Source organism: Nocardioides carbamazepini (assembly GCF_024614185.1).
In the GTDB taxonomy this organism is placed as follows: domain Bacteria; phylum Actinomycetota; class Actinomycetes; order Propionibacteriales; family Nocardioidaceae; genus Nocardioides; species Nocardioides carbamazepini.
Window position 1 is genome coordinate 912,791 of the sequence record NZ_JAHTLF010000016.1, and the last position, 56,935, is coordinate 969,725.

Consider the following 56,935-nt stretch of genomic DNA (forward strand, 5'->3'; position numbering starts at 1 on the left):
CCCGTGGCCTTCATCGCGCAGGCGGCGATGATGCCCTCGGGGGTGCCGCCGATGCCCATGAGCAGATCGATGCCGGTGTCGGCGCGGGCGGCCATGATCGCACCCGCGACGTCGCCGTCGGTGATGAACTTGATCCGGGCGCCGGTCGCGCGGATCTCGTCGACCAGCGTGGCGTGCCGCGGCCGGTCGAGGAGGACGACGGTGACGTCGGAGGGGTTGGAGCCCTTGGCCTTGGCGACCTGGTGGATGTTCTCGGCGACCGGATAGCGGATGTCGACGACCTCGGCCGCCTCGGGGCCGGTGACGAGCTTCTCCATGTAGAACACCGCGGACGGGTCGTACATCGTGCCCCGCGGCGCGACGGCGAGGACGGCGACCGCGTTGGCCATGCCCTTGGCGGTCAGGGTGGTGCCGTCGATCGGGTCGACCGCGACATCGCACTCGGGGCCGGTGCCGTCGCCGACGCTCTCGCCGTTGTAGAGCATGGGGGCGTTGTCCTTCTCGCCCTCGCCGATGACGACGGTGCCGTTCATGCTGACGCTGGAGATCATGACGCGCATCGCCTGCACCGCGACGCCGTCGGCACCGTTCTTGTCGCCCCGGCCGACCCACCGGCCGGCCGCCATCGCGGCCGCCTCGGTGACCCGCACCAGCTCCAGGGCGAGGTTGCGGTCGGGGGCGGGCGGCTCCACGATGAGGGCTTCGTTCATGAGGCGAACCTTATCGTTCCGCGGCGCCCACCCCTGATTCCTACCGTGAGTAGACGTCGACCTCGGTCGCCTTGACCACGAAGGTGACCGCGGCACCCGGCACCAGGCCCAGCTCGGCGACGGACGCCACGGTCACGTCGGCGGCCAGGTCGCCGGCGCGGACCCGGACCAGGTCGCCGAGCGGCTCGAGCTCGGTGACCACGACGGGCAGCGCGTTGCGTGGACTGCCACCGGGTGGCTCCCGGTGGACGGCGACGGCCGACGGGCGGAAGACCGCCACCGCGGCGGCGCCCTCGACCGGCGGCGGGTCGCCGGGCGTGCCGTGCACGGTGACGCCGTCCGGGCGTCGTACGCCGTCGTGGGTGGCGTCGCCCGCGACCAGGTTGAGGCCCGCGAACCGGGCGGCGAAGGCGCTGCGGGGGCGGGCCAGCACGTCGCCGGTCGTGCCCTGCTCGACCACGCGCCCGCCGTCGATGACGACGACGCGGTCGGCCAGCAGGAGGGCGTCGAGCACGTGGTGCGTGACGATCACGGTCGTCCGGTCGGCGAGCACCCGGCGGAGCAGGGTGCGCAGCGCGGGGGCCACGGCAACGTCGAGGGCCGCCATCGGCTCGTCGAGGAGCAGCAGCCGGGGCTCGGCCGCCAGCGCCCGGGCCACCGCCACCCGCTGGGCCTGGCCGCCGGAGAGCTGCGCCGGTCGGCGGTCGGCCAGCTCGCCCGCATCGACCTCCGCCAGCCAGTGCTCGGCCGCGGCGCGGGCCTCGCGGCGCCCGCTGCCGGTGCTGCGCGGGCCGAAGGCGACGTTCTCCAGGACGGACAGATGGGGGAAGAGGAGGGGATCCTGTGCCAGCAGAGCGGTCCGGCGCGCGTGCGGCGCGACCCAGCGAGGGGGGCCGGTCGGCCCACAGCTCGTCAGCACCGTGTCGTCGAGCACGACCCGCCCGGCGTCAGGGCGGAGCAGGCCGCCGAGCACCGCGAGCGTGGTCGACTTGCCGGCGCCGTTGGGGCCCAGCAGCGCGACCGTCTCGCCCTCGGCGACCTCGAAGGCGACGTCGACGCCGCGCTCCGCGACGACCACCTCGACCCGGGCCGTCACAGTGCCCCCCGCGGTCGGACCAGGCCGATCACCAGGACCGCCACGACGACCAGCACCAGGGACATGGCGACCGCCGCGTCCGCGTCGGTGACCCGCAGGTTGTAGATCAGCAGCGGCAGGGTCCTGGTGGTGCCCTCGAGGCTGCCGGCGAAGGTGATGGTCGCACCGAACTCGCCCAGCGACCGGGCGAACGCGAGCACCGCGCCCGAGGCCAGGCCGGGCAGGACGAGCGGCAGCGTGACACGGCGCAGCACCGTGGTGGGGCGCGCGCCGAGTGAGGCCGCGACGACGTCGTACCGCTCGCCGGCGGTGCGCAACGCGCCCTCCAGACTGACGACCAGGAACGGCAGGGACACGAACGTCTGGGCGAGCACGACAGCGATCGAGGAGAACGCGATCCGGATGCCGAGCGTCTCGAGATGCTCGCCGAGCAGGCCCTGCCGGCCGAAGGTGGAGAGCAGCGCGATGCCGCCGACGACCGGAGGCAGGACGAGGGGGAGCAGCACCAGCGAGCGCAGTACGCCGAGCCAGCGGGCCTCGCTGCGCGCGAGCACGGCCGCCAGCGGGATGCCGAACAGCAGGCACAGGAGGGTGCTCGCGGTCGAGGTCTTCAGGCTCAGGACCAGGGCCGAGCCGGCCGCCTCGGAGGTGACCAGCGTCGGGAACTCGCCCCAGGCGATCCGGGTGGCCATCGAGGCGACCGGGAGCACCACGAACACGCCGGCCAGCAGCGCGGGCGCGAAGAGCCAGCGCGGCAGGCCGACGTGCCGGGTGCGCGCCATCAGGCGGCCGGCGCGCCGAACCCGGCCTCGTGGAGGATCGCCTGGCCGTCCCCGAGGACGAGGTCGATCCACTCCTGCGCGAGGCCGGCCTCGGCCGAGCCCTCGACGGCGACGATCGGGTAGCGGTTGACGACGTCGGCGGCCTCGGGGAACGCGACGCCCTCCACCCTGTCGCCGGCGGCGGTCACGTCGGTGACGTAGACGAGGCCGGCGTCGGCCTCACCCGACTCCACCTTGGCGAGGACGTCGGTCACCGACTGCTCCTCACTGACCGGCGCGAGGGTGAGGCCGGCGGTCTCGGCCACCTTGAGCGAGGCGCTGCCGCAGGGGACCTCGGGCTGGCAGAGGACCAGGTTGACGTCCGTGCCGGTCAGGTCGGCCAGGCTCGTGATCCCGGCGGGGTTGCCCGGCGGGACCACGATCGTCAGCGTGTTGGTCGCGAACTCCGACGGGTCGCCGGCGGCGAGCTCGCCTGTCACCAGCTTGTCCATGTTGGCGGTGTCGGCGGAGGCGAAGACGTCGGCCTCGGCCCCCTCGGCGATCTGCGCGACGAGGTCCGAGGAGCCGCCGAAGGACAGCTTCACGTCGACACCGGCGTGGGCGTCCTCGAACTCCTTCTCCATCTCCTCGAAGGTCTTCGTGAGCGACGCGGCCGCGAAGACGGTCAGCGTCCGCGTGCTGTCGCCGCCCTTGCCGGAGCCGCTCCCGCCGTCGTCGCCGCACGCGGCGAGCGGGAGGGCGAGCAGGACGGCGGCGCCGGTGGCACCGATCCGGAGCCGAGTCTTCTTCATCAGTGCTTCCTCAGGACTTCCTCGGGACGGGTCGCTCGACGACGACCGTGGTGGACTTGACCGACGCGATCGCGCGTACGCCGGGCGCCAGGCCCAGCTCCGTCGCGGCCTCGGCGCTCATCAGGGAGACGACCCGGTAGGGGCCGCAGACCATCTCGACCTGGGCCATCACCGTGTCGGCGAGGACCCGGGTGACGATGCCGGTCATCCGGTTGCGGGCGCTGACCTCGCCGGCGCGGGTCCGGTCGCGGTCGGCCTCGTCGACGAGGGACGCCGCGAGCGCGGCGAGGTCGGGGCCGGGGATGACGGTCCGGCCGTCGACGGTGCTGCTGGGCACCCGCCCCGCCTCGATCCACCGGCGGACGGTGTCCGTCGAGACGCCGAGCAGCTCGGCGGCCTCGGCGACGCGGTAGTCGGTCATGGCGCCACCCTGTCGCATCTGCGGCACATTGATCAACTATTCGCCGCAGATGCGTGATCTCAGGGGGTGCGACCTCTCGGTTCTCGGTCGGCTGGGACACTGGTCGGGACATGAGCACGCAGCAGGCACAGCCGTCGGGCAGCCCGGGTCGCTACCAGCGGTCCGTGGTGGGCCTCGTGACCTCCCTCGTCGTCACGGTCGTCGCCATCGCCGGCCTGCTCTACTTCATGGGCGTCTTCCGCTCCGAGCTCGAGATCGAGCCCGAGGCGGTCGACTACGTCGAGACGGTGCAGTCCGCGCAACAGGCCGGCCTCACCCCGATCTACCCCGCGACCCTCCCCAAGGACTGGATCGCCACCGGCGTCGACGTCACACCGGGCGACGACCCGGTGTTCATGATCCGGATGCTGACCGACGGCGGGAAGTTCGTCGCCGTGCGGCAGGAGGACTCCTCGGTCACCGCGCTGCTGTCCCGGTGGGTCGACGAGAAGACCGAGCCCGCCGACGGCTACACGGTCCCGGCCGACGTGCCCGCACCGGTGGCGCGGGACTGGAAGGGCTACGCCGACGACGGTGGCGACTCGGCGTACGCCGCGGAGGTCGGTGACGAGACCGTCCTGGTCTTCGGCTCGGCGCCGGCCGAGGACCTGCGGGCGGTCGTCGACGTGCTGGTCACCACGCCGATCGGCTAGTCCTCGTCCTGGTCGTCCTCGCCGAGCACTGCCTCGAGCCGGGTCCGGGCGCCGTCGAGCCAGCCCTGACAGATGGTGGCCAGTGCCTCGCCGCGCTCCCAGAGCGCGAGCGACTCCTCGAGGGTCGTGCCGCCGGCCTCGAGCTGACGGACCACGTCGACCAGCTCGGCGCGGGCCTCCTCATAGGTCAGCTCGGGGGTCTGCTCGGGGGTCTCCGAGATCGGGTCGTCAGTCATGGGTCTCCTCGGTCGATGCGGCGATCGGCGCGGCGATGGTCTCGGTCGTGGTGGCGGTGACGTGGATGCGGCCGTCGGCGACGCGCACGGACATCGTCGCGTCGGCGGCGACCGCGCCGACGGAGGTGACGACGCCGCCGTCGGCATCCTGGAGGACGGCGTACCCGCGGCGCAGCGTGGCCAGCGGGGAGAGCGCGCGGACCCGCGCACGGCGGTGGTCGAGGTCGTCGGCGGCGCGGTCGAGCTGCCACTCCAGCTGGCGGCGGATCCGGGAGCGCCAGTCGTCGAGCTCGTCGAGGCGGGCATCGATCAGGCTGCCGGGATGGGCGAGCGCCGGGCGTGAGCGCAGGGCGTCGAGCTGAGCCTGCTCGCGGTCGAGGCGGTGCCGCGCGGCGCGGCGCAGCGCGTCGCGGGCGCGGTCGACCATCAGCCGCTCCTGCGCCATGTCGGGGACGATCAGCTTGGCCGCGTCGGTCGGTGTGGACGCGCGGACGTCGGCGACGAGGTCGAGCAGCGGCGAGTCGGGCTCGTGGCCGATCGCGGAGACCACCGGCGTCCGGGCGGCCGCGACGACCCGGATCAGGCCCTCGTCGGAGAACGGCAGCAGGTCCTCGACGGAGCCGCCTCCGCGGGCCACCACGATGACGTCGACCTCGGGATCCGCGTCGAGGCGGCGGACGGCCTCGATCACCTCCGTCGCCGACCGCTGCCCCTGCATCGACGCGTAGGCCGTGGTGAAGGCGGCGGCCGGCCAGCGGCGGGCGGTGTTCTCGAGGACGTCGCGCTCGGCGGCGGACTTCGGCGCGGTGACCAGCCCGATGCGGCGCGGGACGGCCGGCAGGCGGCGCTTGCGCTCCTGGGCGAAGAGTCCCTCGGCGGCCAGCAGCTGGCGGCGGCGCTCCAGGCGGGCGAGCAGCTCGCCGAGGCCGACCATCCGGATCTCGCGGGCGTTGAGCGACAGGCTGCCGCGGTTGGCGTAGTAGGAGGGCCGGGCGTGGATGACGACGCTCGCGCCCTCGGTCACCGGCGTCGGCAACCCGTCGAAGAGGACGCGGGAGCAGGTGACCGGCACGGAGATGTCGGCGACCGAGTCGCGCAGCGTGAGGAACACGGTGGCCAGGCCGGGGCGTCGGTTGATCTGGGTGACCTGGCCCTCGACCCACACCGCGCCGAGCCGGTCGATCCACCCGGCGAGCGCGTTCGCGATCGCCCGGACCGGCGCCGGCTTCTCCAGCGATGTCTCGAGGGCCACGGCCGCGAGCCTATGGCAGGGTGTCGACATGACGGCGACGGCGCTGGTGATCGGTGAGGCCGTGCTCGACGTGGTCCATGCGGACGGATCCCCGCCGGAGCGACGCCCTGGCGGCTCGGCCGTCAACGTCGCGGTCGCGCTGGCCCGGCTCGGGCGACCGGTCCGCCTCGCCACGGGGTACGCCGACGACCCGGCCGGTGCGCTGATCGCCACTCATCTGCGGGCGGCCGGCGTGCGGCTTGCCGGCGACCCGCACGTGCTGGCGTCCACGGCGCGGGCGGACGCCGTGATCGACGGGACCGGCGCGGCGTCGTACACCTTCGACATCGGGTGGCGGCTGCCGGTCGTACCGGACGGACCGGCCGCTCCACCGCACGTGGTGCATCTGACCTCGCTGGCGCCGCTGCTCGCGCCCGGCGCCGACGACGTGCTCGCCCTGGTCGAGCGGATCGCGCCGACGACCTGCGTGACCTACGACGTCAACCTGCGCCCCGCGATCACCGGGGCCCGGTCCGAGGTGGTCGAGCGGGTGCTGCGGACCGCGGCGTCGGCCACGCTCGTGAAGGCCTCCGACGAGGACCTGCTCGCGCTGTGGCCGGACCGGTCCGCGGGGGCGTCGGCGGCCGCCGTGCTCGCGTTGGATCCCGGGCCGGTCGCGGTCGTCGTCACCCACGGCGGTGACGGCGCCTCCTGGCATGCCTGCTCCGGCGTGGACTGGACGACCGGCGGCGTGCCTGCCGAGCCGGTCGACGTGGTCGACACCATCGGCGCTGGCGACACCTTCGCCGCGGCCCTCCTCGACCACCTGTGGCCGCTGCTCGGCCCCGGCGGCCGCGACCGGATCGCCGCCCTCGGATCCGAGGACTGGAGTGCCGCGCTCACCTGGGCCGCGCGCGCCGCCGCGGTGACGGCCGGCCGGGTCGGCGCGGACCCGCCCACCCGTGCCGACCTGGAGCCGGCGAGCCCCTAGGCTGGTCCGGTGCGGCTGCGGATCGACCTCGCCTACGACGGCGGTGACTTCCGGGGCTGGGCGTCCCAGCCGGGCCTGCGCACCGTCCAGGCGGAGCTGACCGCCGCCCTCACCACGGTGCTGCGGCTGCCGGAGGGCTCGTTGCGGGTGACCTGCGCGGGCCGCACCGACTCCGGCGTGCACGCGCGCGGCCAGGTCGTGCACGTCGACGTGCCCGAGGACCCGGACGCGGGCTCGGAGACGGCCGCGCGCCAGCTGACCCGGCTCGACGTGCTGGCCCGCCGGGTCAACGGCGTGCTCGACAAGACGGTGCGCGTGCACCGGATCAGCGCGGCGCCGGAGGGCTTCGACGCCAGGTTCGCGGCGCTGTGGAGGCGCTACGCGTACCGGATCGTCGACGACCCCGCGCACGCCGACCCGCTCACCCGCAACCACGTGCTCTTCTGGCCGCGCGAGCTCGACGTGGCCGCGATGGACGAGGCGGCGCGCTCGTTGGTGGGGCTCCACGACTTCGCGGCGTTCTGCAGGCACCGGGAGGGCGCGACCACGATCCGCACCCTGCTGGAGTTCGGTTGGACCCGCACCGAGGACGAGCTGATCGTCGGCCACGTGAAGGCCGACGCGTTCTGCCACTCGATGGTGCGGGCGCTGGTGGGCTGCATGATCGCCATCGGCGAGGGCCGGAAGGACCCGGCGTGGGCGGTCGAGGTCCTCACCGGCCGGCGCCGCGACCAGGGTGTGGTCGTCGTCCCCGCGCACGGGCTGACCCTCGAGGAGGTCGCCTATCCCGACGCCGCCGGGCTCGCCGCCCGCGCGGAGCAGACCGCCGCCCGCCGTACCCTCGTCGAGGACGGGGCCGAGGGATGAGCGGTCCGGCCGACGACGAGCACTACTTCTCCGCGGACCCGTCCGTGCCCTTCCAGCGGGCTCGGGTCCACGCCCAGGTCTGGGGCCTGGACCTCGACCTGGCCAGTGGATCGGGCGTCTTCGCGCGGGGTCGTCTCGACATCGGCACGTCCGTGCTGTTCCGTGAGACCGAACCACCCGCCGGCGGCCGGATCCTCGACCTCGGCTGCGGGTACGGCGTGATCGGGCTGGCCTGTGCGCTCGCCGCTCCGGCGGCCACGGTCACCGCCGTCGACGTCAACCAGCGCGCTGTCCTGCTGGCCAACGAGAACGCCGCCTCGCTCGGCGTGACCGACCGCTTCGCGGCCCGTGTCCCGGAGGACGTCGACCCCGTCGCGGCGTACGACGAGATCTGGTCCAACCCGCCGATCCGGATCGGCAAGGCGGCACTGCACGACCTGCTGCTGACCTGGCTGCCGCGGCTCGCGCCCGGCGGCCGCGCGGTCATGGTCGTCGGAAAGAACCTCGGCGCGGACTCGTTGCAGCGCTGGCTCGGCGAGCAGGGCTTCCCGACCGAGCGGATCGCCAGCGCGAAGGGGTTCCGGGTCCTCGAGACCCGGCGTTCCTGACCCATCGGCTCCTAGAGTGGGCGACATGCCGACCGAGTTCACCGTGCGCGGGTCCCACTCCGCCTTCCAGCCGCCCGAGCGCGGCACCGCGCAGGTCACCCTGGCCTTCCAGGGACCGGCGCTGCAGCCCGTCTACGACCGGGTCGCCGCCGATCTCGAGGCCGTGAGGACGTCGGTCCAGGAGCTCCACGACCCCGCGAGCGGGCCGGTCACCTGGTGGGCCACCCAGCACGTGCGGACCTGGGCCGAGCGCCCGTGGAACCAGGACGGCAAGCAGCTGCCGCTCGTGCACCACGCGAGCGTCGGGGTGCAGGTGAAGTTCCGCGACTTCGCGCGGCTCACGACCTGGGTGGGCCAGCTCGTCACCGCGGCGGAGGGGTTCCGGCTCGACGGCGTCGTCTGGGCGCTCACCGAGGCCCATCGGATCGAGCTCGAGCGCACCGTCCGCACCCGCGCCGTGCAGGATGCCGCCCGCCGTGCCCAGGAGTACGCCGCCGCGCTCGGTCTCGGCCCGGTCCGGCCGGTCGCCGTGGCCGATGCCGGCATGCTGAGCCAGGGCATCTCGCCGATGGGCGGAGGCGGTGGTGCCTTCATGCGGATGGCGGCCAAGGACGCCGCGGGCGGCGCCGAGCTGGAGCTGTCGCCCGAGGACATCGAGGTCTCCGCGGAGGTCGACGCCCGGTTCGTCGTCGACTGAGCCGGGCGCGGCGTCGCGCGGTGGGGTCAGGAGGTGACCTTGGCCTGGGCGAGCACCTCGGCGGCCGGTCCGGTCGCGGGCACCCGGCCCCACAGCATGAGCAGCAGGTCGCTCGCGGACGCGCCCAGCTCCACCGGCTCGCCCGCGGCCTCGGGCTCGAGCACGAGCGAGCGGTCGAGGTCGGTGGCGCTGAGCCGGACCGGTGCCGGCAGCGGGTCGCTGCGGCCCAGCCGCACCTGACGCGGGTAGAAGAGCGTCGCCACCTCGTCGACGCCGTCCCAGCCGAGCTCGGGGGTCGGCTGCCAGTCCCCGGTGCGGCCCTGGGAGCCGAGGGCGTCGTACAGGTGCATGGTGACCTCGTGGACCTGGCGGCGTCGCCAGAATCCCGCCTTCGTCTCCGGGCCGAACGCCCAGGCCGGGGCGTCGGGGGAGGTGCGCCGCAGGACGTCGACGAGGTGGGCGGCCGCGGCGCGGTAGCCGGCCAGGAGCGCCTCCCGCTCCGGGCCCGGCGCCGGGCTGTCGCCGTTCGGGTTGCCGTCGGTGATCGCGTGCGCGGCCCAGGCGTGCACCCAGCGGGTGTGCTCGCCGAGGTCGGCGAGGGTCCAGCCCGGGCAGGTCGGGACGGGCGCGGTGAGGTCGCCGGTCGCGAGTACCTCCGCGAAGCGGCCGGTCGTGTCCTCCAGCAGGTCGATCCACTCCATCCGGCGATTCTCGCAGGCACCACGGACGGCGAGGCGCTGGACATATGGATACGGCGTATGCATACTCCGTACTCATGTCCATCAAGCACGGTCTCCTGGCGCTGCTGGCGCCGGGCCCGAAGTACGGCTACCAGCTCAAGGCCGAGTTCGAGGCAGCGACCGGTTCGGCCTGGCCGCTGAACATCGGGCAGGTGTACTCGACCCTCCAGCGGCTGGAGAAGGGCGGCCAGATCGAGGCCGACGGGGTGCCCGACGACGACGGTCGGGTGGTCTACGCCCTCACGCCGTCCGGCCGCGCCGAGCTGGCCGACTGGTTCGGCTCGCCCATCGCGCAGGAGTCGCGCCCGCGCGACGAGCTCGCCATCAAGCTGGCGATGGCTGTCAGCACGCCGGGGGTCGAGGCCCGTGAGGTGGTGCAGGCCCAGCGCAGCCAGGCGATGAGCTCGCTGCAGTCGCTGACCCGGCTCAAGGTCACCGTCCCCGAGGAGGACCTCGCCCGGGTGATGGTCATCGACTCGCTGATCTTCGCCGTCGAGGCCGAGGTGAGCTGGCTCGACCGGTGCGAGGCCCGGCTCCGGAAGGCACGAACCACCCAGACCCCCGAGAAGGAGGCCGTCCAGTGACCGCCAACCCCGTCCTGGCCAACCCCGTCCTGGAGCTTCGCAACGCCGGCAAGGTGTACGGCGCCGGCGCGACCCTCGTGACCGCGCTGCACGGCGCGTCCCTGAGCATCGCACCCGGCGAGCTGGTCGCGGTCCGCGGCGCGTCCGGCTCCGGCAAGAGCACCCTCCTGCACCTCGCCGGCGGCCTCGACGCGCCCAGCACGGGTGACGTGCTCGTCGAGGGCCGGTCGATGTCCGGGCTGTCCCGCAAGGAGCTGGCGCGGCTGCGCCGCCGCTCGATCGGCTACGTCTTCCAGGACCTCAACCTGGTGCCGTCCCTGACCGCGGCCGAGAACATCGCCCTGCCGCGCGAGCTCGACGGCGTCCGCGCCGCCGACGCGCGGACCGAGGCGCTCGCCGCGCTGGAGGAGATCGGCCTGCGCGAGGTCGCGGACCGCTTCCCCGACGAGATGTCGGGCGGGCAGCAGCAGCGGGTGGCGATCGCCCGGGCCCTGGTCGGACCGCGCCGCCTGGTGCTCGCCGACGAGCCCACCGGCGCCCTCGACAGCGAGACCGGTGAGGGCGTGCTGCGCATGCTGCGCGCCCGTTGCAACGCCGGCGCGGCCTGCCTGCTCGTGACGCACGAGCCGCGGCACTCCGCGTGGGCCGACCGCGTGGTCTTCATCAGCGACGGCGCGATCGTCGACGAGACCACCGCCAGCGCTCCCGTCGCCGTCGACCTGGGGGCGCTGACATGAGCGTGTGGCGCCCCGCGCAGCGGATGGCCCGCCGCTCGATCCGTCGCAACCTGGCCCGGTCGGCCCTGATCGCCCTGCTGATCGGGCTCCCGGTGGCGGTGGCGACCTTCAGCGACGTGCTCTACCGCTCCAGCGACTCCCCGGCCCGCGACGCGTACCTGGCGCTCGGCAACGCCGACGCCAAGCTCGTGGTGACCGACCAGGTCACGCTCGAGGGCTTCCAGCTGTCGACCGAGTGGGAGGGCTACTACTTCGAGGACGGTGTCGAGAAGCGGGACCCGGCGAGCGTCGACGTCACCGCGCTGCTGCCCCGCGGTACCCGGCTCGAGTCGGACGACGAGGACGGGTCGGGATCGGGGGTGCTGCTGGGGGTGGGGGACGGCGCGGACCTCGAGGAGATGCCGCTCCAGTTCGCCACCATGCCGTCGCGGCTGCAGCCGAACCGGCTTCAGCTGCGCGAGGGCAGGTACCCGAAGGCGGGCGAGGTGGTCCTCACCGACTCGGCAGCCGCCGCGATGAAGGTCGGCGCGGGTGACACCGTCACCGACGACATCAGCGGCGTCCGGCTGCCGGTCAGCGGGATCGTCCGCGACGAGCAGTGCCGCGCCTGCGACTCGGTGTACGCCCAGCCCGGCCAGATGCTCGTCCCGGCCCGCGGGGCCGACGGCTCCGGCTGGGAGGCGAGCCGGCCGACGTACCTCGTCGACCTCCCGGCCGGCGTCGACGCCGGGACTCTGGCCATGTCCCTGGCCGAGCAGGGGGTGCTGCTGTACCCGCGCGACACCTACCTGCACCCCGACCGCTACCGGATCTGGGACGAGCCGGCGCTGACCGCCGACGAGCTGCGGGGTGCCGCGCTCACGACCCTGATCGTCGGCCTCGGGCTGCTCGAGGTGATCCTGCTCGCCGGCGCCGCCTTCGCGGTCGGCGCCCGCAAGCAGGTGCGCGACATGGGGCTGATCAACGCGGGGGGCGCCTCGCCGCGCCAGCTGCGCGCGGTGCTGCTGGTGCAGGGGGCCACCCTCGGCGTCATCGGTACGACGGGCGGTGTCGCGGTCGGCTTCCTGGTCGCCTGGCTGGGCTGGCCGCTGTGGGAGTGGCTCAATGGCTCGGTGCTGCCGGTCTTCCGGTTCGGGCCCGAGGTGCTGATCGCCGTGGTCGTCGGCATCCTCTCGGGTGTGCTGGCGGCGGTGGTCCCGGCGATCGGCGCGGCGCGTCAGCAGCCGCTCGACGCGCTGTCCGGCCGGTTCCGCGTCACCGGCGCGCGCTCGCGGCGAGCCGGGCTCCTCGGCGCCGCGGGCATCCTGGCCGGCGCCGTCCTGGCGCTGCTCGGCAGCGCGCAGATGGCCGACGACTTCGAGCAGTACTCCGAGGCGCTCGCCGTGGCCAAGCAGACCGGCAGCTACCTGTCGGCGCCGACCCCGACCGTGCCCATCGCGTTGGTGCTGCTGGGTGCCGTCCTCGCCATCGCCGGCCTGGTCCTCGCCATGCCGGTCGTCATCGGTCGGCTCGGCCGGCTCGGCGCCCGGCTTCCGCTCGCCGGCCGGATCGCCCTGCGGGACGCCGACCGGCACCGGCACCGCACGGGACCGGCGGCGAGCGCGATCATGCTGGCCGTGGCCGGATCGGTCGTCGCGGCCTTCGCGATCGCCGGCAGCGAGCGGGGCGATGAGGCGGCCTGGATCCCGCAGCTGCCGCCGGGCGTGATGCAGGTCTACCCGACCTATGTCGTCGGCGCGGACGGATCGACGGCCATGGACGAGGCGGCGCAGCGCGCTGCTGAGGCCCTGCCGGACGGGCGGGTGCTGGCAGCCACCGAGCTCGGTTACCCGACGTCCGCGCTGCGGCGGGAGCAGGGCAGCGCCGACGTCGAGCAACTGTGGTTCGACGGCGGCATCAGCTGCCCGGCCGACTGCGTCAGCTACGGCGCGAGCGGGTCGGCGGCGATCGCGGATCCGGCGCTGGCCCGCGCGATCCTGGGGCGCGATCTGAGCACCGAGGAGACCGCCGCGCTCACCGACGGTGAGGCGCTGGCGCTGATGTCGGGTCTGGTCGGCGGCGACGGCAGGGTCACCGCCCACCTCGAGGGTCGGGCGGAGGCCGATGCCGACGGAGTCGTCCAGGAGGACGATGTCCCGAGGCTGTCGCTGCCGGCCCGGGCGGTCGAGCCGAAGACCACCTACGCGTCGATGCCGGCCGTGCTGATGAGCGCCGAGACCGCCGAGCGCAACGGGCTGGTGGTGTCGGCGACCAACCGGTTCGTCACCTACGACGCCGACGCGACGCGGGTCCAGGTCCGCGCCGGCCTGCGGGCCGCGGGGGAGGGCCACCGGGCGGCGGGGTCGGTCGACCAGCCGTACCACTCCGACAGCGGGATCGCGCTGCTGGTGATCGGTGGCCTGGCGGGTCTGGTCACCTTGATCGGCGTCGCGATCGCCGTCGCGCTCTCGGCTGCGGAGGGTCGCCGAGAGCTGGCGACGCTGTCCGCGGTGGGCGCTGATCCCGCCGTACGCCGTCGGCTGGCCGGCGCGCAGGCACTGGTCATCTCGGGGGTCGGCGCGCTGGTCGGGGTGGTCCTCGGGACCTTCGTCTCCTACGCCCTGCGCGCGACGTTCGGGGCGCCGTCGTTCACCGTGCCGTGGGCGAATCTCGCCGGCGCGGCGCTCGGGGTGCCCGTGCTCGCGGCGCTGATCACGGCGGCCTGCACGCGCTCGCGGGTGCCGATGCTGGAGCGGCGTGCGTAATCGGCTCGCGGTCGGCGGCCTCAACCCGGACAATCGACCCTCGTGGGTCATGTGGAGGTCGCCGGCGTCCGGTACGAGCTGCCCGACGGGCGGGTGCTGCTCGACGATGTGTCGTTCCGGGTCGGTGAGGGCGCGAAGGTGGCGCTGGTCGGCGCCAACGGCGCCGGCAAGACCACGCTGTTCCGGATCATCACCGGCGACCTGATGCCGCATGCCGGAGCGGTGACACGGTCCGGCGGGCTGGGCGTGATGCGGCAGATGGTGGACCGCGGCCTGGGCGAGGAGCCTACGATCGCCGACCTCCTGCTCGCCCTCGCTCCTGAGCGGGTGCGGGTCGCGACCGCCGAGGTCGACCGTTGGGAGCTGGCCCTGATGGACACCGACGACGAGTCCACCCAGCTCGCGTATGCCCACGCCCTGGCGGAGTACGCCGACGCGGGCGGGTACGACGTCGAGGTCGTCTGGGACGTGTGCACCGTGAAGGCGCTGGGGGTGCCCTACGACCGGGCGAAGTACCGCGAGCTGCGGACCCTGTCGGGCGGCGAGCAGAAGCGGCTGGTGCTGGAGTACCTCCTCGCCGGGCCGGAGGAGGTGCTGCTGCTCGACGAGCCGGACAACTTCCTCGACGTCCCCGGCAAGATCTGGCTCGAGCAGCGGATCGCCGCCTCGGACAAGACCATCCTGTTCATCAGCCACGACCGGGAGCTGCTCGCCAACGCCGCGACCCACGTCGTGACCGTCGAGCTCGGCGCGGGCGGCGGCGGCAACAGCACGTGGACGCACCCGGGCGGCTTCGCGTCGTACCACGAGGCGCGCAAGGACCGCTTCGCCCGCTTCGCCGAGCTGCGTCGCCGCTGGGACGAGGAGCACGCCAAGCTCAAGGCGCTGGTGCTCCGGCTCAAGGTCAAGGCCGAGTACAACGACGGGATGTCCTCGCAGTACCGCGCGGCGCAGACCCGGCTGCGGAAGTTCGAGGAGGCCGGCCCGCCGACCGAGCAGCCGCGCGAGCAGCAGGTCACGATGCGCCTGTCCGGCGCCCGGACCGGCAAGCGCGCGGTCGTCTGCGAGGACGTCGAGCTCACCGGGCTGATGAAGCCGTTCGACCTCGAGGTCTGGTACGGCGACCGGCTGGCCGTGCTCGGCTCCAACGGATCCGGCAAGTCCCACTTCCTGCGGCTGCTCGCGGCGGGCGGCAGCGACCCCGACGTCGAGCACCGTCCGGTGGGCGACGTGCCGATCGCGCCCGTCGCCCACACCGGCCGCGCCCGGCTCGGTGCGCGGGTGCGCCCGGGCTGGTTCGTCCAGACCCACGAGCACCCCGAGCTGGCGGGCCGGACCCTGCTGGAGATCCTGCACCGCGGCGACGGGACGCCGGGCGGCCGCCAGGGCATGGGCCGCGAGGCGGCGAGCCGGGTGCTCGACCGCTATGAGCTGGCGGGGAGTGCCGAGCAGTCGTTCGACTCCCTCTCGGGCGGCCAGCAGGCGCGCTTCCAGATCCTGCTGCTCGAGCTCTCCGGGGCGACCCTGCTGCTCCTCGACGAGCCCACCGACAACCTCGACGTCCAGTCGGCCGAGGCGCTGGAGGAGGGGCTCGACGCGTTCGACGGGACGGTGGTCGCGGTGACCCACGACCGCTGGTTCGCCCGTGGCTTCGACCGGTTCTGCGTGTTCGGCGCCGATGGCACCGTCTACGAGTCCGACGGACCGGTGTGGGACGAGGGACGGGTCGCCCGCGGCCGATAACCTCTTGGTTCGGCGCCGTTCGGATGGGACGGTGGAGCCGTCACCCCCGCTGAGGAAGGACCACCATGGCTGACAACGGCGCGAACGACGATCTCAAGGCGAAGATGCGCGAGGCCCTCGACCGCAAGAACCACAAGGAGCAGGGCGTCCACGCCGACGGCCCGACGAAGGAGAAGGCGCACGGCTCCGAGGTGGTGGGCGGCGCTCCGAAGATGCACCGGCGCAAGGCCGGTGGCGGCGGCTCCTGACCGCCCTGGGAACTGGTCGAGGGGGAGAGGCGCCGGTCAGGCGTCCGAGCCGAGCTCGAGCTCGGTGGTGCTCTCCTTGTCGCCGCGTAGGTAGGTCACCTTCACGCTGTCGCCGGGCCGGTAGGACCGCACCGTGGCGATGAGCGCCTCGCTGTTCTCGATCTGGCGGCCGTCGATGGCGGTGATGACGTCGTCCTTCGCCAGGCCGGCGTCGGCCGCGGCCGAGCCGTTCTCGATCTCGGCGATCCGAGCGCCGCTGAGGGTGGTGTCGCTGGAGCCCGCCGTACCCGCCGCGTCCGCCACCTGGATGCCCAGCCGGGCGTGGGTCGGGGTGTCCCCGGCCCGGAGCTGGTCGATGATCGGCAGCACCTCGTCGATCGGGATCGCGAAGCCGAGGCCGATCGAGCCCGACTCGGCACCCTGGCCGGAGGACGTCGAGCGGATGGACGCGTTGATGCCGACCAGCTGGCCGTCCATGTTGACCAGCGGGCCGCCGCTGTTGCCGGGGTTGATCGCGGCGTCGGTCTGGATGGCCGGATAGGCGGTGGCGTTGCCCTGGGCGTCGCGGGCGACCTCGACCGGCCGGTCGAGCGCGCTGACGATGCCGCTGGTGACGGTCGCGTCCAGGCCGAAGGGCGACCCGATCGCGACCACCTGCTCGCCCACGTCGAGGTTGCTCGACTTGCCGATCGTGATCGGCTTCAGGTCGTCCACGCCCTCGACCTTGACGAGGGCGGTGTCGGTGAGGGGGTCGGTGCCGACCACGGTTCCTCGCACCTTCGTGCCGTTGTTGAACGACACGGTCACCTCGGCCTGGTCGGCCGGGATCTCGCCGCCGAGGGTGACCACGTGGTCGTTGGTGAGGATGAGGCCGTCGCTGTCGAGCACGACGCCCGAGCCGCTGCCCGCGCCGCCCGCGCCCCGGACGTCCAGCGCCACCACGGACGGCAGCACGGCGGACGCGACCGACTCCACACTCCCGGACGCCGCGGGCCGATTGCCGCTGTCGACGACCGGCAGCGACGTCGTACGGCCGCCGGCACTGCCGCCGTCGCCGGACGCCGCGTCGTAGAGCGCCGCGCCGCCGATCCCGGCCCCGCCCCCGACCAGCAGCGCGCCGGTGAGGACCGCCACCGCGAACCCGGCCCGCCGCGGTCGCCGCTCCGGCGCCGGCGGCCACTCGTGGGAGGAGGGCGGCGGGAACGACGGGGGAGCGGAGGGCGCCGGCTGGGCCGGGAGGATCGGGGGCGGGGCCTGGGTCATGCCTCCACTGTGCGAGTCGTCCCTGTGATCCGGCTGAGGACCGCTTGAGGACTTCCTCTGAGCCGGGCTACACCTGGCGGGACCGCTCCTCCCAGTACGGCTTGCGCAGCTCTCGCTTCAGGATCTTGCCGGTGGGGTTGCGCGGCAGGGCGGCGATGATGTCGACGGTCTTGGGTGCCTTGAAGTGCGCCAGCCGCTCGCGGGTCCACTCGATCAGCTCGACCTCGCTGGCATCCGAGCCCTGGGTGAGCGCGACGACGGCCTTGACCGACTCGCCCCACGTCGGGTCCGGTACGCCGATCACGGCGACCTCGAGCACGCCGGGGTGCTCGGAGAGGACCCGCTCGACCTCGGGGGAGTACACGTTCTCGCCGCCGGTGATGATCATGTCCTTGAGGCGGTCGGACACGAAGACGAAGCCGTCCTCGTCGACGTGGCCCATGTCGCCCGTCCGGAACCAGCCGTCGGAGGTGACCACCTCGGCCGTCGCCTCGGGCTTGTTGAGGAAGCCCTTCATCAGCTGCGGTGTCCTGAGCCAGATCTCGCCGTGCTCGCCCACCTCGACGTCGGACAGCGTCGCCGGGTCGACGATCCGGACCTCGCACTCCGGCAGCGGCTTGCCGGCGGAGACGAGACGCTCCGGGTGACCGTCGGCCTCGGCGGTGCGGTGGTCCTCGGGCATCAGGTGGGTGGCCACCCCGGCGACCTCGGTGAGCCCGTAGACCTGGATGAAGTCGGTGTCCGGCCAGGCCTCCATCGCGGCACGGAGCAGCGGGGGCGGCATCGGCGCGGCGCCGTACGTGTAGGTCTTGAGCAGGCCGAACAGCTTGACCGCGTCGGGTCCGGCCTGGAGCACCTGGGCGAGGACGGCGGGCACGAGGAAGGTGCGGTTCGCGCCCGCCATGATCGCGCCGGCGAGGGAGGCGGCATCCGGCTCGCGGGTCATCACGCTCGGGATGCCGTCGTGGATGCCGAAGAGGACGTACGACGACCCGCCGACGTGGAACAGCGGCATGGCCACCATCGACTTGTCGCCGGGCTCGAAGCCCCAGCCGTCGTGGGCGTTGATCGTGTGCCGGACCATGTTGCGGTGCGTGAGCATCACGCCCTTGGGCCGGCCGGTGGTGCCGGAGGAGTACATGACCAGGCACACGTCGTCCTCGAGCACGTCCGGCCCGTCGTCGCACGGCGTGGCCGCGGCGAGGAACCGCTCGTACTCGTCGTCCTCGCCGCCGTCGGGGGTGACCTCGATGATCGTCCGCACGTTCGGCAGCCGGTCGCGGATCGCCTCGATGGTGGGCATCAGCTCGCGTCCCACGAAGAGCACCTTGGCGCCGGAGTCGTTGACGGCGTAGTCGATCTCGTCGCCGGCCGAGCGCCAGTTGATGATCGCGTTGGCGGCGCCGATCGACCCGGCCGCGAGGCTGATCTCGACGCACGCCGGGTGGTTCTTGTCGAGGAAGGACACGACATCGCCGCGGGCGATGCCGAGGTCGCGCAGCCCGCCGGCGGCGCGGTGGACGCGGTCGTGCCACTCCTTCCACGTCCAGGTGCGCCCGAGGTAGGTCATCGCCTCGGCGTCGGGCGTCGCCTCCGCCCAGTAGTTGAGCCGGTCCTCGATGTAGGTCGGCTCGGGCGGCGTGGCCGGGGGCCACGCGCGGGCAGGTGCGGGGGGCTGGGACTCCGTCGTCGCGCTCATCTCGCAGATTGTGGCTCACATCACAAAGCGGCACAACGGACCACGCATCAACCGGTCACCTTGCGTTCACCCGGACCGACGACGATCGAGAGGTGAACCCCCTGCTCCGCGGTGTCGAGGCACCGGCGCCGCGCACGCTCGTCGATGTGCTCCGTCGTACGGCGGCCGACCACCCGGATGCGATGGCGCTCGACAGCGGCAACGACACCGTGACCTACGCGGAGTTCGCGGAGGCCGCGGAGATCGTGGCCATCGAGCTCGCCGAGCTCGGGATCGGTCCGGGGGACAAGGTCGGGGTCCGGCTGCCGTCCGGCACGACCGACCTGTACGTCGCGATCATGGGCGTCCTCTTCGCCGGCGCGGCCTATGTCCCCGTGGACGCCGACGACCCCGAGGAGCGCGCCCGGCTGGTCTTCGGCGAGGCGCGGGTCGTCGCGGTCGTCGGTGCCGGCCTGGTCATCGATTCCCGTCGCGAGGCTCCCGCCCGGGACCGGCGCGACCCGGTCGTCGGGGACGACGCCTGGGTGATCTTCACGTCCGGCTCGACGGGCACGCCCAAGGGCGTGGCGGTCACGCATCGCAACGCCGCGGCCTTCGTCGACGCCGAGGCCGGCATGTTCCTGCAGGAGGCGCCGCTCGGCCCGGCCGACCGCGTGATGGCCGGCCTCAGCGTCGCCTTCGACGCGAGCTGCGAGGAGATGTGGCTGGCCTGGCGGTACGGCGCCTGCCTGGTCCCGGCGCCGCGGGCACTCGTGCGCAGCGGGGTCGACGTCGGGCCCTGGCTGACGGCCAACGCCATCACGGTCGTCTCCACCGTCCCGACCCTGGTCAGCCTGTGGCCCGACGACGCGCTCGAGCGGGTCCGGCTGCTCATCCTCGGCGGCGAGGCCCTCCCGCCGGAAGTCGCCGCCCGCCTGGTGCGCGACGGTCGCGAGGTCTGGAACACCTACGGCCCCACCGAGGCGACGGTCGTCGCCTGCGGCGCGCTCGTCGAGGCCGAGGGCCCGGTCCGGATCGGCCTCCCGCTCGCGGGCTGGGACCTGGCCGTCGTCGACCCCGCGACCGGCGAGCCGGTCGCCGAGGGGGAGCGGGGCGAGCTGATCATCGGCGGCGTCGGACTGGCCCGCTACCTCGACCCGGCCAAGGACGCCGAGAAGTACGCCCCCATGCCCACGCTCGGCTGGGACCGCGCCTATCGCAGCGGCGACATCGTCGTGAACGACCCGGCCGGCCTGCTCTTCACCGGCCGCGCCGACGACCAGGTCAAGGTCGGCGGCCGGCGGATCGAGCTCGGCGAGATCGACTCGGCCCTGCTGGCCCTGCCCGGCGTCACCGGGGCCGCTGCCGCCGTACGCCGCACCAGCACCGGCAACCAGCTGCTGGTCGGCTACGTCGCCACCACCGCGACGTACGACGGTGCCGCCGCCACCGCGCACCTGCGGGCCACGATGCCGGCCGCGCTGGTGCCGCGCCTGGCCGTCGTCGACGACATCCCGACCCGCATCTCCGGCAAGGTGGACCGCGACGCGCTGCCGTGGCCGCTGGCTGCCGCGGATCCGGCCGACGCGGGCCTGCACGGCACCGCCGCGCGGATCGCGGAGGTCTGGCAGAAGGTCATCGGCGCCGTCCCCGACGGTCCCGGATCGGACTTCTTCGACCTGGGCGGCGGCAGCCTGACCGCCGCGCAGGTGGTCACCCTGCTCCGCGCCGATCACGCCGACCTGACGGTCGCCGACCTCTACGAGAACCCGACGGTCGACGGGCTGGCGGGCTTCCTCGACTCCCTCGAGCCGTCCGCGCTGGCCGAGCAGAGCCGCAAGGTGAAGCCGATCCCGCGCAAGACGCAGGTCGGCCAGGTGCTCGCCGTCCCCCTGCTCCGGGCCCTCGCCGCGCCCCGCTGGATCGCCGCCACCCTCACGGCCGCGCGGATCCTGCACGACCTGCTCGACGTCCCCTGGCTGCCGGCCCCGCCGTGGTGGCTGCTGGTGCTGCTGCTCGTCGTCTTCGTCAGCCCGCCGGGCCGGATGCTCGTGGCCGCCAAGCTGGCCCGGGCGGTGCTCGCGGGCGTGCGGCCCGGTGCCTATCCGCGCGGCGGCAAGGTGCACCTGCGGATCTGGATGGCCGAGCGGATCGCCGACGAGCTCGGCGCGACCCGGCTCGCCGGTGCGCCGTACATCACCTGGTACGCCCGCCTCCTCGGTGCGAAGGTGGCCCGCGGCGCCGACCTCCACTCGCTGCCACCCGTCACCGGTCACCTGACGGTCGGCAAGGGGGCCTCGGTCGAGCCCGAGGTCGACCTCACCGGCTATTGGATCGACGGCGACACGCTCCACGTCGGCGGGATCCGGATCGGGCGTCGCGCCCGGGTCGGCACCCGCTCGATGCTCTGTCCCGGCGCGATCGTCGGCGACGACGCGGAGGTCGCACCCGGCTCGGCCGTCTTCGGCGAGGTCCCGGTCGGCGAGTTCTGGTCCGGCGCACCGGCCGTCCGGATGAGCGCCGTGGCCCGTGGTCCGTGGGCCGAGCGCCCGCCGGCGTCGCGTGGCTCGCTGCGGACCTGGGCGACGGCGTACGCCGCCGTGGCGGGCGCCCTGTCCTGCCTTCCCGCGATCGCCGTGCTGGTCGTGGCGGTCCCCGTCCTGCTGCTCGCCGACGTCGGCGGCACCACCGGCGCGGGCGACGCGGCGGCGGCCCTGGCGCCCTGGCTGGTGCCGGGTGTCGTGGCCGGGTTCGTGGTCCTGGCCGCCCTGATCCTCGGTGTCGTCCGGCTGCTCGCGCTGGGCGTCCGGGCCGGCGCCCATCCGCTGCAGAGCCGACCCGCCCTGTGCGTGTGGTCGACGATCCGGGTGCTCGACGAGGCCCGGACCTGGCTGTTCCCGCTCTACAGCTCCCAGCTCACCCCGGTCTGGCTGCGGCTGCTCGGCGCCCGGATCGGCAAGGACGTGGAAGCCTCCACCGCCCTGATGATCCCGTCGCTGGTGAGCGTCAGCGACCAGGCGTTCCTCGCCGACGACACCCTGATCGGTGGCTACGAGCTCGGCGGCGGCTGGCTGCGTGCCGAGCGGGTGAAGGTCGGCAAGCGCGCCTTCGTCGGCAACTCCGCCATGGCCGCGCCGGGACGCAAGGTGCCCAAGAGGTCGCTCGTCGCGGTGCTCTCGGCAGCGCCGGCCCGCGGCACCGTCAAGGCCGGCGAGTCCTGGCTCGGCAGTCCGCCGGCCCCGTTGCGCCGGGCCGCCCAGGGCTCGGTCGACGAGCGCACCTACGCCCCGCCGACCCGGCTCAAGGTCGCCCGCGCCTGCTGGGAGGTCGCCCGTCTGCTCCCGGTCACGCTCGCCGTGTCCCTGCACCTCGCCGTCATCCTCGGCATCCTCGCCGTCGGGGACCGGTACGGCGCGCCGGCCGGCGCGCTCGTCGTACCGCTCCTGCTGTGGGTTGCCGGCCTCGTCGCCGGTGTGGTCGCGATCCTCGCGAAGTGGCTGCTGGTCGGCCGGGTCCGGGCGGGCTCGCACCCGCTATGGAGCTCGTTCGTGTGGCGCAACGAGCTCGCCGACACCTTCGTCGAGGTCGTCGCGACCCCGTGGTTCGCGGGCCTGGCGACCGGGTCGCCGCTCATCACGGTCTGGTTCCGCGCGATGGGAGCCCGCGTGGGTCGCGGCGTGTGGTGCGAGTCGTACTGGCTGCCCGAGCCCGACCTCGTCGAGCTCGGCGACGGCGCCACCGTCAACCAGGGCAGCGTGGTGCAGACCCACCTCTTCCACGACCGGCTGCTCGTCACCGACACGGTCCGGCTGCACCGCGGCGCCACCGTCGGCCCCAACTCGGTGGTGCTGCCCGCCGCGTCGTTGGGCAAGCACGCTACGGTCGGGCCGGTGTCGTTGGTGATGAGGGGTGAGTCCGTGCCGGACAAGACGCGCTGGATCGGCAACCCCATCGGTCCGTGGGCCGACTGAGGGTCCTGCCCGTGCCCCTGCTGCCCACCGCCGACCCGTACCTGCCCGGCCACGGTGACCCGACGTACGCCGTCCGGCACTACGACCTCGACCTCGGCTACGTCCCCGACGGCAACCGCCTCGACGGCACCGCGGTCCTCGACATCGTCGTCCGTGAGCAGACGGCTCGGCTGGTCCTCGACCTCGCCCACCTGCGGGCCACCAAGCTGCGCCTCGACTCCGGGCGACCCGCGCCCCGGGTCAAGAAGTGGTCGGCGCGGGACCATCGGCTCGTGCTCCAGCTCGACCGGCCGGTCGCCGCCGGCACCGAGCTGCGGCTGACGGTCGCGTACGGCGGCTCGCCCCGGCCCGTCATCGACAGGTACCACGGCGACGCCGGCTGGGAGGAGCTGGAGGACGGCGTCATCGTCGCCGCCCAGCCGCACGGCGCGCCCACCTGGTTCCCCTGCAACGACCGCCCCGACGACAAGGCCACCTATCGGATCACCGTGTCCGCGCCCGCCGGCTATGTGGTCGTCGCCAACGGAGCCCTCGTCGCCCGCCAGCGGCGTGCCGGCGGTGAGAGCTGGACGTGGGCGATGGACCGGCCGATGGCGACCTACCTCGCCACCGTCCAGATCGGCCGCTACGCCACCACCGAGCACGACCCGCGCACCCGGACCATCGCGCCGCCCGACGCCGACCTGGCCGGCTCCTTCGACCAGCAGCCCGCGATGCTGGAGTTCTTCGAGCGCGTCTTCGGCCCGTACCCCTTCGACGCCTACGCCGCCGTCGTCACCGACGACGACCTCGAGATCCCGCTCGAGAGCCAGAGCCTGTCGACCTTCGGCCGCAACTTCTGCTCACCGGACTGGGAGCAGGTGCGGCTGATCGCCCACGAGCTCGCCCACCAGTGGTACGGCAACGCCGTCACCCTGCGCCGCTGGCAGGACATCTGGCTCCACGAGGGCTTCGCCTGCTATGCCGAGTGGCTGTGGTCCGAGGAGAGCGGCGGTCCGCGCAGCTGCGACGCCTGGGCCCGCCACCATCATGAGCGCCTCGCCGGCCTGGACCAGGACCTGCTCCTGGCCGACCCCGGCCCGGAGCTGATGTTCGACGACCGCGTCTACAAGCGTGGCGCCCTCACCCTCCACGCCCTGCGGGTCGCCGTCGGCGACGACGCCTTCTTCGCCGTCCTGAGCGACTGGGTGGCCACCCGTGCGGGGGAGTCGGTCACCACCGACGACTTCCTCGGCTTCGCCTCCGAGCGCACCGGCGCCGACGTCGGAGTGCTGCTCCGGCCGTGGCTGTACGACGCCGCGCTGCCAGGCTTTCCACAGCCCTGAGGCCCTGGTTCGCGACCGCCGAGCCGGTTGCGTCGACTGGTCGGGTCGGCGACGATCTCGGGAGACGCCGAAACCGGAAGGAGCAGCGATGACCGTGGCGATGGAATCGATCCGCCGAGGCGACGAGATGCAGCGCTTCCCGATGACGTGGGAGGAGTACCTCGCCGCGGACGTGGTCCCGAGTGAGTACTACGGAGGAGCACTCGTCGTGGCCGCACAACCTTCCCAGCGTCATCAGGACGTCGAGTTCCGCCTGCAGCTGATCCTCGTGCGACATCTCGCACCCGGCACCAAGGTCACCCGCGGTTGGGGCTGGATCCCGACCGGGGTGCGCGAGGAGCTCGGCCCCGACCTGATGGTCCACGACGTGACGGAGGAGCAGCGCGCTCTGTCCGGCATTCCGCACCTGGTCGTGGAGGTCGTCTCGTCCAACCGCGGCAACGACTATGTCGCGAAGGCGCAGCGCTACGCCGCGTGGGGTGCCCCGTCGTACTGGATCGTCGACCCGCGCGACCACGTGGTGGTGACCATGGAGCTGGTCGACGGGCTCTACGTCGAGACTGGCCGCTTCACCTCCGGGCAGGCCACCCTGCGCTACGGCGAGGTCGAGGTCTCCCTCGACATCGACGAGCTGCTCGCCTGAACCGGCCCGGCCGGAGAAGCGAAACGACCCCGGTCACCAGGTGACCGGGGTCGAGACAGGCGGGTGGGCTCAGGCCCAGCGCTCCTCGGCGGGAACGAAGGTCAGGCCGCGGTCGCCGGTGTAGATCTGCTTCGGGCGAGCGATCTTCTGCTCCTTGTCGCCGGTCAGCTCCAGCCACTGCGCCAGCCAGCCGGGGGTGCGGCCGATGGCGAACAGGACCGTGAACATCTCCGGCGGGAACTCGAGCGCCTCGTAGATGAGACCCGAGTAGAAGTCGACGTTGGGGTAGAGGCGGCGCTTGACGAAGTACTCGTCCTCGAGCGCGATCCGCTCCAGCTCCTGCGCGACCTCGAGCAGCGGGTTCACGCCGGTCACCTCGAAGACGTCGTCGCACGCCTTCTTGATGATCGTGGCGCGCGGGTCGTAGTTCTTGTAGACCCGGTGGCCGAAGCCCATCAGCCGCTCTTCGCCGTTCTTCACGCCCTCGATGAAGGCGGGGATGTTCTCCTTGGTGCCGATCCGGCGCAGCATCCGCAGCACGGCCTCGTTGGCGCCGCCGTGGAGCGGGCCGAAGAGCGCGCCGATGCCGGCGGCGACCGCCGAGTACGGGTCGACCTGCGAGGAGCCCACGGAGCGGACCGCGTTGGTCGAGCAGTTCTGCTCGTGGTCGGCGTGCAGGATGAACAGCACGTCGAGCGCCTTCGCGATGCGGGGATCGGCGGCGTACTTCGACTCGCTCATCTTGAAGAGCATCGAGAGGAAGTTCTCGGCGTACGACAGCTCGTTGTCCGGGTAGACGTACGGCTTGCCCTGCGCGTGCCGGAAGGCCCAGGCGCCGAGCGTCGGCATCTTGGCGATCATCCGGACGATCTGGATGTGGCGGTTCTCCGGGTCGTCGATGCGGCTCGACTCCGGGTAGAACGTCGACAGGGCCCCCACCGACGCCATCAGCATCCCCATCGGGTGCGCGTCGTACCGGAAGCCCTGCATGAAGCCCTTGACGTTCTCGTGCACGAAGGTGTGGAACGTGATGTCATGCACCCACTGCTCGTACTGCTCCTTGGTGGGCAGCTCGCCGTGGATGAGGAGGTAGGCGACCTCGAGGAAGTTCGACTTCTCCGCGAGCTGCTCGATGGGATAGCCGCGATACTCGAGGATGCCCTTGTCGCCGTCGATGTAGGTGATGGCACTGCGGCAGGAGGCGGTGTTGACGAATCCGGGGTCATAGGTGGCCAGGCCGGGCTCGTCGTCGTTGAGCTTGATCTGCCCGAGCTCAGCGGCCTTGATGGTGCCGTCGACGATCGGGATCTCGTACTCCGCGCCGGTGCGGTTGTCGCGTACGGTGAGAGAGTCAGTCACCCCGCCAACCTAGTCGGCCAGGTCACAGAGCCGGTAGCCGGTGTCCCGAAGCGTGACCCCGGGCCGGTGGCCGGCGCCGGGTGAGCAGCCATCCGGCGAGCAGTGCGAGCGGGAACATCACGACGCCGTACACCGCCGCGGGGACCGCCAGCGTGTCGTTGTCGAGCACGCTGAGCGCGATCGCGATCGCGAGGGTGCTGTTGTGGATCCCGACCTCGAACGCCGAGGCGAGTGCCTGCCGCTGCTCGATCCCCAGCAGGCGGGGGAGCAGGTAGCCCACGGTCAGGCTCAGCGCGCAGAACAGCGTCGTGGCGATGCCGACGTCGGCGATGTAGTCGGCGATGTTCTCGCGCTCGCCGACCAGCGCTCCGACGATGACCAGGGCGAGGACGACGGCGGACGCGATCCGCACCGGTCGGTCGGCGCGGGCGGCGAAGCCGGGCGAGGAGTGTCGCACGAGCATGCCCAGTGCCACCGGCACCAGCACGATCGCGAAGACCTGGGCGGTCTTGCCGAGCTGCAGCCCGATGTCCTCGGCCCCGGGCGGGTCGAACCAGCCGACGGCGAGATTGACGACCAGCGGCAGGCTGACGACGGCGATCAGCGAGTTCACCGCGGTCAGCGTGATGTTGAGGGCGACATCCCCGCGGAAGAGATGGCTGAACAGGTTGGCGGTCGTGCCGCCCGGCGAGGCCGCCAGCAGCATCATCCCGACGGCGAGGATCGGGGCGAGGTCGAGCGCGAGGACCAGGCCGAAGCAGAGGGCGGGCAGCACGACGAGCTGGGCGGCCAGGGCGACCCCGACCGGCAGCGGCGTGCGGCCGATGCGGCGGAAGTCGTCGGTCGTCAGCGCCAGGCCGAGGCCGAACATGATGATCGCCAGCGCGGCCGGCAGGCCGACCGACACGAGTCCTGAGTCCATGGGCCGGCTCCTCCGCATTTTGACCGTGGTAGGGGGCGCCCGTAGTGTTGCAGGTCGCGTCTTCTGCCGCTTCGCGCCACGACCCCGGTCGAGGCGCGGGGCAGACCCGGATCGCCTATGGATCGTCGAGAGACGAGCGTGTGTGGGCCGGGCTGAGTTCGTCAGGAGTACGTCGCCCGAGCGGTCCGCCGCGCAGGGCAACCCGGGCGGCGACCGTCGTACGGGCAACGAACTAGCAAGGAAGGGTACGCATCATGCGCACCTACGCTCCGAAGCCCGGCGACGTCGAGCGCGCCTGGCTCGTGATCGACGCGACCGACGTCGTCCTCGGTCGGCTGGCTGTCACCACCGCCAACCTGCTGCGCGGCAAGCACAAGCCGATCTTCGCGCCCAACGCCGACACCGGTGACTTCGTCATCATCGTCAACGCCGACAAGGTCGCCCTGTCCGGCAACAAGCGTGCCGACAAGCTGGTCTACCGCCACTCCGGCTTCCCGGGTGGTCTCACCGCGACCCCGATCGGTGACGTCATCGACAAGGACGCCCGCAAGGCCGTCGAGAAGGCCGTGTGGGGCATGCTGCCGAAGAACCGCCTCGGCCGGCAGATGATCAAGAAGCTGAAGGTCTACAACGGCCCGGCTCACCCGCACCAGGCCCAGCAGGCCGTCCCCTACGAGATCTCCCAGATCTCCCAGTGACTTCTCGACTGATCTGAACGGACTGAGGACAACGATCGTGACTGAGAACAACACCGCCAACCCGGGTGAGGTCGAGGAGACCTTCGAGACCGACGAGCAGGGTGTCGCCTATACCAGCGAGACCTCCCCGTCGGCCGCCATCGACGACCGCCCCGTGACCGTCGCCCCCGGCGCCGCCACCGGTCGCCGCAAGGAGGCCGTCGCTCGCGTGCGGATCGTCCCCGGCACCGGCAACTGGACCATCAACGGCCGGACCATCGACGACTACTTCCCCAACAAGCTGCACCAGCAGGTCGTCAACGAGCCGTTCGCGGCTCTCGGCCTCGAGGGCCGCTTCGACGTCATCGCCCGCATCCACGGCGGTGGCATCACCGGCCAGGCCGGTGCGCTGCGCCTCGGCGTGGCCCGCTCGCTCAACGGCATCGACCTCGACGCCTACCGCCCGACCCTGAAGAAGGCCGGTCTGCTGACCCGCGACGCCCGGGCGACCGAGCGTAAGAAGGCCGGTCTCAAGAAGGCCCGTAAGGCCCCGCAGTACAGCAAGCGCTGATCCTGCGCCGCGTGCCGGGCGCCTCGCGGCGTTGCCGCCGCTCGACGACCGCTCCGCTCAAAGGTCGCCTTCGCGGCGGCGCCTTGCGAGGCACTCCGGCACACGACGCAGGCACCACGGGGCCACCGACCGCGAGCGCGGTGGGTGGCCCCGTCGGGCGTTTTTCGGCAGGACAGAGGAGTACGGTGTGACGCGCATCTTCGGGACCGATGGGGTCCGGGGCCTCGCCAACGACAAGCTGACCGCCGAGCTGGCGGTCGACCTCGGCAGCGCCGCGGCCCGGGTGCTCGTCGAGCACGGCGGCTACAGCCGCCCGCGCCCGCTGGCCGTCGTCGGCCGGGACACCCGGATCTCCGGGCAGTTCCTGGAGCACGCCGTCGTGGCCGGGCTCGCGTCCGCCGGGGTCGACGTGCTGCGCCTGCGGGTGCTCCCGACGCCCGGTGTCGCCTACTTCACCGACGCGCTCGGCGCCGACGTCGGCGTCGTCATCAGCGCCTCGCACAACCCGATGCCCGACAACGGCATCAAGTTCCTCGCCCGCGGCGGCGTGAAGCTCGATGACTCCCTCGAGCGGGAGATCGAGGCGCTGCTCGGCCAGGACTGGGATCGGCCGACGGGTGCCGCGGTCGGTCGGGTGACGCCGTACGGCCCCACCGTCAAGGAGTACGTCGACCACCTGGTCCGCACCCTCGACGCGCCCGCCGGCAAGCCTCTCGCCGGGCTGAAGCTCGTCCTCGACTGCGCTCATGGCGCAGCCAGTGAGGTCGGTCCCCGCGCGCTCAGTGCCGCCGGTGCCGAGGTGATCACCATCGGCGCCTCGCCCGACGGGCTCAACATCAACGAGGGCTGCGGGTCCACCCACCTCGACCCGCTGCGGGCGGCGGTCGTCCAGCACGGTGCCGACGCCGGGTTCGCGGTCGACGGCGACGCCGACCGCTGCCTGGCCGTCGACCACACCGGCGAGGTCGTGGACGGCGACCAGATCATGGCGATCCTCGCCCTCGCCCTCCGTGAGGCCGGCGGGCTGGTCGGCAACACGCTCGTCGCCACGGTGATGAGCAACCTCGGGCTGCTCCAGGCGATGAACGCCTCCGGGGTCGAGGTCGTGCAGACCGCCGTCGGCGACCGCTACGTCCTCGACGAGATGCGCCGCGGCGGCTACAGCCTGGGCGGAGAGCAGTCCGGTCACGTCATCATGCGCGAGCACGCCACCACCGGCGACGGCATCCTCACCGCCCTCCACGTCGCGCGCCGGATGGCCACCGCCGGCCGGTCGCTGCGCGAGCTCGCCGGCGTGATGACCCGGCTCCCGCAGGTCCTCGTCAACGTCGGCGGCGTCGACCGCACCCGCACCGACGACCCGGCCCTCCTCGAGGCCGTCGCCGGGGCCGAGGCCGAGCTCGGCAGCACCGGGCGGGTGCTGCTGCGTCCCTCCGGCACCGAGCCGCTCGTCCGCGTCATGGTCGAGGCGCCCACCGCCGAGCAGGCCGAGGGGGTCGCGCGGCGGCTCGCGGACGTCGTGCGGGAGCGGCTGGCGCTGTAGCTGCGTGAGCCACCCTCCGGACTAGAGTCGCTGCGTGTCTGCCGTCGGTCCCGCCCTGCGTGCCCGCCTCGGCGCGTACTTCGCGGTGGACGACGCGTGGGACCGGGGGAATCCCGCGGTCGCCACGCGTGACGTCGTCACCGGCGCGGCGTTCGAGGTGGCCGGCATCGTCACGCTCGAGCTGGCGCGCAGCGCCGGTGCCTTCGACAGCGTCGACGCGCCGTGGTGGGTGATCTACCTCGTCATGTCCGCGGCCGCGCTCGCGCTGGTGCTGCGGCGCCGCTACCCGCTCGCGGTGGCGGTCTACCTCTCGACGCACATGTTCGTGACCGGGGTCGCGATGCCCCAGGTGATGGCCCAGGTCGCGCTCCAGATCTGCTACTTCATGGGTCTGTTCTCGGCCATGGCATGGGGTCGCAGCCGCCGCTCGGCGCTGCTGGTCACCAGCACCATCCTGGTCTTCATGCTCTGCTGGGTGGCCTGGCAGTTCGCCGTGGGCCAGAGTGCGCAGACCTGGCTGGACAGCACGGGCGAGGACGAGCGCTTCGGCTTCCTTCCGCCCGTGCCCGCCATCATCCTGCTCACCTTCATCGTCAACGTCGTCTACTTCGTCGGCGCCATCATCGGGGGCCAGGTCGCCTGGAACGGCGCCCGACAGCGCGAGGCTCTCGCCGAGCAGGCGCGCACGATCACCCGGCAGACGGCGACCCTCCAGCAGCGCGCGGTGGTGGACGAGCGGCTGCGGATCGCCCGCGAGCTGCACGACGTCGTCGGCCATCACGTGTCGGTCATCGGCGTCCAGGCCGCCGGTGCCCGCCGCGTGCTCCACCACGACCCCCAGACGGCGGCCGGTGCGCTCGGCGCCATCGAGGCGAGCTCGCGCGAGGCCGTCTCGCAGATGCGCTCGCTGCTCGGCACGCTGCGTGACATCGAGGAGCGCTCCGCGGACGAGCCGATCACGGACAGGTCGCGCACCAGCACGCCCGGCGTCGCCGACCTCGAGGAGCTCGTCGCCAGTCGCGCGTACGACGGGCTGCGCACGTCGTACGCGGTCGTCGAGGACCGGCCCGGGGCCGCGGCGCGGCTCCCGGAGACGGTCGGTCTCACGCTGTACCGCACGGCGCAGGAGGCGTTGGCCAACGTCGTGCGGCACTCGACGGCGTCCAGCGCCTCGGTGCGGCTGCGGGTCACCGAGGCCGGCGAGCGGCCGTTCGCCGAGGTCGAGGTGCTGGACGACGGCCGGCCGCGAGCGGGGACGTCGAGCTCGGGCATGGGCCATCTCGGCATCCGCGAGCGGGTCGCTTCGCACCGCGGCGAGGTCGAGATCGGGCCCCGGACCACACGCGGCTACCGGGTGCGGGCGCGGCTGCCGCTGGGAGGCACCGGTGACTGAGCAGCTCAGCGACGGAGCGAGGCTGCGGGTCCTCCTCGCCGACGACCAGGCACTGGTCCGCTCCGGCTTCCGGATGATCCTGTCGGCCGAGCCCGACATCGAGGTGGTCGGCGAGGCGGCGGACGGAGCCGAGGCCGTCGAGCTGGCCCGGCGGCTGCGGCCCGACGTCGTCCTGATGGACGTGCAGATGCCGCGCGTCGACGGCATCGCCGCCACCGCGGACCTGGTCGCCGAGGATCTCGGCCGGGTCGTCATCCTCACCACCTTCGATCGCGACGACTATCTCTTCGACGCCCTTCGGGCCGGCGCCAGCGGCTTCCTGCTCAAGAACGCCGAGGCCGAGCAGCTCGTCGAGGCGGTGCGCGCGGTGGGTCGCGGGCACGCGCTGCTCTCCCCGGAGGTGACCCGTCGCGTCATCACCGAGATGGCCGCGGGACAGGCGCCCGCCGCCGGGCCGGCGCCGGAGGAGACGAAGCTCCTCGACCGGCTCACCGAGCGCGAGAGCGAGGTGCTGCAGCTGCTGGGCGAGGGCCTGTCCAACGCCGAGATCGCCGAACGGCTGGTGCTGGGCGAGGCGACGGTCAAGACCCACGTCTCCAATTGCCTGGCCAAGCTCCACCTCCGCGACCGCGTCCAGGCCGTGGTGTTCGCCCACCGGGTCGGCCTCGCCGGGTAGCCGTCCGGACCCGGCCTCCGTCGTACGACGGAGGCGGATCCCCTCCTCGCGACGGATCACGCCGGGCGCCGCCGTCCCTAGCCTGGATCCATGGATGCGTGGACGTCATGATCGAGACGAGAGGGCTGACCCGCAGATTCGGTGAGCGGACCGTGGTCGACGACGTGTCGTTCGACGTGCCGGCCGGGATGCTGACCGGCTTCGTCGGGGGCAACGGCGCCGGCAAGACCACGACGATGCGGATGATCATGGGGCTGCTCGGAGTCTCCGCCGGCGAGGTGCTCTGGCAGGGACGCCCGATGACGGCGGCCGACCGACGCCGCTTCGGGTACATGCCCGAGGAGCGGGGCCTCTACCCCAAGCAGAAGATCCTGGACCAGCTCATCTATCTCGGCGAGCTCTCGGGGCTGTCGACCCCGCGGGCCCGTGCGTCGGCGACGGAGAGCCTGGAGCGGTTCGGCCTCGCGGACCGCAGCGGCGACCGGGTCGAGAAGCTCAGCCTCGGCAACCAGCAGCGCGTGCAGATCATCGCCGCGCTGCTCAACCAACCGCAGGCGCTGATCCTCGACGAGCCCTTCTCCGGCCTCGACCCGACCGCGGTCGACTCGATGGTCGACCTGCTGCGCGAGGAGACCGGCCGCGGGGTGCCCGTCCTGTTCTCCAGCCACCAGCTCGACCTCGTCGAGCGACTCTGCGACCGGCTCGTCGTGCTCCGCGCCGGCGAGGTCGTCGCCCAGGGGGGAGTCGAGGAGCTGCGCGCCCGCGGACCCGAGCGGCTTCGGGTGGTCACCGACCGCGACGCCGGGTGGGTCCGCGACATCGCCGGCGTCCACGTCCTCGACGTCGACGGCGCCGAGGCGCTGGTCGAGCTGGCCGACAAGGACGAGCGCGCCTCGGACGCCGTACGTCGCGCGATCCTGACCGCCGGCCTCGACCGCGGCGAGGTCCGTGAGCTCGCCACGGTCCGCACCCCGCTGTCCGAGATCTATCGGGAGGTCACCGCATGAACCACCCCGACGCGAGCGACACGACCGAGACGCGGCCGGCCGAGCGGCCCTGGCTGCTCGTCGCCCGTCGTGAGGTCGTCACCCGACTCACGGACAAGTCCTTCCTCATCGGCACCCTGATCACCCTCGTGCTCCTCGTCGGCTTCATCGGCTGGACGATCTGGTCCGAGGACCGCACCGAGCGCGTCACCATCGCCGCGACCGCCGAGGACGCGACGACCGCCCAGCTGCTCCAGCGTGAGATTCCCGAGGTCGACGACGGCCTGGAGGTCGAGCTGGTGGAGGTCGCCTCCGACGACGACGGCGTCGCCGCGCTGGAGGACGAGGACGCCGACGTCCTGCTGCGACCCGCCGACGACGGCTGGACCCTGGTCGGCCGCAAGGAGGTGTCGGGCGACCTGACCGCCGCCGCGGAGAGCATCATCCGCGACGCCACGCTGACGGCGAACGCCGAGCGTGCCGGAACCTCGCTGGCGGAGCTCCGGCAGGGCAGCACGGTCGACACCGCCCTGCTGGCGGGCGACGCCGAGCGCCAGGACTTCGCGCGGGCCATGGGGTTCCTGCTGGCCTTCCTCTTCTACTTCGCCGCGCTCGGCTTCGGCTACACACTGTCGGGCAGTGTGGTCGAGGAGAAGGCGAACCGGATCGTCGAGATCATCACGACCAAGATCCCGGTGCGACAGCTGCTGATCGGCAAGATCGCGGGCAACACGCTGCTGGCGCTGGCGCAGACCGCGCTCATCGTCGCCGTCGGCCTGGTCGGCATCTCCTTCACGGAGTACTCCTCCTTCCTGTCCGGCGTCTCCGCGGGCATCGGGTGGTTCGCCGCCTTCTTCCTCGTCGGCTTCCTCTTCATCGCCTGCTGGTGGGCGGTGGCCGGAGCGCTCGCGAGCCGTGCCGAGGACCTGCAGACGACCGCGGCGCCGCTCAGCTTCGTGATGATGGGCGTCTTCTTCGGCGCCTTCCTCTTCGAGGGGACCATCCAGACGGTCGCGTCCTATGTGCCGCCGTTCTCGATCGTGCTCATGCCGATCCGGGTCCTCGAGGGCGATACCGCCGTGGCGGAGCCGATCATCGCGATCGCGATCCTGATCGCCGCCATGGCGGCGACCGTGGTCCTCGCCGAGCGGATCTATCGCCGGGCCCTGCTGCAGACCCAGGGGCGCGTGACGCTCAGGCAGGCCTGGTCCGCGGCTGACTGACCGGCAGGACGTGCCGGCCATCTCCTCCGACCTCCGCTCTGAAAGGGTGAGAGACATGACAGCCCCCTCGCTGGCGATCGACGGGCTCACCAAGCAGTTCGGTGGGGTCCGAGCGGTCGACGACCTGACGTTCACCGTCCGTCCCGGTGCGGTCACCGGGTTCCTCGGCCCCAACGGGGCCGGGAAGACCACGACGCTGCGGATGCTGCTGGGGCTGACCCGGCCGAGCGCGGGGCGGGCGCTGGTGGGGGAGCGGGAGTACGCCGCGCACCCGCAGCCCGGTCGTGTCGTCGGAGCGGCGCTGGAGGCGTCGAGCTTCCACCCGGGACGGACCGGGCTGGCGCACCTGGAGGTGTTCGCGCCGCAGGTCGGCGTCTCCCGGACCAGGTGCCGGCAGGTGCTGGAGGCGGTCGGGCTGGGCCACGCGGCGAAGCAGCGCGTGGGTCGCTACTCGCTCGGCATGCGGCAGCGGCTGGGCCTGGCGACGGCGCTGCTCGCCGACCCGCCGGTCATCGTGCTCGACGAGCCGACCAACGGGCTCGACCCCGAGGGCATCGTCTGGATCCGGCGGCTGCTGCGGCAGTTCGCCGACGAGGGCCGCACCGTGCTGGTGTCCAGCCACCTCCTCCGCGAGGTCGAGGCCAGCGTCGACGAGGTCGTCATCATCGCGCAGGGCCGGCTGCGGCACGCCTCCTCGCTGGCCGAGCTGCGCACCCGGGCCACGCCGGCGGCGTACGTCGTCGCGCCGCGCCCGGACGCCGTCGCGGCACTCGCGACCGACCGGGGCTGGGCCGCGACCGAGGACGGCGGTGGGATCGTCGTCGACGGCGCGACCGCGGCCGAGGTCGGCGCGGCGGCGCACGCGGCGGGCATCGAGCTGCACGAGCTGGTGCGCCGCGACGTCGACCTGGAGGCGCTCTTCTTCGAGCTCACCCGACCTGCCGGCGCCGATGCCGAGGAGGGACCCCGATGAGGGCCGCGCTCCTGGCGGAGTACCGCAAGCTCGTCAGCACCCGGATGTGGTGGCTCCTGCTCGTCGTCATGGTCGCCTACCTGGGCTTCGTGTCCGCGGCCGTCTCGGCGAGCTTCGTCTTCGTGCCCGAAGGCTCGGAGGCGCCGCTGGTCGGGGAGGACGCCGCGCGGGCGACGTACTCGCTGGTCAACGGCGTCGGGTACGTCTTCCCGCTGGTCATCGGCAGCCTGGCGATGACCACGGAGTTCCGGCACAAGACGATCACCCAGAGCCTGCTGGTCGAGCCGGACCGCACCCGGTTCCTGTTGGCCAAGCTGCTGTCCGTGGTCCCCATCGGGCTGGCCGCGGGCGTCGTCGGTGTCGCCGCGACCGTCGCGGGCGGTGCGCCGCTGCTGGCGATCCAGGGGGACGGCTCCTATCTCGGTGACGGCGACGTGCTCGGAGGGCTGGCGCTCGGCGTGGTGGTCGTGGCGCTGTGGGCGGTCATCGGCGTCGCCTTCGGGAGCATCCTGTCCAACCAGGTCGCGGCGATCGTGGTGATCCTCGCGTTCACCCAGTTCGTCGAGCCGATCGCCCGGGTCGTGCTCAGCCAGGTCGACGCCCTCGCGGGGGTGGCGTCCTATCTGCCCGGCGGCGCGGCCGACTCCCTCATCGGCGCGTCCTTCCTCGGCGCCGGTGGCGGTGACGCCGACCTGCTCCCGCGCTGGGCGGCGGCGCTGGTGCTGGTGGCGTACGCCGTGGTGTTCGCGGTGATCGGGCGGCTCACCACGCTGCGGCGCGACGTGGGGTGAGCGGTCAGATCTTGCGCAGCCGCACGTACTGCACCGCGTGGTTCGCGGCCTTGCGCAGCACCAGGGTGGCCCGGGAGCGGGTGGGCAGCACGTTCTCGGCGAGGTTGGGACCGTTGATCGAGTCCCAGATCCGGCGCGCCTCGTCGACCGCGGAGTCGTGGCTGAGCGCGGCGTACTTCGCGAAGTAGGAGTTGGGGTCGCGGAAGGCGGTCTCGCGCAGCCGCAGGAACCGGTCGACGTACCACTCGCGGATGTGGTTGGTGTTGGCGTCGACGAAGATCGAGAAGTCGAAGAAGTCCGACAGGCCCAGGCCGGTGCGGCCGTCCTCGCGGACCCGGGCGGGCTGGAGGACGTTGAGGCCCTCGACGATGACGATGTCGGGCCGCTTCACGACGACCTTCTCGTCGGGCACGACGTCGTAGACGAGGTGGGAGTAGACCGGGGCCTCCACCTCGTCGATGCCGGACTTGATGTCGATGACGAACTTCAGCAGGGCCCGCCGGTCGTACGACTCCGGGAAGCCCTTGCGCTGGAGGAGGCCGCGCTCCTCGAGCGCGGCGTTCGGGTAGAGGAAGCCGTCGGTCGTGACCAGGGCGACATTGGGATGCTCGGGCCAGCGGGCCAGCATCTGCTGCAGCACGCGCGCCGCGGTCGACTTCCCGACCGCCACCGAGCCGGCGAGGCCGATCACGAAGGGCGTGCGCGGGGGAGTGCGGCGGTGGAGGAACTGCTCCTGCTCATGGTGCAGCCGGGTCGCGGCGTTGACCCGCAGCGACAGCAGCCGGGACAGCGGCAGGTAGACGTCACGGATCTCGTCGAGGTTGAGCGAGTCGCCGATGCCGCGCAGCCGGACCACCTCGTCGCTGGTCAGCGGGCTGCCCTGCTGCTGCCACTCGTGGGCCAGGTTGGCCCAGGTCGCGCGGTCCAACTCGACGTACGGCGATGCCTCCCGCGACGCGTCCTCGCCGAGGTGGGTGTCCGCCGGGGTGCCCGTCGTCATGGAGGCGATTGTTCCAGTCGGTGCCGGAGGCTCCTGCGGCGCGTCCCCGATCCGGACGAGGTGGCTCCGGACGACGCGACTCCGAACGACGCCGCCTAGACTGGCGGATCATGTGCGGGATCGTCGGGTACGTCGGGCCACGGTCGGCCGAGGACGCCGTCATCGACGGTCTGCGACGGCTGGAGTACCGGGGCTACGACTCCGCGGGCATCGCGGTCGTCTACGACGGGGTGCTGACCGTCGAGAAGCGGGCCGGCAAGCTCGCCAACCTGGAGAAGGCGCTCGGTGAGTCGCCGATCCCGGTCGCGGAGATCGGCATCGGGCACACCCGCTGGGCGACCCACGGCCCGCCCAACGACAGCAACGCCCATCCGCACACGGGGGCCGCGCGGCGGATCGCGCTGGTGCACAACGGCATCATCGAGAACTTCCTCGAGCTCAGGGACCGGGTCGAGGCCGACGACCACGAGCTGCTCTCCGACACCGACACCGAGATCGTCGCCCACCTCGTCGAGCTGCAGGTCCAGTCCGGCGTCGACCTGACCACGGCGATGCAGCGCGTGTGCCAGCAGCTCGACGGCGCGTTCACGCTCGTCGCCATCGACGCCGAGGAGCCGGGCACGGTCGTCGCCGCCCGCCGCAACTCACCGCTGGTCGTCGGACTGGGCGAGGGCGAGAACTTCCTCGGCTCCGACGTCGCCGCCTTCATCGAGCACACCCGCGAGGCGCTCGAGCTCGGTCAGGACCAGATCGTCGTGATGACCCGCGACGCGGTCGAGGTCACCGACTTCTGGGGGGCGCCGGTCGAGGCGCGCCGCTTCCACGTCGACTGGGACCTGTCGTCGGCGGAGAAGGACGGTCACGACTGGTTCATGCGCAAGGAGATCTTCGAGCAGCCCCGCGCGGTGGCGGACTCGCTGATCGGGCGGCGTACCCCGTCGGGGCAGCTGCAGCTCGACGAGATGCGTCTGGCCGACGAGGAGCTGCGCGACGTCGACAAGATCATCATCATCGCGTGCGGGACGTCGTTCTACGCCGGCATGGTCGCGAAGTACGCCATCGAGCACTGGACCCGCACTCCGGTCGAGGTGGAGCTCGCGTCCGAGTTCCGCTACCGCGACCCGATCATCGACGCGACGACGCTGGTCGTCGCGATCAGCCAGTCCGGCGAGACCGCCGACACGCTCCAGGCGATCCGGCACGCCCGCTCACAGCGGGCCAAGGTCCTCGCGATCTGCAACACGAACGGCTCCTCGATCCCGCGTGAGTCCGACGCCGTCATCTACACCCACGCCGGTCCCGAGATCGGCGTCGCCTCGACCAAGGGCTTCCTCACCCAGCTGGTCGCCTGCTACCTGCTCGCGCTCTACATCGCGCAGGTCAAGGGCACCCGGTTCGGTGACGAGATCGACGAGATCATGCGGCACCTCGAGGCGATGCCCGACCACATCGAGACGGTGCTCGAAGGTGCCGAGCAGGTCTACGCGCTCGCCGCCGACCATGCCACGACCCGCTCGGTGCTCTTCCTCGGGCGCCACGCCGGCTACCCGGTGGCGCTGGAGGGCGCGCTCAAGCTCAAGGAGCTGGCCTACCTCCACGCCGAGGGCTTCGCCGCCGGCGAGCTCAAGCACGGCCCGATCGCGCTCGTCGAGGACGGGCTCCCGGTCCTGTGCGTGGTCCCCCCGCAGGGGCGCGACCAGCTGCACGGCAAGATGCTGAGCGGGATCCAGGAGGTCCGTGCCCGCGGTGCCCGGACCATCTGCCTGGCCGAGGAGGGCGACACCGCGATCGAGCCGTACGCCGACGTGCTGGTGCGGCTGCCGAAGGTGCCGGTGCTGCTCCAGCCGCTCGTCGCGATCGTGCCGCTCCAGCTCTTCGCCTGCGAGCTCGCCACGGTGCTCGGCCACGACGTCGACCAGCCGCGCAACCTCGCCAAGTCCGTCACGGTGGAGTAGCCACCGTGGCCGTGCTGGGCGTCGGCATCGACGTGTGCGAGATCGCTCGCTTCGAGGAGTCGTGCCGGCGTACCCCGGCGTTGGTCACGAAGCTGTTCACCGAGGCCGAGCGCGGACTGCACGTCCGGTCGCTGGCGGCTCGCTTCGCCGCCAAGGAGGCCCTGGCCAAGGCGCTCGGCGCGCCGCGGGGGATGTCCTGGCACGACGCCGAGGTGGTCTCGGAGGACTCCGGCCGCCCGCGCTTCGTCCTGCGGGGCACCGTGCTCGCCGAGGCCGACGCGCTCGGGGTCACGTCCGTCCACCTGTCGCTGACCCACGACGGCGGCATCGCCTCGGCCGTGGTCGTGCTGGAGTCCTGATCCGGGACCGGGCACCCACGAGAACGGGACGGGTGTCCCTGTCGGACAGGCCGCCGCCCACGTCAAGGTGAAGGGTGAGCAGAGCAACCCGGAAGTCCCCGCGGCGTCGTCGTGTCGGCGCGCTGCTGACCTGCCTCCTCGTCTGCCTCGGCCTGCTGGTCCAGGTCCCTGCGGCACAGGGCGCGCGACCAGGGCCGCGGCCGACGCTGACCGGTCCGGCAGCGGCGGTCGTGCCCGGCGTCGCGGTGCAGCTGCGCGGGAGGGCCGCGCCCAGGTCGAGGGTCGTGCTGCAGCGCAAGGAGGGTCGACGCTGGGCGAGGGTGGCGCGCGAGCGGGCCGCCCGGACCGGGCGCTTCGCCTTCCGGGTCAGCCCCTCCGACTCCGCCTACCGGGTGAGCGCGCGCGGTCGGCACTCCGCCGTCGTCCGGGTGCGGCTGGCTCCCGCGCCGCCCGCCCCGCCCGCTCCCCGTGCCGCCGCCGTGTCCGCCCCCGCGGCCACCGACCCGCACACCCGGCTGCCGGTGACCGTCACCTTCACGCCGGCCCGGCCGGGGAGTCCCGTGGCGCTCGAGGCGCTGACGGACGCCGGCTGGCGCCGGATCGCCGACGGAGTCGAGGACGACGCGGGCCGAGCCGTCCTGCTCGTGACCCCGCAGCGCACCACGACCTATCGCGTGAGCGGTGCTGACGCGCTATCGGCGCCGACCACGATCGCGGTCCGTCCGCCACGGACGACGCCGTGGGTGACCGGCTACTACGCCGGTTGGTTCTGGGACCAGGAGTACGCGCCGGACGAGGTCGACATGACCGACCTGACCCATTTCGTGTTCGGGCGGGTGGCGCCGGGCGGCGGCTCGCTCGCCGGAGAGCCCGGCGAGATCGTCCCGGGAGCCGGCTCCGCGCACGATCCCGACGCGTCGCCGTACCCGGGCACCACGGTGGAGGACCACCTCGTCCGGAAGGCCCACGCGGCCGGTGCCGAGGCGCTGCTGATGCTCGGCGGTGACGGCTTCGACGGTGCCGGATTCGTCGCGTCGACCTCCGACGAGGTCCGGCCGGTCTTCGTGCGCAAGCTGGTGGACTACCTCGTCGCCCACGACTACGACGGCGTCGACGTGGACTGGGAGAACTGTCTCGGGGGGCCGGCCTGGGAGTGCGGCGTCGACATCACCACCGAGGAGGCGGTCCGCCGCCTGGAGGCGCTGATCGTCGAGGTGCGGGCCGAGATGGCCACCCGGCCGCGCTACCGGACGGACCCTGGGCTGATCACCTTTCCCGGCTACGCGGTGAAGACCAACGAGCTCAACGACGGCAAGGTGGCCGACTGGCAGGCCGAGCTGCCCTGGCTGGTCGACCAGTACAACCTGATGTCCTACGGCATCGGCACCACCTGGAACGGTGCCGGCTGGGAGTCGTGGTTCTCCGGTGCGCTCGACGACGAGGGTCCGGCGCGGCCGGTCAGCATCGACAGCAGCATCGACGCCTACGCCTTCTCGGGGCGCCGCGGGAGAAGATCGGCATGGGCATCGGCTTCTACGGGATCTACTTCGGTCCCACCGTCACCGGCCCACGCCAGTCCACCGAGGACAACGAGATCTACGAGACCAACGACGTCGCCCTGTCCTGGACCCGGCTCAAGGAGCTCGGGTATCTCTCACACGGGGAGCGGCACTTCGACGAGGACGCCTCGTCGACCTACCGCACCTATCCGGGTCACGAGGGCGGCTACGTCCCGCCGGCCGAGCCGGGGCTGCCGCCGCGCGAGCCGGCCGGCTTCCTGTCCTACGAGGACGAGGAGTCGATCGCGGCCAAGGCGGCCTACACCCGAGCGGGCGGCGCCGGAGGCACGATCCTGTGGACCCTCAACTACGGCGCCGACCCGGACGGGACCAATCCGCTGCTCGACGCGGTGGGGGAGGAGTTCCTGCGCCGCTGACCGCCTGCGGCACGGACCGGGTGGAAGAGTGGGCGCGTGATCCGCGCCCACACCGTCGCACAGGTCCGCGCCGCCGAGGCCGACCTTCTCTCCCGGCTGCCCGACGGGGCGCTGATGCAGCGCGCCGCCGCCGGGCTGGGCTACGCCGTCCTCGACTTCCTGGGCTCCGCCTACGGCCGCCGGGTGCTGCTGCTCGTCGGCTCGGGCGACAACGGCGGCGACGCGCTGTACGCCGGCGCGCTGCTCGCCCGGCGGGGGGTGCAGGTGGAGGCGTGGCTGCTCTCCGCGGCAGCCCATCGCGGCGGCATCGACACGCTCCGCACAGCCGGCGGTCGGGTCGTTCCGTGGGCCTCGATTGGGCAGAGACTGCATGCCCCGACCCCAGAATTGCGCGGTTTGGTCCCAAACCGCGACAACTTCGACGTGGTGGTGGACGGCATCGTCGGCATCGGCGGACGCCCCGGCCTGCGCCCCGAGGCAACGAGAGCGCTCGAGCTGGTGGCAGGCATCCCGGTCGTCGCGGTCGACACGCCGTCGGGCGTCGACGTCGACACCGGACAGGTCGCCGGCCCTCACGTCACCGCCGCGGTCACGGTCACCTTCGGGACCCACAAGGTCTGTCATCTCGTCGACCCGGCGGCGCAGGCATGCGGGGCGATCCATCTCGTCGACATCGGCCTGGACCTGCCGGCCGCTCCGGTCGAGGCGCTCCAGGCCGCCGACGTGGCGGCGCTGCTCCCGTGCCCGGCGAGCGACGCCCACAAGTACACCCGCGGCGTCGTCGGCGTCCGTGCCGGCTCGGCGGCCTACCCGGGCGCCGCGCTGCTCAGCGTGGCCGGCGCGGCGTGCGGCCTCGCCGGGATGGTCCGCTACGACGGCGACCCGGCGGCCCTCGACCTGGTCCGCGCCGCGCACCCCGAGGTGGTCGGGCCCGGCCGTGTCCAGGCCTGGGTGGTCGGCTCGGGGAGCGATTCGGGAGCCGAGGACGCCGTCCGCCGCTCGGTGGCCGACGGCGTCCCGCTCGTCGTCGACGCCGACGCGCTCGCCTTCGCGGGGCTCGCGCGCGGACGCCCGGCGGTCCTCACCCCGCATGCCGGCGAGCTCGCCCGCATGCTCGGCGTCGACCGCGCCGAGGTCGAGGCACGCTGGCTCGAGCACGCCCGCCGCGCGGCCCGCACCTACGACGCCGTGGTGCTCCTCAAGGGACGCCACACCGTCGTCGCCCGGCCCGACGGCGCGACGCGCGTGACCACGACCGGCACGCCCTGGCTGGCGACCGCCGGTGCCGGCGACGTCCTCGGGGGTGTGATCGGCGCGCTGCTCGCCACCGGCCTCACGCCGTACGACGCCGCGTCGGTCGGGTCGTGGCTGCACGGCGCCGCCGCGACGCTGGCGGCCCGGCGCGGCCCGATCGTCGCCGGCGACGTGGCGGCGGCCCTTCCGGCCCTGCTCGCACGCCTCACCACCCCCTGATGGGACGATGAGGGCATGTCGCGCCTGCCCCTCGGCCCCGCGGAGACCGTCGTCGACCTGGCGGCCATCCGCGCCAACGCGCGGTTGTTGCGCGCGACCGCCGGCGTGCCTCTGGTCGCCGTGGTGAAGGCCGACGGCTACGGCCACGGCGCGATCGCCAGTGCCCGGGCCGCGCAGCAGGGCGGGGCGGACTGGATCGGCACGGCGACCGTCGAGGAGGCGCTCGCGCTGCGGGCCGCCGGGATCCAGGGGCCGATGCTCTGCTGGATCGGCGGGCCCGACGCCGACTACGCCGCGGCGGCCGCCGCCGGGATCGACGTCAGTGCCCACGGCGTCGCCCAGCTCGACGCGATGGCCGCGGCCGACGCCGGCCGCACGGAGCCGGCACGGGTCCAGCTCAAGCTCGACACGGGCATGTCCCGGGCCGGTGCCGGCCGGGGCGAGTGGGCGGCGCTGTTCGCCCGCGCCGCCGAGGGGGAGCGTGACGGCACCTGGCGGATCACCGGCATCTGGACGCACCCCGCCTGTGCCGACGAGCCCGAGCACCCCGCCAACGACCGGCAGGAGCAGGCCTTCCGCGAGGCCCTCGTGCTTGCCGGTGAGCACGGCCTGCGCCCCGAGCTGCGGCACTTCGCCAACTCCGCGACCGCGCTCCTGCGCCCCAGCGCCCGCTTCGACGCGGTCCGCTGCGGCATCGCGCTCTACGGCCTCGACCCGGCGCCCGGCCAGGCCACCGACATCGGCCTGGTCCCCGCGATGACCGTCCACGCGCCGCTCGCCCTGGTCAAGGACCTCGCGCCCGGCGACGCCGTCTCCTACGGCCACCGCTGGGTCGCCGAGCACGCGACGACCGTCGGGCTGATCCCGCTCGGGTACGGCGACGGCATCCCCCGGCACGCCTCCTCCCCGGCAGCCGTCCAGCCGGCCGCGGTCGGCATCGGCGGCAAGCGGCGCCCGATCCGCGGCACCGTCTGCATGGACCAGTTCGTCGTCGACCTCGGCGGCGACCGACCGGAGGTCGGCAGTGACGTCGTCGTGTTCGGACCGCCGGGCGCCGGCGGACCGACGGCGCAGGACTGGGCCGAGGCGGCGGGCACCATCAACTACGAGATCGTGACCCGGATCGGCGGCCGGACCGCGCGCACCTACGTGGGTGGGCTCGACGAGCAGGACCCCACGTGAGCCCCCGGGGCCGGATCGTCGGGTCGCTCGCGGGTGCGCTCGGCGTCGCCGCCGCGAGTACGGCGGCCGTCGGGATCCTGCGCCAGCAGCGGGCCATCGGCCGGCGTGCGGGCGAGGAGATCCCCTTCGGGACGCTGCGGTCGGCACCGGTGACGGTCGTCGCCGACGACGGCCTGCCCCTCCACGTCGAGGTCGACGAGGTCGCGGCCGCCCCCACCGCCGCCGGGCCGGTCGAGCGGCTGCTGCGGCGCGCGAAGGACGACACGCCACCGGTCACCGTCGTGTTCGTCCACGGCTTCTGCCTCAACCTCGACTGCTGGCACTTCCAGCGCGCGGCGTACCGCGGCCTGGTCCGCGCGGTCTACTACGACCAGCGCTCCCACGGTCGGTCCGGCGACTCCGACCGCGCGCACTCGAACATCGACCAGCTCGGCCGCGACCTGCACCGGGTGATCGAGGAGGTCGTCCCCGACGGTCCGGTGGTCCTGGTCGGGCACTCGATGGGAGGGATGTCGATCGTCGCCTTCGCCGAGCAGTACCCCGAGCTGATCGGCTCCCGCGTCCTCGGCATCGGGTTGATCTCCACGACCGCCGGCGGCCTGGACCCGACCCGGATCCTGCTCCCGATGATCCCCGCCCGCCTCGCCGGCCCGGTCGCCAGGGGAGTGGTCCGCACGCTCCATCTCGGCCATCGCGCGGTCGACTCGGTGCGCCGGGCCGGCGGCTCGGTGGCCACCGTCGCGACCGACCGGTTCGCGTTCGGCAGCGACGTGCCCCGCGGGTACGTCGAGTTCGTCGACGAGATGCTCGCCGCGACCCCGTTCGAGGTGGTCGCCGACTTCTTCCCGCACTTCGCCGGCCTCGACAAGTTCGACTTCGTCGAGGTGCTCGGCCGGGTGCCGACCTCGGTCATCTGCGGCACCGCCGACAGGCTGACCTCGATCGGGCACTCGCGCAAGCTGCAGTCCCGGATCCCGGGTGCCCGGCTCCTCGAGTGCGAGGGTGCCGGCCATCTGGTGATCATGGAGCGTCACGAGCTGGTCAACGCCGAGCTCGACCAGCTCATCACCGCCGCATCCGCGAGGGCAGCCGCCCGATGACCGTCGAGACCCGGCGCGTCGGCCCCGAGGCCGCCGCGGACGTGCTGGCCGTGGTGAAGGCCGCGTTCGCCGACCGCCCCGTCCTCGACCCGCCCGCCGACGCGCTGGCCGAGACCGAGGAGTCCATCGCCGCGATGCTGGCGCCGGGCGGTGGCCTCCTGGTGACCGACGACGGCCGCCCCGTCGGGGCCCTGGTCCTCGACCCGGCCGACGACCAGCCCCACACCGTCTACCTGCGCCGCTTCGGCATCGACCCGGCCGCCCAGGGCCGCGGCCTGGCCCGCGACCTGGTCCGGTACGGGTTGCGCGAGGCGGCCCGCGGGGGCGCCCGCCGGGTGGTGATCCTGGCCCGCCAGGAGCTGCCCCGCACGACCGGCTTCTGGCGCGACATGGGCTTCACGGAGACGACGCGGCACGCGCCGTACGTCGAGATGGCGCGGTCCGTGCCCGTCCTCCTCGAGGTCCCGAGCGCGGACGCGATGCGCGACCTCGGCCGCCGCGTCGCCGGCCGGCTCGCCCGTGGGGACCTGCTGGTCCTCAGCGGAGAGCTCGGCGCCGGGAAGACCACGTTCACACAGGGGCTCGGGGAGGGGCTCGGCGTCCGCGGCCAGATCACGTCGCCGACCTTCGTCATCGCCCGGGTGCACCCGTCACTGGGGGACGGGCCCGAGCTGGTCCACGTCGACGCCTACCGCCTGGGTGGGCGGGCCGAGCTCGACGACCTCGATCTCGACACCGACCTCGACGAGGCCGTGACCGTCGTGGAGTGGGGGACGGGGCTCGCCGAGGGACTGGCCGAGGCGCGGCTCGAGGTGCGGATCACCCGGGCCACCGGGCAGGCGGGGCCCACCGACGCCGATCCCGAGGCCGACCCGCGCGTCGTCGAGATCGACGCCGTCGGCGGCCGCTGGCTCGACTCCCGCGACTGGAACTGGTTCCAGTCGACGGCCTCTTTCCCCTAGGGTCCGGGTAGCCACCTGCGAAGGTCGCGGTGGACGAGGCGCAGGGGGGTCTGAGGACATGGGGATCATCATGGGGATGAAACGTCTGCTGTCACTGTCGGGAGCGGTGCTGCTGGTGCTCGGTCTGCAGGTGCAGGCGATGCCGGAGACCCGGGCGGCCGCTCCAGCCGCCGCGGCGGCGGTGGTCGCGGCCAGCCCGACGACCGGTGATGCCTGCGGGCCGCGGGTCCGCCGTCCGAACCTGGTCGGCTTCTACAAGTGCACCTTCGTCGACCAGTTCGACGGCAACGCGCTCAACAGCCAGTACTGGCACGTCATGGACGGCCCGAGCGGCAGCCTGGCCTGCAACCTCGACAACCCGCAGACCGTGTCGGTGGGCTCGGGGATCCTCCGGCTGACCGCGCAACCGTCCGGTGGCGCCGCGCAGTGCCCCCAGCGCGCGGACGGCACCCGGGCGCCGTACGCGACCGGCGCGGTCAACACGTTCTGGAAGTGGAGCCAGCAGTACGGCCGGTTCGAGGCCCGGATGAAGTCCGACGCCGCGCGCGGGCCGGGGGCGCACGAGGCCTTCTGGCTGTGGCCCGACACCCGCTACAGCAGCGACGCGAGCTGGCCCGCCTCCGGCGAGATCGACATCGCCGAGACGTACGCCGCCTACCCGGACCTGGCGATCCCGTTCCTGCACTACTCGTGGAACGACAACGGAGGCCCCCGGCACGGCCTCAACACGGCCTGGAACTGCGCCGCGACCCGCGGGCAGTGGCACACCTACGCCCTGGAGTGGACGGCGTACAAGCTGATCATCAAGGTCGACGGCAGGACCTGCCTGATCAACACGGACGGCGCGGCGAGCTTCCGCAAGCGCTTCATCATGGCCTTCTCACAGCTGGTCAGCGACAGCGGCGTCAACAAGATCACGAGCGCGTCCGTGCTGCCCTCGACGCTCGAGGTCGACTACGTGAAGGTGTGGCAGTGAACACGTCCCGCTGAGCCTCGTTCACCGATCTGGGTGATGTCGGGCGGATGGCCGATCGGCCAACCTGGTCCCGGGACGAACGTCCCGGGACCACCCGTCGTTTGGAGCCATTGAACCCGGCTTCACGGTGGTACCGCGCGGGGGCGCTGATTTCCTAGCGTCGTCCGCGAGACCACTCGACTGGGGGACCGATGGTTATGCTGCGTGCGCGGACGATGACGGTGCTGGTGATGATGTGCCTGGTGGCCTGGGGGCTGGCCGCGCCGGCCGCCGCGGCCGGCGGCCGCAAGGCGCCGGCCCTCGACAAGCCACGTCAGGGTGGGACGAGCCTGGTCTTCACCGGCCAGGCGCGGCCGCGGGCGAGCGTCCGGCTCCAGGTGCGGGCCCGGACGGGCTGGAAGGCCGTCGGCCGGGACCGCGCCTCGCGCCGGGGCACCTTCCGGATCACCCTCGGCACACCGACCCGGCCACGCCACTACCGCGTCGTGTCGGAGGGCCGGACCAGTCGGGCACGAGCGGTGGAGCCGGTCCCCGCGGCGGCGCCCACCGCCGCCGCGAAGCCCAAGCCGACCGATGCCTGCGGGACGGTGCTGGATCGGCCCGGCGGGGGCAGCTACCAGTGCTCGTTCGTCGACCAGTTCGACGGTGCGGCACTCGACGAGCGCTTCTGGCACGTCATGGACGGCACGAGCACCGGCGCCGCCTGCATGGTCGACACCCCGCAGACCGTCGCGGTGAGCGGCGGCTCGCTGCGGCTCACGGCGCGCCCGGCGGCCCGCGCCGACCAGTGCCCGCTGCGCAAGGACGGCACCCGTGCCTCCTATGTGACCGGATCGGTCAACACGTTCTGGAAGTGGAGCCAGCAGTACGGTCGGTTCGAGGCCCGGATGAAGTCGCAGGCGGTGTCCTTCGCCGGCCCGCAGGAGGCCTTCTGGCTGTGGCCCGACACGCGCTACAGCTCGGACACGACCTGGCCCGCGTCCGGTGAGATCGACATCGTCGAGAACTATGCGGCCTACCCGCACCTGGCGATCCCGTTCCTGCACTACACGTGGAACGACAACGGCGGGGCCAAGCACGGGCTCAACACCGCCTGGGACTGCCTGGCTCCCCGTGGACAATGGCACACCTACGCGCTGGAGTGGACCGCCGAGCGGTTGACGATCTCGGTGGACGGCAAGACCTGCCTCACCAACACCGCCGGCGCGACGAGCTTCCGCAAGCGCTTCATCATGAGCTTCTCGCAGCTGCTCAGCGGCAGCGGCGTCAACACGTTCCTCGGCGGCGCCCTGCCGCCGACGACGCTCGAGGTCGACTACGTCAAGGTCTGGAAGTAGCGGGGGCGGCGGTAGCCTCGGGGCGTGCTGCTCGCCTTCGACACCGCCTCGCCGACGGTGACCGTCGCGCTCCACGACGGGACCGGCGTCGTCGCCGCCGCGACCTCGGAGGAGGGGATGAGGCACGGCGAGCAGCTGGCGCCGCTGATCGAGCGGGTCCTGGCCGAGGCCGGTGTCCGCCCGGCCGACCTGACGGCCGTGGCCGTCGGCGTCGGGCCCGGTCCCTTCACCGGACTCCGGGTCGGGCTGGTGACCGCCCGCACCCTGGCCCACGTGCTCGAGGTACCCGTCCACGGGGTGTGCTCGCTCGACGCCCTCGCGCTCCAGGCCGTCGCCGACGGCGCGGTGACCGGCGACTTCGTCGTCGCCACGGACGCCCGGCGCAAGGAGGTCTACCTCGCGTCGTACGACGCCGGGGGGACGCGCCTCGACGAGCCGGTCGTCGACAAGCCGGCCGTGCTCGCCACCAGCGGGCCGGTGGTCGGCGAGGGCGCCCGGCTCTACCCGGAGGCGTTCCCCGACGCGCGCGGCCCCGAGCGGCCGGACGCCGCGTGGCTGGCGCGAGGTGTCGCGGAGGGCCGGGTCGCGGTGCTGCCGCCCGAGCCGCTCTACTTGCGCCGGCCCGACGCGGTCGCCCGACTCCGATGAACCACCCCACATGAGCAGCCGCACCACCGTCCGGCCCGCGACCACGGGCGACGTCGACGCGATCGTCGCCCTCGAGGCCGAGGCCTTCCCGCTCGACCCGTGGTCGGCGAACCTGATCGGGGAGGGCGTCTCCGGCCTGCTGCCCACGATCACCGTCGTCGTCGCCGAGCACGCCGGCGCGTTCGCCGGCTATGCGGTCGTCAGCGTGGTCGACGTGGACGCGGAGCTGCAGCGGATCGCGGTCCCGGAGCCGCTGCGGCGTGCCGGCGTCGCCACGGCAGTCCTGCGCGGCGTCCACGCCGTCGCGGGTGAGGGCGGTGCCGCCCGGCTGCTGCTCGAGGTGCGCGAGGACAACGCCCCCGCGCGCCGGTTCTACGAGCGGCACGGGTTCAGCGAGCTCGGGCGGCGGCCGCGCTACTACCGGGACGGCACCACCGCCCTCGTGCTGGCGACAACCGTCACAATGGTCCCGTGACCCGCGACGAACCCCTGGTGCTCGGCATCGAGACCTCGTGCGACGAGACCGGTGTCGGCATCGTGCGCGGCACCACCCTGCTCGCCGATGCGGTCGCGAGCAGCGTCGAGGAGCACGCGCGCTTCGGCGGCGTCGTACCCGAGGTCGCGAGCCGGGCCCACCTCGAGGCGATGGTCCCCACCATCCAGCGTGCCTGCGACACCGCGGGCGTGGCGCTGGCCGACGTCGACGCCATCGCGGTGACCCACGGCCCCGGCCTTGCCGGCGCCCTGCTGGTCGGCGTCGCCTCCGCCAAGGCGCTCGCGCTCTCGCTCGGCAAGCCGATCTACGGCGTCAACCACCTCGCCGCCCACGTCGCCGTCGACCAGCTCGAGCACGGGCCGCTGCCCGAGCCGTGCCTGGCACTGCTCGTCTCCGGCGGCCACTCCAGCCTGCTCAGGGTCACCGACATCACCGGGCACGCCGGCGGCGTGGCGCCGATGGGCGCGACCATCGACGACGCGGCCGGTGAGGCCTTCGACAAGGTCGCGCGGCTGCTCGGGCTGCCGTTCCCCGGCGGTCCGCACATCGACCGGGTCGCCCGCGAGGGGGACAAGATCGCGATCGACTTCCCGCGCGGCCTCACCGGTCGCCGCGACCTCGAGCGGCACCGGTTCGACTTCTCCTTCTCCGGCCTCAAGACCGCCGTCGCCCGCTGGGTCGAGGCGCGCGAGCGGGCCGGCGAGCCGGTGCCGGTCGCCGACGTCGCCGCCTCCTTCCAGGAGGCGGTCTGCGACGTCCTGGTCCGCAAGGCGCTCGACGCCGCGAGCGCCGAGGGCATCGAGGACCTGATGATCGGCGGCGGGGTGGCCGCCAACTCCCGGCTGCGCGCACTCGCCGAGGAGCGCGCCGGCAAGCTCGGGATCCGGGTCCGCGTCCCACGTCCGGGCCTGTGCACCGACAACGGCGCCATGGTCGCGGCCCTCGGCGCGACCATGGTCGCGCGCGGTCGGGCCCCGTCGCCGCTCGACCTTCCGGCCGATTCCAGCCTCCCGGTGACCGAGGTCCTGGCAGGCTGAGACGATGGACGACGCGCGCGCCGGCGAGGGGTACTTCCCCGAGGGGTCGATGCTGCGCTTCGTGCAGTCGCACCGCGCCGTCGGGCAGACCTACGGCCAGCGGGCCCTGATCATCGGCGCCACGCACCCCGTGCCCTATGTCGGGACCTCGCAGTCCACGCTCGCGAAGGAGCGCCCCTTCGAGCGGCTGGCCCGCACCGCGCTCGCCTTCGAGACCATCTTCTTCGCCCCGCGTGCCGAGGCCGACCGGCTGCTCGCCGCCGTCCACGACCTGCACACCCGGGTCCGCGGCGCGCTGGACCGCGACGAGGGCGAGTTCGCTCGCGGCACGCCCTACGACGCCTTCGACCCCGAGCTGATGCTCTGGACGATGGCCATGCTCGCCGACTCCTCCCGGGTCGCGTTCGAGACGCTGGTGCGTCCGCTGAGCGGCGAGGAGAAGGAGGAGCTGTGGGCCGACTGGGTCCGGTTCGGCGAGCTCTTCGGGATGCCGCGGTCGGTGGCGCCGGCGACGGCCGCGGACTTCGAGCGCTGGATGGCGGACTGGTTCGCGTCCGGTCGGATGCACCTCACGGCCGAGGCCCGCGCGGTCGGCCGCGCGATCGCCCGCGACATGCCGGTGCCGCGCCTCGCCCGGCCGGGGGTCACGGTGACCAACCTGCTCGTGGTCGGGATGCTCCCCCCAGAGGTACGCCGCCTCTACGACCTGGTCTGGACCCCTGCCCACGCACTCGCCTGGCGCGGTGCCACGGCCTTCGCGCGCGGCTCGCGCCACGTCGTACCCGACCGGGTGCGGCGAGGCGACAACGCCGACCTGCACAAGACGGTCATCCGCAGCGAGCGTGCGGTGCTGGCGCGCGGCGGTCGCACCATGGAGCTGCCGGAGTAGGTCGGCTCGCGAAGGCGGCTCACATGGGCTCGACGAGGAGGGCCGTGCCCTCGCCGGCCACCCGGGTCAGCACGATGGTGGCCTCGGCGTCGCCCTGGAGGGACAGCCGCTTGCGCAGTGCCTCGGGGGAGACGTCGACGCCGCGCTTCTTGATGGTCAGGCGGCCGACACCGCGCTCGCGCAACGCCGCCTTGAGCTGCTTCTCCCGGTAGGGGAGCGGCTCGAGGACGCGGTAGCTGCGGGCGAACGGCGTGCGGAACGGCTGGTCCGCGGTGACATAGGCGATCTTCGGGTCGACCAGCCCGCCGCCGACCCCCGCAGCGACGGCGGTCACCAGCCCGGCGCGGATCACGGCGCCGTCGGGCTCGTAGAGGTAGCCCCCGACCTCCCGCACCCCGACCGCCCCGATGCCGGGGTCGTCCTCGTCGGTGATCGTGGCCAGGCCGCCGGCGCCGATCACCGTCGCGCGGCGGGCGACCGTGGCGGTCCGACCGGCCCACAGTGCGGCCTCCTTGACCTCGCCGTCGTCGCTGACCCACTCGGCCTCGACCCCGTCGGGCACCAGCGAATGCGGGATGCCGGGTGCGACCTTCACGCAGGCATCGCGGGCGAGCAGCCCCTCGACCCACGACCACGGCGGGGTCCAGTCCTCGACCCGGAAGCTGCGCCCGGCCCCCGAGCGCCGGGCCGGATCGGCGAAGGCCAGGTCGAAGCCGCTGTGGTCGACCGTCGTGGCGTCGGCGACCTGGACGGCGCCGGGCAGGCCCAGTGCGGCCAGGTTCGCCCGCGCGGCCGCCACCCGGACCGGGTCGAGGTCGACGCCGGCGCACACGATGCCCGCCTCGGCGGTCGCGACCAGGTCGCCGCCGACGCCACAGCCGAGGTCGACCAGGGTCTGTGCCCCGAACGCCGCGGCCCGGCCCGCCCGGTGCCGGGCGACCCGGATCCTGGTCGCCTGCTCGAGCGCGTCGGGGGTGAAGTACATCCGCGGTGCCAGGTCACCGAACTTCGCGACCGCGCGTCCGCGCAGCTCGACCTGGGTGAGCGCCGTCGCCGCCCGCTCCGGTGTCGTCGTACGACGCAGCGCGGAGCCGGCGGCGAGCGGAGCGGCGCCCTCGGCGACCAGGGCCGTGGCCTCGGCGAGCAGTGTCTGCCCCTCGTCGGTCAGCAGCCACTGGAAGTCGTCGAGGTCCACGCCCCGATCTTGTCAGAGCGTGCTCGGCAACTCGTGGTCGTCGCGAGCGTCGCATCCGGTGAGTGCCTCGCAAGCCGCCGGAGCGACGGCATACCGGCGTTGTCTACCGAGCGACGGCGGCGCCGCGAGGCGCCGCCGGGGCGACGCGCAGCAGGCCACGGGTTGCCGAGCACGCTCTATGCCGTGGGGGTGAGCTCCTTCTCCGGCTCCTCGTCGCGCTTCTCGTCGCCGTGGCCCGGCCACCACGCGGCGTGTCCCAGCAGGGAGGTCAGCGCCGGGGTGAAGAACATCGACATCACGAACGACACGATCAAGATGCCGACGGCGAGCGCGAAGCCCATGGACACGATCAGCGTGTTGCCGCCGAGCATCAGCGACGCGAACGTCCCGGCGAGGATCACGCCGGCCGCGGCGATGGTGGGCCCGGCGTGGGTGACGGCCTGGGCCGCGGCGCTGTGCGGGTCGCGGCCCTCCCGTGCCTCCTCACGCAGACGCGCGATCATCAAGATGTTGTAGTCGGTACCGAGTGCCGTGACGAACAGATAGATGTAGATCGGGAGCATGAAGATCAGCCCCGACTCGCCGCCGATGAACTGGAAGGCGATCACCGTCAGGCCCAGGGTCGCCGCGAAGCCGAGCCCCACGGCGGCCATGAGGAACCACGGCGCCACCAGGCTGCGCAGCAGGAGCGCCAGGATCAGCAGGATGACGGCCGCGGCGACCGGGAAGACGACCTTGTAGTCGCGGGCCATCGCCGCCGACATGTCGGCGAAGATGCCCGGCGTGCCTCCGACGTACGCCTCCGTGCCCTCGGGTGCGGCCGCGTGGGCCGCGTCCCGGATCGGACCGTCGACGTTGTCCTGGGCGGCGTCCGAGACGGGGTCGTCGGCCAGGGTCAGGTAGTACTGGTAGGCGGTCCCGTCCGAGGACGGGAGCGGGCCGGTCACCTGGTCGACGCCCTTGGCGTCGCCGAGCGCCGCCTTGAACTCCTCGAGCTGGGCGGGTGTCACGTCGGCGCCCTCGGCGTCGACGAGGACCGGCACCGGCTCGGCGGCGCCCGCGGAGAAGTGCTCCTGGAAGGTCTTCATCGCCTCCGTCGACTCGACGCCCTCCGGCAGGCTGGAGTTGAAGTCGAAGGAGGGGCTGAAACTGAGGGCGAAGATCGCGAGGATCGTCATGGCGCCGCCCGACACCAGGGCGGTCAGACCGGGACGACGACCGACCGTGTTGCCCAGCTTGACGAAGGTGCCGTGCTTCGGCTCCTTCTGCCACGACTTCGACGGCCAGAAGAGCGCCTTGCCGAGCAACGAGACGACCGCGGGCACCAGGGTGAGCGCGGCCAGCAGCGTGACGAACACCGCGATCGCGAGGGCGGGCCCGATCGCCCGGAAGATGCTGAGCGAGCTGAGGATCAGCGCCATGAAGGCCACGATCACGGCGCCACCCGCCGAGGCGATCGCCTCGCCGGCCCGGTCGAGGCTGTAGACGACCGAGTCCTTGACCGCGGCGCCCTGGCGCATCCGCTCACGGTGGCGGAAGAGGAAGAACAGGATGTAGTCGGTGCCGACGCCGTAGAGGACGACGACGAGGATCTGCTGCACCGAGGCGTCGGCCTTGAGGCCGAAGATGTCGTTGGCCCAGGCGATGGCGCCGGTGGCGATCGACGACACGAGACCGACGACCACGATCGGCAGGAGGCAGATCAGCACACTGCGGAAGATGAGGGCGAGCAGGCCGACGATCAGCACGACCGTGGCGATGCCGACGATGAGCAGCGTGTCCTCGCCGGACTCCTGCGAGTCGAGACCCTGCGGCACGGCTCCGGTCGCGCGGACCTCGAGGTCGGAGCCCTCGGTCAGCTCGTCGAGCTCGTCGCGGAGCTTCTCGGCGTCGTCGAACGCCGCCGCGTCGTACCCGGTCGCGCCGTCCGCGAGCGGGATGACCGCGAACATCACCGTGCCGTCCTCGGACAGGTTGGGCTCGCCGACCTCGTTCTGGGCGACGACCACCGGCTGGAAGGTCTTCTTGCCCAGGGTCGGGGCGAGCTCCTGCGCGAGGCCCGCGACGGCGGCCTGGTCGTCGGCGGTCAGCGTGCCGCCGTCCTCGCGTTCGATGACGAGGATGGCGCCGGGGGAGAACGCGTCGGAGAACTTGTCCTCCTGCAGCTGGAGGGCCTGGATCGACTCGTAGTGGTCGGGCAGGAACTCCGAGTTGTCCTGGGTCGACTCGAGGGCGGGTGCCGTGGCGCCCACGATGACGGCGAGGAGCACCCAGGCGCCGATCACATACCAACGGAAACGGGTCACGAACCGGCCGAGCGCAGCGAACATAGCGAGAACGCTGCCGTGTGACGCGGTTTCCGGTCAACCGACTTTGGTAGGGAGACGCCCCTCGGACGTGCCGGGACGGGCGCGTCCGGAACCTGCTCTGGCACTCCCTTGCGGAGAGTGCTAGTTTCGTCATTGGCACTCTCGCTGCGAGTGTGCCAGAGCCGGACACCTGCAGGACGCCCTGCAGGACACACAGACAGTCTTAGAAAGTGGAGGTCGACATCGTGTCGGTCAACATCAAGCCGCTCGAGGACCGGATCGTCGTCAAGCCCCTCGAGGCCGAGCAGACCACCGCCTCTGGTCTGGTCATCCCCGACACGGCCAAGGAGAAGCCCCAGGAGGGCGAGGTCCTGGCCATCGGCCCTGGTCGCATCGACGACAACGGCAACCGCGTCCCGCTCGACGTCGCGGTGGGCGACAAGGTCATCTACAGCAAGTACGGCGGCACCGAGGTCAAGTACTCCGGCGAGGAGTACCTCATCCTCTCGGCCCGCGACGTCCTCGCAGTCCTGGCCTGAACCGAGCTTCACACCGCCCGGGACGTCCGGTGCGCCGTTGATCCGGTGCTCGACGTCCCGGGCGTTCGGCTTTCCACACCCAAGGAGTAAGCAGTGCCCAAGATCCTGGAGTTCGATGAGAACGCCCGGCGCGCGCTCGAGCGCGGCGTCGATGCCCTCGCCAACACCGTCAAGGTGACCCTCGGCCCGAAGGGCCGCTATGTCGTGCTCGACAAGAAGTGGGGCGCGCCGACCATCACCAACGACGGTGTGACCGTCGCCCGTGACGTCGAGCTCGACGACCCGTTCGAGAACCTCGGTGCCCAGCTCACCAAGGAGGTCGCGACCAAGACCAACGACGTCGCCGGTGACGGTACGACGACGGCGACCGTGCTGGCTCAGGCGCTCGTCCACGAGGGCCTCCGCGCCGTCGCGGCGGGCGTCAACCCGATGGGCCTCAAGCGCGGCATGGACGCCGCCGCCGCGGCCGTGGGCGACGCCCTGAAGGCGGCTGCGCGCGACGTCGACGACGAGAAGGACATCGCCTCGGTGGCGACCGTGTCCTCCCGTGACAGCCACATCGGCGACCTGCTCGCCGAGGCCTTCGGCAAGGTCGGCAAGGACGGCGTCATCACCGTCGAGGAGTCCAACACGCCCTCGACGGAGCTCGAGTTCACCGAGGGCATGCAGTTCGACAAGGGCTACATCTCGGCGTACTTCGTCACCGACGCGGAGCGCCAGGAGGCCGTCCTCGACGACCCCTACATCCTCATCAACCAGGGCAAGATCGGCGCGATCGCCGACCTGCTGCCGCTGCTGGAGAAGGTCATCCAGGCCGGCAAGCCGCTCTTCATCCTCGCCGAGGACGTCGAGGGCGAGGCGCTCTCCACGCTGGTGGTCAACAAGATCCGCGGCACCTTCAACGCCGTCGCCGTCAAGGCCCCGGCCTTCGGCGACCGCCGCAAGGCGATGCTGCAGGACATCGCCGTGCTCACCGGCGGCCAGGTCATCTCCCCCGAGGTCGGCCTCAAGCTCGACCAGGTCGGTCTCGACGTGCTGGGCCAGGCCCGCCGCATCGTGATCACCAAGGACAACACCACGATCATCGACGGCGCCGGTGACGCCACCGAGGTCGCGGGTCGCGTCGAGCAGATCAAGAAGGAGATCGAGGCCTCGGACTCCGACTGGGACACCGAGAAGCTCCAGGAGCGGCTCGCCAAGCTCTCCGGCGGCGTCGTGGTGATCAAGGTCGGCGCCCATACCGAGGTGGAGCTGAAGGAGAAGAAGCACCGGATCGAGGACGCCGTCTCCGCGACGCGCGCCGCGATCGAGGAGGGCATCGTGCCCGGCGGCGGCTCCGCGCTGGTCCACGCCGTGTCGGTCCTCGACGACGACCTCGGCCTGACCGGCGACGAGGCGTTCGGCGTCCGGATCGTCCGCAAGGCCGCGGACGAGCCGCTGCGCTGGATCGCCGAGAACGGCGGCGAGAACGGCTACGTGATCACCAACAAGGTCCGCGAGCTCGGCGTCGGCAACGGCTACAACGCCGCGACCGGCGAGTACGGCGACCTCGTGGCCCAGGGCGTCATCGACCCGGTCAAGGTGACCCGTTCGGCCCTGGTCAACGCGGTCTCGGTCGCGGGCATGCTGC

At 72.8% G+C, this 56,935-nt stretch carries 51 protein-coding genes and 1 pseudogene (2 of these 52 cut by a window edge); 37 read left to right on the plus strand and 15 right to left on the minus strand.

What is annotated here, in order from left to right:
- The 5 genes in view from glpX to KVF89_RS16995 are tightly spaced (at most 40 nt apart) and all read right to left on the minus strand, a layout consistent with a single transcriptional unit that may run on beyond the window.
- Positions 1-710, minus strand: partial view of a class II fructose-bisphosphatase gene (gene glpX / locus KVF89_RS16975; protein WP_257427264.1) — the 5' portion only. 304 nt of this gene lie to the left of the window's left edge; 710 of the gene's 1,014 nt are visible here — the first part of the coding sequence; the start codon lies at positions 708-710; the stop codon falls past the left edge of the window.
- Positions 711-750: 40 nt separating this feature from the next.
- Positions 751-1,806, minus strand: a complete 1,056-nt coding sequence (locus KVF89_RS30450) for a sulfate/molybdate ABC transporter ATP-binding protein (RefSeq protein WP_257427265.1) — start codon at positions 1,804-1,806, stop codon at positions 751-753.
- Entirely contained in the window at positions 1,803-2,588 is a 786-nt protein-coding gene (locus tag KVF89_RS16985; RefSeq protein ID WP_257427267.1) for an ABC transporter permease, read from the minus strand. The genes KVF89_RS30450 and KVF89_RS16985 overlap by 4 nt, the downstream gene beginning before the upstream one ends.
- Entirely contained in the window at positions 2,588-3,379 is a 792-nt protein-coding gene (gene modA / locus KVF89_RS16990; protein WP_257427268.1) for a molybdate ABC transporter substrate-binding protein, read from the minus strand. The genes KVF89_RS16985 and modA overlap by 1 nt, the downstream gene beginning before the upstream one ends.
- A 10-nt stretch (positions 3,380-3,389) precedes the next feature.
- Entirely contained in the window at positions 3,390-3,800 is a 411-nt protein-coding gene (locus tag KVF89_RS16995) for a TOBE domain-containing protein (protein ID WP_257427269.1), read from the minus strand.
- A 110-nt stretch (positions 3,801-3,910) separates the two neighbouring features.
- Here KVF89_RS16995 and KVF89_RS17000 point away from each other — a divergent pair, with 110 nt between their 5' ends.
- The gene (locus KVF89_RS17000; protein WP_257427270.1) at positions 3,911-4,492 is read left to right on the plus strand and encodes a DUF4245 family protein; all 582 of its coding nucleotides are present in this window, start codon (positions 3,911-3,913) and stop codon (positions 4,490-4,492) included.
- Here KVF89_RS17000 and KVF89_RS17005 read toward each other — a convergent pair.
- Both KVF89_RS17005 and xseA read right to left on the minus strand, forming a co-directional pair.
- A complete protein-coding gene (locus KVF89_RS17005; RefSeq protein ID WP_257427271.1) occupies positions 4,489-4,728 on the minus strand; it encodes an exodeoxyribonuclease VII small subunit in 240 nt (79 codons plus the stop codon). The two genes, KVF89_RS17000 and KVF89_RS17005, sit on opposite strands and share 4 nt — an antisense overlap.
- Positions 4,721-5,980 carry an exodeoxyribonuclease VII large subunit gene (gene xseA, locus KVF89_RS17010; RefSeq protein ID WP_257427272.1) on the minus strand — a complete coding sequence of 420 codons (1,260 nt, stop codon included), beginning with the start codon at positions 5,978-5,980 and terminating at the stop codon, positions 4,721-4,723. The genes KVF89_RS17005 and xseA overlap by 8 nt, the downstream gene beginning before the upstream one ends.
- Before the next feature lie 28 nt (positions 5,981-6,008).
- On the opposite strand from xseA, the gene KVF89_RS17015 reads away from it, so the two are divergent.
- From KVF89_RS17015 to KVF89_RS17030, 4 genes are read left to right on the plus strand one after another with little or no spacing between them, the layout of a single operon-like run.
- A complete protein-coding gene (locus KVF89_RS17015; protein WP_257427273.1) occupies positions 6,009-6,950 on the plus strand; it encodes a PfkB family carbohydrate kinase in 942 nt (313 codons plus the stop codon).
- Positions 6,951-6,959: 9 nt separating this feature from the next.
- Entirely contained in the window at positions 6,960-7,817 is an 858-nt protein-coding gene (gene truA, locus KVF89_RS17020) for a tRNA pseudouridine(38-40) synthase TruA (RefSeq protein WP_257427274.1), read from the plus strand.
- On the plus strand, positions 7,814-8,425 hold the full coding sequence (locus tag KVF89_RS17025) for a class I SAM-dependent methyltransferase (RefSeq protein ID WP_257427275.1): 612 nt from the start codon (positions 7,814-7,816) through the stop codon (positions 8,423-8,425). The genes truA and KVF89_RS17025 overlap by 4 nt, the downstream gene beginning before the upstream one ends.
- 25 nt (positions 8,426-8,450) lie before the next feature.
- Positions 8,451-9,122 carry an SIMPL domain-containing protein gene (locus tag KVF89_RS17030; protein WP_257427276.1) on the plus strand — a complete coding sequence of 224 codons (672 nt, stop codon included), beginning with the start codon at positions 8,451-8,453 and terminating at the stop codon, positions 9,120-9,122.
- 26 nt (positions 9,123-9,148) lie between these two features.
- On the opposite strand, the gene KVF89_RS17035 is transcribed toward KVF89_RS17030, so the two are convergent.
- Positions 9,149-9,823: a maleylpyruvate isomerase family mycothiol-dependent enzyme gene (locus tag KVF89_RS17035; RefSeq protein ID WP_257427277.1), complete on the minus strand. Its 675-nt coding sequence runs from the start codon at positions 9,821-9,823 to the stop codon at positions 9,149-9,151.
- 74 nt (positions 9,824-9,897) lie between these two features.
- Between KVF89_RS17035 and KVF89_RS17040 the strand changes: the two genes are divergently transcribed.
- From KVF89_RS17040 to KVF89_RS17060, 5 genes are all read left to right on the plus strand, one after another.
- On the plus strand, positions 9,898-10,446 hold the full coding sequence (locus KVF89_RS17040; RefSeq protein WP_257427278.1) for a PadR family transcriptional regulator: 549 nt from the start codon (positions 9,898-9,900) through the stop codon (positions 10,444-10,446).
- Positions 10,443-11,183 (plus strand): ABC transporter ATP-binding protein, encoded by a 741-nt coding sequence (locus KVF89_RS17045; protein WP_257427279.1) that lies wholly within the window; start codon positions 10,443-10,445, stop codon positions 11,181-11,183. Before KVF89_RS17040 ends, KVF89_RS17045 begins: the two co-directional genes overlap by 4 nt.
- Positions 11,180-13,927, plus strand: a complete 2,748-nt coding sequence (locus tag KVF89_RS17050) for an FtsX-like permease family protein (RefSeq protein WP_257427280.1) — start codon at positions 11,180-11,182, stop codon at positions 13,925-13,927. Before KVF89_RS17045 ends, KVF89_RS17050 begins: the two co-directional genes overlap by 4 nt.
- A gap of 42 nt (positions 13,928-13,969) precedes the next feature.
- Complete coding sequence (locus tag KVF89_RS17055) at positions 13,970-15,670, plus strand: ABC-F family ATP-binding cassette domain-containing protein (RefSeq protein ID WP_257427281.1); 1,701 nt, start codon at positions 13,970-13,972, stop codon at positions 15,668-15,670.
- Between the two features lie 65 nt (positions 15,671-15,735).
- A complete protein-coding gene (locus KVF89_RS17060; RefSeq protein ID WP_257427282.1) occupies positions 15,736-15,918 on the plus strand; it encodes a DUF5302 domain-containing protein in 183 nt (60 codons plus the stop codon).
- A 36-nt stretch (positions 15,919-15,954) separates the two neighbouring features.
- On the opposite strand, the gene KVF89_RS17065 is transcribed toward KVF89_RS17060, so the two are convergent.
- Entirely contained in the window at positions 15,955-17,181 is a 1,227-nt protein-coding gene (locus KVF89_RS17065; protein ID WP_257427283.1) for a S1C family serine protease, read from the minus strand.
- 67 nt (positions 17,182-17,248) lie between these two features.
- Positions 17,249-18,880: a long-chain-fatty-acid--CoA ligase gene (locus KVF89_RS17070; RefSeq protein WP_257427284.1), complete on the minus strand. Its 1,632-nt coding sequence runs from the start codon at positions 18,878-18,880 to the stop codon at positions 17,249-17,251.
- 92 nt (positions 18,881-18,972) lie between these two features.
- On the opposite strand from KVF89_RS17070, the gene KVF89_RS17075 reads away from it, so the two are divergent.
- The 3 genes from KVF89_RS17075 to KVF89_RS17085 all read left to right on the plus strand — a co-directional run bounded on the left by KVF89_RS17075 (position 18,973) and on the right by KVF89_RS17085 (position 24,798).
- A complete protein-coding gene (locus tag KVF89_RS17075; RefSeq protein ID WP_257427285.1) occupies positions 18,973-22,830 on the plus strand; it encodes a Pls/PosA family non-ribosomal peptide synthetase in 3,858 nt (1,285 codons plus the stop codon).
- Between the two features lie 11 nt (positions 22,831-22,841).
- On the plus strand, positions 22,842-24,155 hold the full coding sequence (locus KVF89_RS17080; protein WP_257427286.1) for a M1 family metallopeptidase: 1,314 nt from the start codon (positions 22,842-22,844) through the stop codon (positions 24,153-24,155).
- An 88-nt stretch (positions 24,156-24,243) separates the two neighbouring features.
- Entirely contained in the window at positions 24,244-24,798 is a 555-nt protein-coding gene (locus KVF89_RS17085) for a Uma2 family endonuclease (RefSeq protein ID WP_257427287.1), read from the plus strand.
- A gap of 69 nt (positions 24,799-24,867) precedes the next feature.
- Here KVF89_RS17085 and KVF89_RS17090 read toward each other — a convergent pair whose 3' ends face one another.
- Positions 24,868-26,157 carry a citrate synthase gene (locus KVF89_RS17090; RefSeq protein ID WP_257427288.1) on the minus strand — a complete coding sequence of 430 codons (1,290 nt, stop codon included), beginning with the start codon at positions 26,155-26,157 and terminating at the stop codon, positions 24,868-24,870.
- Positions 26,158-26,179: 22 nt separating this feature from the next.
- Complete coding sequence (locus KVF89_RS17095; protein WP_257427289.1) at positions 26,180-27,079, minus strand: bile acid:sodium symporter family protein; 900 nt, start codon at positions 27,077-27,079, stop codon at positions 26,180-26,182.
- 254 nt (positions 27,080-27,333) lie between these two features.
- Between KVF89_RS17095 and rplM the strand changes: the two genes are divergently transcribed.
- From rplM to KVF89_RS17140, 9 genes are all read left to right on the plus strand, one after another.
- Positions 27,334-27,777 carry a 50S ribosomal protein L13 gene (rplM, locus tag KVF89_RS17100; protein WP_257427290.1) on the plus strand — a complete coding sequence of 148 codons (444 nt, stop codon included), beginning with the start codon at positions 27,334-27,336 and terminating at the stop codon, positions 27,775-27,777.
- A 37-nt stretch (positions 27,778-27,814) separates the two neighbouring features.
- Positions 27,815-28,327: a 30S ribosomal protein S9 gene (rpsI, locus tag KVF89_RS17105; protein WP_257427291.1), complete on the plus strand. Its 513-nt coding sequence runs from the start codon at positions 27,815-27,817 to the stop codon at positions 28,325-28,327.
- Positions 28,328-28,514: 187 nt separating this feature from the next.
- On the plus strand, positions 28,515-29,870 hold the full coding sequence (glmM, locus tag KVF89_RS17110) for a phosphoglucosamine mutase (RefSeq protein WP_257427292.1): 1,356 nt from the start codon (positions 28,515-28,517) through the stop codon (positions 29,868-29,870).
- Positions 29,871-29,904: 34 nt separating this feature from the next.
- Complete coding sequence (locus KVF89_RS17115; RefSeq protein WP_257427293.1) at positions 29,905-31,263, plus strand: sensor histidine kinase; 1,359 nt, start codon at positions 29,905-29,907, stop codon at positions 31,261-31,263.
- A 22-nt stretch (positions 31,264-31,285) separates the two neighbouring features.
- Positions 31,286-31,939 carry a response regulator gene (locus tag KVF89_RS17120; protein ID WP_257427624.1) on the plus strand — a complete coding sequence of 218 codons (654 nt, stop codon included), beginning with the start codon at positions 31,286-31,288 and terminating at the stop codon, positions 31,937-31,939.
- Between the two features lie 107 nt (positions 31,940-32,046).
- Positions 32,047-32,946: an ABC transporter ATP-binding protein gene (locus tag KVF89_RS17125; protein WP_257427294.1), complete on the plus strand. Its 900-nt coding sequence runs from the start codon at positions 32,047-32,049 to the stop codon at positions 32,944-32,946.
- Entirely contained in the window at positions 32,943-34,148 is a 1,206-nt protein-coding gene (locus KVF89_RS17130; RefSeq protein ID WP_257427295.1) for an ABC transporter permease, read from the plus strand. Before KVF89_RS17125 ends, KVF89_RS17130 begins: the two co-directional genes overlap by 4 nt.
- 55 nt (positions 34,149-34,203) lie before the next feature.
- Positions 34,204-35,121: an ABC transporter ATP-binding protein gene (locus KVF89_RS17135; protein WP_257427296.1), complete on the plus strand. Its 918-nt coding sequence runs from the start codon at positions 34,204-34,206 to the stop codon at positions 35,119-35,121.
- Positions 35,118-35,912, plus strand: a complete 795-nt coding sequence (locus KVF89_RS17140) for an ABC transporter permease (protein WP_257427297.1) — start codon at positions 35,118-35,120, stop codon at positions 35,910-35,912. The genes KVF89_RS17135 and KVF89_RS17140 overlap by 4 nt, the downstream gene beginning before the upstream one ends.
- Positions 35,913-35,916: 4 nt before the next feature.
- On the opposite strand, the gene coaA is transcribed toward KVF89_RS17140, so the two are convergent.
- A complete protein-coding gene (gene coaA, locus KVF89_RS17145) occupies positions 35,917-36,912 on the minus strand; it encodes a type I pantothenate kinase (protein ID WP_257427298.1) in 996 nt (331 codons plus the stop codon).
- Positions 36,913-37,022: 110 nt separating this feature from the next.
- On the opposite strand from coaA, the gene glmS reads away from it, so the two are divergent.
- The 13 genes and pseudogenes from glmS (at position 37,023) to KVF89_RS17210 (ending at position 51,262) form a co-directional block, all read left to right on the plus strand.
- Positions 37,023-38,867, plus strand: coding sequence for a glutamine--fructose-6-phosphate transaminase (isomerizing) (gene glmS, locus KVF89_RS17150; RefSeq protein WP_257427299.1), 1,845 nt, complete (start codon positions 37,023-37,025; stop codon positions 38,865-38,867).
- Positions 38,868-38,872: 5 nt separating this feature from the next.
- Positions 38,873-39,226 (plus strand): holo-ACP synthase, encoded by a 354-nt coding sequence (locus KVF89_RS17155; RefSeq protein ID WP_257427300.1) that lies wholly within the window; start codon positions 38,873-38,875, stop codon positions 39,224-39,226.
- Positions 39,227-40,029: 803 nt separating this feature from the next.
- Positions 40,030-41,162: pseudogene (locus KVF89_RS30590) on the plus strand (glycosyl hydrolase family 18 protein).
- A 36-nt stretch (positions 41,163-41,198) separates the two neighbouring features.
- Positions 41,199-42,635 carry an NAD(P)H-hydrate dehydratase gene (locus KVF89_RS17165; RefSeq protein WP_257427301.1) on the plus strand — a complete coding sequence of 479 codons (1,437 nt, stop codon included), beginning with the start codon at positions 41,199-41,201 and terminating at the stop codon, positions 42,633-42,635.
- A gap of 15 nt (positions 42,636-42,650) precedes the next feature.
- Complete coding sequence (gene alr, locus KVF89_RS17170; RefSeq protein ID WP_257427302.1) at positions 42,651-43,817, plus strand: alanine racemase; 1,167 nt, start codon at positions 42,651-42,653, stop codon at positions 43,815-43,817.
- Complete coding sequence (locus KVF89_RS17175) at positions 43,814-44,917, plus strand: alpha/beta fold hydrolase (RefSeq protein ID WP_257427303.1); 1,104 nt, start codon at positions 43,814-43,816, stop codon at positions 44,915-44,917. The genes alr and KVF89_RS17175 overlap by 4 nt, the downstream gene beginning before the upstream one ends.
- Positions 44,914-45,879 carry a tRNA (adenosine(37)-N6)-threonylcarbamoyltransferase complex ATPase subunit type 1 TsaE gene (gene tsaE, locus KVF89_RS17180; RefSeq protein ID WP_257427304.1) on the plus strand — a complete coding sequence of 322 codons (966 nt, stop codon included), beginning with the start codon at positions 44,914-44,916 and terminating at the stop codon, positions 45,877-45,879. Before KVF89_RS17175 ends, tsaE begins: the two co-directional genes overlap by 4 nt.
- Before the next feature lie 76 nt (positions 45,880-45,955).
- Positions 45,956-46,855 (plus strand): glycoside hydrolase family 16 protein, encoded by a 900-nt coding sequence (locus tag KVF89_RS17185; RefSeq protein WP_257427305.1) that lies wholly within the window; start codon positions 45,956-45,958, stop codon positions 46,853-46,855.
- A 215-nt stretch (positions 46,856-47,070) separates the two neighbouring features.
- Positions 47,071-48,192 (plus strand): glycoside hydrolase family 16 protein, encoded by a 1,122-nt coding sequence (locus KVF89_RS17190; protein ID WP_257427306.1) that lies wholly within the window; start codon positions 47,071-47,073, stop codon positions 48,190-48,192.
- Between the two features lie 24 nt (positions 48,193-48,216).
- Positions 48,217-48,840 carry a tRNA (adenosine(37)-N6)-threonylcarbamoyltransferase complex dimerization subunit type 1 TsaB gene (gene tsaB, locus KVF89_RS17195; protein WP_257427307.1) on the plus strand — a complete coding sequence of 208 codons (624 nt, stop codon included), beginning with the start codon at positions 48,217-48,219 and terminating at the stop codon, positions 48,838-48,840.
- A gap of 10 nt (positions 48,841-48,850) precedes the next feature.
- Positions 48,851-49,315 (plus strand): ribosomal protein S18-alanine N-acetyltransferase, encoded by a 465-nt coding sequence (gene rimI / locus KVF89_RS17200; protein WP_257427308.1) that lies wholly within the window; start codon positions 48,851-48,853, stop codon positions 49,313-49,315.
- Positions 49,312-50,373, plus strand: a complete 1,062-nt coding sequence (tsaD, locus tag KVF89_RS17205; RefSeq protein WP_257427309.1) for a tRNA (adenosine(37)-N6)-threonylcarbamoyltransferase complex transferase subunit TsaD — start codon at positions 49,312-49,314, stop codon at positions 50,371-50,373. The genes rimI and tsaD overlap by 4 nt, the downstream gene beginning before the upstream one ends.
- A 4-nt stretch (positions 50,374-50,377) precedes the next feature.
- Positions 50,378-51,262 (plus strand): oxygenase MpaB family protein, encoded by an 885-nt coding sequence (locus tag KVF89_RS17210; RefSeq protein WP_257427310.1) that lies wholly within the window; start codon positions 50,378-50,380, stop codon positions 51,260-51,262.
- 19 nt (positions 51,263-51,281) lie between these two features.
- Here the strand turns inward: KVF89_RS17210 and KVF89_RS17215 are convergent, their stop codons facing one another.
- Together KVF89_RS17215 and KVF89_RS17220 are read right to left on the minus strand one after the other, a co-directional pair.
- Positions 51,282-52,457, minus strand: a complete 1,176-nt coding sequence (locus tag KVF89_RS17215; RefSeq protein ID WP_257427311.1) for a THUMP-like domain-containing protein — start codon at positions 52,455-52,457, stop codon at positions 51,282-51,284.
- A gap of 176 nt (positions 52,458-52,633) precedes the next feature.
- Positions 52,634-54,787: an MMPL family transporter gene (locus KVF89_RS17220; RefSeq protein WP_257427312.1), complete on the minus strand. Its 2,154-nt coding sequence runs from the start codon at positions 54,785-54,787 to the stop codon at positions 52,634-52,636.
- Positions 54,788-55,011: 224 nt separating this feature from the next.
- Between KVF89_RS17220 and groES the strand changes: the two genes are divergently transcribed.
- Positions 55,012-55,305, plus strand: coding sequence for a co-chaperone GroES (gene groES, locus KVF89_RS17225; protein WP_257427625.1), 294 nt, complete (start codon positions 55,012-55,014; stop codon positions 55,303-55,305).
- 93 nt (positions 55,306-55,398) lie between these two features.
- A protein-coding gene (gene groL / locus KVF89_RS17230; protein ID WP_257427313.1) for a chaperonin GroEL crosses the window boundary here: on the plus strand, positions 55,399-56,935 show its 5' portion. The gene runs 86 nt beyond the window's last position; the window shows 1,537 of its 1,623 coding nt (coding positions 1-1,537); the start codon lies at positions 55,399-55,401; its stop codon lies off the right edge, out of view.

What these genes read in the sequence shown, in the direction of transcription:
- KVF89_RS17185 (WP_257427305.1), top strand. Translation starts at nt 45,956, where the DNA reads ATGAAACGTCTGCTGTCACTGTCGGGAGCGGTGCTGCTGGTGCTCGGT.
- KVF89_RS17065 (WP_257427283.1), bottom strand. Translation starts at nt 17,181, where the DNA reads ATGACCCAGGCCCCGCCCCCGATCCTCCCGGCCCAGCCGGCGCCCTCC.
- glmS (WP_257427299.1), top strand. Translation starts at nt 37,023, where the DNA reads ATGTGCGGGATCGTCGGGTACGTCGGGCCACGGTCGGCCGAGGACGCC.
- KVF89_RS17025 (WP_257427275.1), top strand. Translation starts at nt 7,814, where the DNA reads ATGAGCGGTCCGGCCGACGACGAGCACTACTTCTCCGCGGACCCGTCC.
- KVF89_RS17000 (WP_257427270.1), top strand. Translation starts at nt 3,911, where the DNA reads ATGAGCACGCAGCAGGCACAGCCGTCGGGCAGCCCGGGTCGCTACCAG.
- KVF89_RS17190 (WP_257427306.1), top strand. Translation starts at nt 47,071, where the DNA reads ATGACGGTGCTGGTGATGATGTGCCTGGTGGCCTGGGGGCTGGCCGCG.
- modA (WP_257427268.1), bottom strand. Translation starts at nt 3,379, where the DNA reads ATGAAGAAGACTCGGCTCCGGATCGGTGCCACCGGCGCCGCCGTCCTG.
- KVF89_RS17015 (WP_257427273.1), top strand. Translation starts at nt 6,009, where the DNA reads ATGACGGCGACGGCGCTGGTGATCGGTGAGGCCGTGCTCGACGTGGTC.
- KVF89_RS17095 (WP_257427289.1), bottom strand. Translation starts at nt 27,079, where the DNA reads ATGGACTCAGGACTCGTGTCGGTCGGCCTGCCGGCCGCGCTGGCGATC.
- KVF89_RS17030 (WP_257427276.1), top strand. Translation starts at nt 8,451, where the DNA reads ATGCCGACCGAGTTCACCGTGCGCGGGTCCCACTCCGCCTTCCAGCCG.
- KVF89_RS17135 (WP_257427296.1), top strand. Translation starts at nt 34,204, where the DNA reads ATGACAGCCCCCTCGCTGGCGATCGACGGGCTCACCAAGCAGTTCGGT.
- KVF89_RS17140 (WP_257427297.1), top strand. Translation starts at nt 35,118, where the DNA reads ATGAGGGCCGCGCTCCTGGCGGAGTACCGCAAGCTCGTCAGCACCCGG.
- alr (WP_257427302.1), top strand. Translation starts at nt 42,651, where the DNA reads ATGTCGCGCCTGCCCCTCGGCCCCGCGGAGACCGTCGTCGACCTGGCG.
- KVF89_RS17085 (WP_257427287.1), top strand. Translation starts at nt 24,244, where the DNA reads ATGACCGTGGCGATGGAATCGATCCGCCGAGGCGACGAGATGCAGCGC.
- KVF89_RS17035 (WP_257427277.1), bottom strand. Translation starts at nt 9,823, where the DNA reads ATGGAGTGGATCGACCTGCTGGAGGACACGACCGGCCGCTTCGCGGAG.
- KVF89_RS17130 (WP_257427295.1), top strand. Translation starts at nt 32,943, where the DNA reads ATGAACCACCCCGACGCGAGCGACACGACCGAGACGCGGCCGGCCGAG.
- coaA (WP_257427298.1), bottom strand. Translation starts at nt 36,912, where the DNA reads ATGACGACGGGCACCCCGGCGGACACCCACCTCGGCGAGGACGCGTCG.
- KVF89_RS16985 (WP_257427267.1), bottom strand. Translation starts at nt 2,588, where the DNA reads ATGGCGCGCACCCGGCACGTCGGCCTGCCGCGCTGGCTCTTCGCGCCC.
- KVF89_RS16995 (WP_257427269.1), bottom strand. Translation starts at nt 3,800, where the DNA reads ATGACCGACTACCGCGTCGCCGAGGCCGCCGAGCTGCTCGGCGTCTCG.
- rplM (WP_257427290.1), top strand. Translation starts at nt 27,334, where the DNA reads ATGCGCACCTACGCTCCGAAGCCCGGCGACGTCGAGCGCGCCTGGCTC.
- KVF89_RS17070 (WP_257427284.1), bottom strand. Translation starts at nt 18,880, where the DNA reads ATGAGCGCGACGACGGAGTCCCAGCCCCCCGCACCTGCCCGCGCGTGG.
- KVF89_RS17050 (WP_257427280.1), top strand. Translation starts at nt 11,180, where the DNA reads ATGAGCGTGTGGCGCCCCGCGCAGCGGATGGCCCGCCGCTCGATCCGT.
- KVF89_RS17005 (WP_257427271.1), bottom strand. Translation starts at nt 4,728, where the DNA reads ATGACTGACGACCCGATCTCGGAGACCCCCGAGCAGACCCCCGAGCTG.
- tsaE (WP_257427304.1), top strand. Translation starts at nt 44,914, where the DNA reads ATGACCGTCGAGACCCGGCGCGTCGGCCCCGAGGCCGCCGCGGACGTG.
- KVF89_RS17040 (WP_257427278.1), top strand. Translation starts at nt 9,898, where the DNA reads ATGTCCATCAAGCACGGTCTCCTGGCGCTGCTGGCGCCGGGCCCGAAG.
- rimI (WP_257427308.1), top strand. Translation starts at nt 48,851, where the DNA reads ATGAGCAGCCGCACCACCGTCCGGCCCGCGACCACGGGCGACGTCGAC.
- KVF89_RS17220 (WP_257427312.1), bottom strand. Translation starts at nt 54,787, where the DNA reads ATGTTCGCTGCGCTCGGCCGGTTCGTGACCCGTTTCCGTTGGTATGTG.
- KVF89_RS17060 (WP_257427282.1), top strand. Translation starts at nt 15,736, where the DNA reads ATGGCTGACAACGGCGCGAACGACGATCTCAAGGCGAAGATGCGCGAG.
- KVF89_RS17125 (WP_257427294.1), top strand. Translation starts at nt 32,047, where the DNA reads ATGATCGAGACGAGAGGGCTGACCCGCAGATTCGGTGAGCGGACCGTG.
- KVF89_RS17210 (WP_257427310.1), top strand. Translation starts at nt 50,378, where the DNA reads ATGGACGACGCGCGCGCCGGCGAGGGGTACTTCCCCGAGGGGTCGATG.